Source organism: Polaromonas sp., assembly GCF_012927485.1.
Taxonomy (GTDB): Bacteria; Pseudomonadota; Gammaproteobacteria; order Burkholderiales; family Burkholderiaceae_C; genus Polaromonas.
The window spans coordinates 1-55,844 of record NZ_JABBPC010000015.1; the positions used below are offsets into that span (position 1 = coordinate 1).

55 protein-coding genes and 1 riboswitch (1 of these 56 running past the window's edge) are annotated in these 55,844 nt (G+C 59.5%); of the genes, 25 read left to right on the forward strand and 30 right to left on the reverse strand.

Annotated features, from left to right (window positions below; translation table 11 throughout):
* The 5 genes from HHJ16_RS06945 to HHJ16_RS06965 all read right to left on the reverse strand — a co-directional run.
* A partial coding sequence (locus HHJ16_RS06945; RefSeq protein ID WP_293641855.1) for a D-alanyl-D-alanine carboxypeptidase family protein occupies positions 1 to 971 on the reverse strand: 971 nt, incomplete at its 3' end.
* 50 nt (positions 972 to 1,021) lie between these two features.
* Complete coding sequence (locus HHJ16_RS06950) at positions 1,022 to 1,672, reverse strand: alpha/beta fold hydrolase (protein WP_293641857.1); 651 nt, start codon at positions 1,670 to 1,672, stop codon at positions 1,022 to 1,024.
* Between the two features lie 127 nt (positions 1,673 to 1,799).
* Positions 1,800 to 2,174 carry a (2Fe-2S) ferredoxin domain-containing protein gene (locus tag HHJ16_RS06955; RefSeq protein ID WP_293641858.1) on the reverse strand — a complete coding sequence of 125 codons (375 nt, stop codon included), beginning with the start codon at positions 2,172 to 2,174 and terminating at the stop codon, positions 1,800 to 1,802.
* 9 nt (positions 2,175 to 2,183) lie between these two features.
* A complete protein-coding gene (locus tag HHJ16_RS06960; protein WP_293641860.1) occupies positions 2,184 to 3,329 on the reverse strand; it encodes a VanZ family protein in 1,146 nt (381 codons plus the stop codon).
* 33 nt (positions 3,330 to 3,362) lie between these two features.
* Positions 3,363 to 3,788: a CopD family protein gene (locus HHJ16_RS06965; RefSeq protein ID WP_293641862.1), complete on the reverse strand. Its 426-nt coding sequence runs from the start codon at positions 3,786 to 3,788 to the stop codon at positions 3,363 to 3,365.
* Positions 3,789 to 4,042: 254 nt separating this feature from the next.
* Between HHJ16_RS06965 and HHJ16_RS06970 the strand changes: the two genes are divergently transcribed.
* From HHJ16_RS06970 to HHJ16_RS07010, 9 genes are read left to right on the forward strand one after another with little or no spacing between them, the layout of a single operon-like run.
* Positions 4,043 to 5,776, forward strand: coding sequence for a nitrite reductase (locus tag HHJ16_RS06970; RefSeq protein WP_293641864.1), 1,734 nt, complete (start codon positions 4,043 to 4,045; stop codon positions 5,774 to 5,776).
* 59 nt (positions 5,777 to 5,835) lie between these two features.
* Positions 5,836 to 6,141 (forward strand): c-type cytochrome, encoded by a 306-nt coding sequence (locus HHJ16_RS06975; RefSeq protein ID WP_293641865.1) that lies wholly within the window; start codon positions 5,836 to 5,838, stop codon positions 6,139 to 6,141.
* Between the two features lie 28 nt (positions 6,142 to 6,169).
* Positions 6,170 to 6,478 carry a cytochrome c gene (locus tag HHJ16_RS06980; RefSeq protein ID WP_293641924.1) on the forward strand — a complete coding sequence of 103 codons (309 nt, stop codon included), beginning with the start codon at positions 6,170 to 6,172 and terminating at the stop codon, positions 6,476 to 6,478.
* On the forward strand, positions 6,475 to 7,668 hold the full coding sequence (locus HHJ16_RS06985) for a cytochrome D1 domain-containing protein (RefSeq protein ID WP_293641866.1): 1,194 nt from the start codon (positions 6,475 to 6,477) through the stop codon (positions 7,666 to 7,668). The genes HHJ16_RS06980 and HHJ16_RS06985 overlap by 4 nt, the downstream gene beginning before the upstream one ends.
* Entirely contained in the window at positions 7,668 to 8,669 is a 1,002-nt protein-coding gene (locus HHJ16_RS06990) for an Lrp/AsnC family transcriptional regulator (protein WP_293641868.1), read from the forward strand. The genes HHJ16_RS06985 and HHJ16_RS06990 overlap by 1 nt, the downstream gene beginning before the upstream one ends.
* Entirely contained in the window at positions 8,656 to 9,168 is a 513-nt protein-coding gene (locus HHJ16_RS06995; protein WP_293641870.1) for an Lrp/AsnC family transcriptional regulator, read from the forward strand. The genes HHJ16_RS06990 and HHJ16_RS06995 overlap by 14 nt, the downstream gene beginning before the upstream one ends.
* Positions 9,155 to 9,637 carry an Lrp/AsnC family transcriptional regulator gene (locus tag HHJ16_RS07000; RefSeq protein ID WP_293641871.1) on the forward strand — a complete coding sequence of 161 codons (483 nt, stop codon included), beginning with the start codon at positions 9,155 to 9,157 and terminating at the stop codon, positions 9,635 to 9,637. The genes HHJ16_RS06995 and HHJ16_RS07000 overlap by 14 nt, the downstream gene beginning before the upstream one ends.
* A 3-nt stretch (positions 9,638 to 9,640) precedes the next feature.
* The gene (gene nirJ / locus HHJ16_RS07005) at positions 9,641 to 10,846 is read left to right on the forward strand and encodes a heme d1 biosynthesis radical SAM protein NirJ (protein WP_293641873.1); all 1,206 of its coding nucleotides are present in this window, start codon (positions 9,641 to 9,643) and stop codon (positions 10,844 to 10,846) included.
* Between the two features lie 11 nt (positions 10,847 to 10,857).
* A complete protein-coding gene (locus tag HHJ16_RS07010; RefSeq protein ID WP_293641875.1) occupies positions 10,858 to 12,432 on the forward strand; it encodes a nitrite reductase in 1,575 nt (524 codons plus the stop codon).
* 25 nt (positions 12,433 to 12,457) lie between these two features.
* On the opposite strand, the gene HHJ16_RS07015 is transcribed toward HHJ16_RS07010, so the two are convergent.
* Positions 12,458 to 13,156: a Crp/Fnr family transcriptional regulator gene (locus HHJ16_RS07015; protein ID WP_293641877.1), complete on the reverse strand. Its 699-nt coding sequence runs from the start codon at positions 13,154 to 13,156 to the stop codon at positions 12,458 to 12,460.
* Positions 13,157 to 13,756: 600 nt separating this feature from the next.
* On the opposite strand from HHJ16_RS07015, the gene hemB reads away from it, so the two are divergent.
* Both hemB and HHJ16_RS07025 read left to right on the forward strand, forming a co-directional pair.
* Positions 13,757 to 14,767, forward strand: a complete 1,011-nt coding sequence (gene hemB / locus HHJ16_RS07020) for a porphobilinogen synthase (RefSeq protein ID WP_293641878.1) — start codon at positions 13,757 to 13,759, stop codon at positions 14,765 to 14,767.
* A 119-nt stretch (positions 14,768 to 14,886) separates the two neighbouring features.
* Positions 14,887 to 16,002, forward strand: coding sequence for a magnesium transporter CorA family protein (locus HHJ16_RS07025; protein WP_293641879.1), 1,116 nt, complete (start codon positions 14,887 to 14,889; stop codon positions 16,000 to 16,002).
* Between the two features lie 28 nt (positions 16,003 to 16,030).
* On the opposite strand, the gene HHJ16_RS07030 is transcribed toward HHJ16_RS07025, so the two are convergent.
* From HHJ16_RS07030 to HHJ16_RS07045, 4 genes are all read right to left on the reverse strand, one after another.
* On the reverse strand, positions 16,031 to 16,693 hold the full coding sequence (locus HHJ16_RS07030; RefSeq protein ID WP_293641880.1) for a glutathione S-transferase family protein: 663 nt from the start codon (positions 16,691 to 16,693) through the stop codon (positions 16,031 to 16,033).
* A gap of 37 nt (positions 16,694 to 16,730) precedes the next feature.
* Positions 16,731 to 17,747: a fumarylacetoacetate hydrolase family protein gene (locus HHJ16_RS07035; protein ID WP_293641882.1), complete on the reverse strand. Its 1,017-nt coding sequence runs from the start codon at positions 17,745 to 17,747 to the stop codon at positions 16,731 to 16,733.
* Positions 17,748 to 17,793: 46 nt separating this feature from the next.
* Positions 17,794 to 19,140: an MFS transporter gene (locus tag HHJ16_RS07040; RefSeq protein ID WP_293641925.1), complete on the reverse strand. Its 1,347-nt coding sequence runs from the start codon at positions 19,138 to 19,140 to the stop codon at positions 17,794 to 17,796.
* Positions 19,141 to 19,221: 81 nt separating this feature from the next.
* Complete coding sequence (locus HHJ16_RS07045) at positions 19,222 to 19,761, reverse strand: VOC family protein (RefSeq protein WP_293641884.1); 540 nt, start codon at positions 19,759 to 19,761, stop codon at positions 19,222 to 19,224.
* A 153-nt stretch (positions 19,762 to 19,914) separates the two neighbouring features.
* On the opposite strand from HHJ16_RS07045, the gene HHJ16_RS07050 reads away from it, so the two are divergent.
* Positions 19,915 to 20,853, forward strand: coding sequence for a LysR family transcriptional regulator (locus HHJ16_RS07050; protein ID WP_293641886.1), 939 nt, complete (start codon positions 19,915 to 19,917; stop codon positions 20,851 to 20,853).
* A gap of 58 nt (positions 20,854 to 20,911) precedes the next feature.
* Here the strand turns inward: HHJ16_RS07050 and HHJ16_RS07055 are convergent, their stop codons facing one another.
* Both HHJ16_RS07055 and HHJ16_RS07060 read right to left on the reverse strand, forming a co-directional pair.
* A complete protein-coding gene (locus tag HHJ16_RS07055; RefSeq protein WP_293641887.1) occupies positions 20,912 to 21,601 on the reverse strand; it encodes a dienelactone hydrolase family protein in 690 nt (229 codons plus the stop codon).
* Between the two features lie 104 nt (positions 21,602 to 21,705).
* Complete coding sequence (locus HHJ16_RS07060) at positions 21,706 to 22,311, reverse strand: 2-hydroxychromene-2-carboxylate isomerase (RefSeq protein ID WP_293641888.1); 606 nt, start codon at positions 22,309 to 22,311, stop codon at positions 21,706 to 21,708.
* A gap of 107 nt (positions 22,312 to 22,418) precedes the next feature.
* Here HHJ16_RS07060 and HHJ16_RS07065 point away from each other — a divergent pair, with 107 nt between their 5' ends.
* The gene (locus HHJ16_RS07065) at positions 22,419 to 23,165 is read left to right on the forward strand and encodes an SDR family oxidoreductase (protein WP_293641889.1); all 747 of its coding nucleotides are present in this window, start codon (positions 22,419 to 22,421) and stop codon (positions 23,163 to 23,165) included.
* Positions 23,165 to 23,797 carry a MarC family protein gene (locus HHJ16_RS07070; protein ID WP_293641890.1) on the forward strand — a complete coding sequence of 211 codons (633 nt, stop codon included), beginning with the start codon at positions 23,165 to 23,167 and terminating at the stop codon, positions 23,795 to 23,797. Before HHJ16_RS07065 ends, HHJ16_RS07070 begins: the two co-directional genes overlap by 1 nt.
* 43 nt (positions 23,798 to 23,840) lie before the next feature.
* On the opposite strand, the gene HHJ16_RS07075 is transcribed toward HHJ16_RS07070, so the two are convergent.
* The 4 genes from HHJ16_RS07075 to HHJ16_RS07090 form a co-directional block, all read right to left on the reverse strand.
* The gene (locus HHJ16_RS07075; protein ID WP_293641926.1) at positions 23,841 to 24,455 is read right to left on the reverse strand and encodes an ABC-type transport auxiliary lipoprotein family protein; all 615 of its coding nucleotides are present in this window, start codon (positions 24,453 to 24,455) and stop codon (positions 23,841 to 23,843) included.
* An 89-nt stretch (positions 24,456 to 24,544) separates the two neighbouring features.
* A complete protein-coding gene (locus HHJ16_RS07080) occupies positions 24,545 to 25,477 on the reverse strand; it encodes an MlaD family protein (RefSeq protein WP_293641892.1) in 933 nt (310 codons plus the stop codon).
* 108 nt (positions 25,478 to 25,585) lie between these two features.
* Positions 25,586 to 26,386: an ATP-binding cassette domain-containing protein gene (locus HHJ16_RS07085; RefSeq protein WP_293641894.1), complete on the reverse strand. Its 801-nt coding sequence runs from the start codon at positions 26,384 to 26,386 to the stop codon at positions 25,586 to 25,588.
* Positions 26,387 to 26,447: 61 nt separating this feature from the next.
* The gene (locus HHJ16_RS07090) at positions 26,448 to 27,575 is read right to left on the reverse strand and encodes an ABC transporter permease (protein ID WP_293641895.1); all 1,128 of its coding nucleotides are present in this window, start codon (positions 27,573 to 27,575) and stop codon (positions 26,448 to 26,450) included.
* 320 nt (positions 27,576 to 27,895) lie between these two features.
* Here HHJ16_RS07090 and HHJ16_RS07095 point away from each other — a divergent pair, with 320 nt between their 5' ends.
* From HHJ16_RS07095 to HHJ16_RS07110, 4 genes are all read left to right on the forward strand, one after another.
* Positions 27,896 to 29,638: a GMC family oxidoreductase N-terminal domain-containing protein gene (locus HHJ16_RS07095; RefSeq protein ID WP_293641896.1), complete on the forward strand. Its 1,743-nt coding sequence runs from the start codon at positions 27,896 to 27,898 to the stop codon at positions 29,636 to 29,638.
* A gap of 475 nt (positions 29,639 to 30,113) precedes the next feature.
* Positions 30,114 to 31,664 carry an acetyl-CoA hydrolase/transferase family protein gene (locus HHJ16_RS07100; protein ID WP_293641898.1) on the forward strand — a complete coding sequence of 517 codons (1,551 nt, stop codon included), beginning with the start codon at positions 30,114 to 30,116 and terminating at the stop codon, positions 31,662 to 31,664.
* Positions 31,665 to 31,877: 213 nt separating this feature from the next.
* Positions 31,878 to 32,342, forward strand: coding sequence for a glycine zipper family protein (locus HHJ16_RS07105; RefSeq protein ID WP_293641899.1), 465 nt, complete (start codon positions 31,878 to 31,880; stop codon positions 32,340 to 32,342).
* A 4-nt stretch (positions 32,343 to 32,346) separates the two neighbouring features.
* Entirely contained in the window at positions 32,347 to 32,925 is a 579-nt protein-coding gene (locus HHJ16_RS07110) for an MOSC domain-containing protein (RefSeq protein ID WP_293641901.1), read from the forward strand.
* Between the two features lie 43 nt (positions 32,926 to 32,968).
* Here the strand turns inward: HHJ16_RS07110 and HHJ16_RS07115 are convergent, their stop codons facing one another.
* From HHJ16_RS07115 to HHJ16_RS07160, 10 genes are all read right to left on the reverse strand, one after another.
* Entirely contained in the window at positions 32,969 to 34,171 is a 1,203-nt protein-coding gene (locus tag HHJ16_RS07115) for a threonine ammonia-lyase (RefSeq protein ID WP_293641903.1), read from the reverse strand.
* Positions 34,172 to 34,490: 319 nt separating this feature from the next.
* Positions 34,491 to 35,324: a class II glutamine amidotransferase gene (locus tag HHJ16_RS07120; RefSeq protein WP_293641905.1), complete on the reverse strand. Its 834-nt coding sequence runs from the start codon at positions 35,322 to 35,324 to the stop codon at positions 34,491 to 34,493.
* 5 nt (positions 35,325 to 35,329) lie between these two features.
* A complete protein-coding gene (locus HHJ16_RS07125) occupies positions 35,330 to 36,073 on the reverse strand; it encodes an amino acid ABC transporter ATP-binding protein (protein ID WP_293641906.1) in 744 nt (247 codons plus the stop codon).
* Positions 36,074 to 36,099: 26 nt separating this feature from the next.
* Positions 36,100 to 37,203 (reverse strand): amino acid ABC transporter permease, encoded by a 1,104-nt coding sequence (locus HHJ16_RS07130; RefSeq protein ID WP_293641907.1) that lies wholly within the window; start codon positions 37,201 to 37,203, stop codon positions 36,100 to 36,102.
* Between the two features lie 3 nt (positions 37,204 to 37,206).
* Positions 37,207 to 38,409 (reverse strand): ABC transporter permease subunit, encoded by a 1,203-nt coding sequence (locus HHJ16_RS07135; RefSeq protein ID WP_293641908.1) that lies wholly within the window; start codon positions 38,407 to 38,409, stop codon positions 37,207 to 37,209.
* Positions 38,410 to 38,492: 83 nt separating this feature from the next.
* Complete coding sequence (locus HHJ16_RS07140; RefSeq protein WP_293641927.1) at positions 38,493 to 39,476, reverse strand: amino acid ABC transporter substrate-binding protein; 984 nt, start codon at positions 39,474 to 39,476, stop codon at positions 38,493 to 38,495.
* Between the two features lie 217 nt (positions 39,477 to 39,693).
* Positions 39,694 to 41,553, reverse strand: a complete 1,860-nt coding sequence (gene recQ, locus HHJ16_RS07145; RefSeq protein WP_366557471.1) for a DNA helicase RecQ — start codon at positions 41,551 to 41,553, stop codon at positions 39,694 to 39,696.
* A gap of 146 nt (positions 41,554 to 41,699) precedes the next feature.
* On the reverse strand, positions 41,700 to 42,836 hold the full coding sequence (locus HHJ16_RS07150) for an ABC transporter permease (protein WP_293641909.1): 1,137 nt from the start codon (positions 42,834 to 42,836) through the stop codon (positions 41,700 to 41,702).
* Complete coding sequence (locus HHJ16_RS07155) at positions 42,833 to 43,765, reverse strand: ABC transporter ATP-binding protein (RefSeq protein WP_293641910.1); 933 nt, start codon at positions 43,763 to 43,765, stop codon at positions 42,833 to 42,835. Before HHJ16_RS07155 ends, HHJ16_RS07150 begins: the two co-directional genes overlap by 4 nt.
* A complete protein-coding gene (locus HHJ16_RS07160) occupies positions 43,762 to 44,736 on the reverse strand; it encodes an HlyD family efflux transporter periplasmic adaptor subunit (protein ID WP_293641911.1) in 975 nt (324 codons plus the stop codon). Before HHJ16_RS07160 ends, HHJ16_RS07155 begins: the two co-directional genes overlap by 4 nt.
* 96 nt (positions 44,737 to 44,832) lie before the next feature.
* Between HHJ16_RS07160 and HHJ16_RS07165 the strand changes: the two genes are divergently transcribed.
* Positions 44,833 to 45,879 (forward strand): homocysteine S-methyltransferase family protein, encoded by a 1,047-nt coding sequence (locus tag HHJ16_RS07165; protein ID WP_293641912.1) that lies wholly within the window; start codon positions 44,833 to 44,835, stop codon positions 45,877 to 45,879.
* A 25-nt stretch (positions 45,880 to 45,904) separates the two neighbouring features.
* On the opposite strand, the gene HHJ16_RS07170 is transcribed toward HHJ16_RS07165, so the two are convergent.
* The 3 genes from HHJ16_RS07170 to HHJ16_RS07180 all read right to left on the reverse strand — a co-directional run bounded on the left by HHJ16_RS07170 (position 45,905) and on the right by HHJ16_RS07180 (position 47,075).
* On the reverse strand, positions 45,905 to 46,081 hold the full coding sequence (locus tag HHJ16_RS07170) for a hypothetical protein (protein ID WP_293641913.1): 177 nt from the start codon (positions 46,079 to 46,081) through the stop codon (positions 45,905 to 45,907).
* A 169-nt stretch (positions 46,082 to 46,250) separates the two neighbouring features.
* Entirely contained in the window at positions 46,251 to 46,736 is a 486-nt protein-coding gene (locus tag HHJ16_RS07175) for a DUF4124 domain-containing protein (protein WP_293641914.1), read from the reverse strand.
* Between the two features lie 171 nt (positions 46,737 to 46,907).
* Positions 46,908 to 47,075: a hypothetical protein gene (locus HHJ16_RS07180; RefSeq protein ID WP_293641915.1), complete on the reverse strand. Its 168-nt coding sequence runs from the start codon at positions 47,073 to 47,075 to the stop codon at positions 46,908 to 46,910.
* Between the two features lie 57 nt (positions 47,076 to 47,132).
* Positions 47,133 to 47,201: riboswitch (S-adenosyl-L-homocysteine riboswitch) on the forward strand.
* A 24-nt stretch (positions 47,202 to 47,225) separates the two neighbouring features.
* Between HHJ16_RS07180 and metH the strand changes: the two genes are divergently transcribed.
* Positions 47,226 to 50,033: a methionine synthase gene (gene metH, locus HHJ16_RS07185; protein WP_293641916.1), complete on the forward strand. Its 2,808-nt coding sequence runs from the start codon at positions 47,226 to 47,228 to the stop codon at positions 50,031 to 50,033.
* Between the two features lie 98 nt (positions 50,034 to 50,131).
* Positions 50,132 to 50,971 (forward strand): glycine zipper 2TM domain-containing protein, encoded by an 840-nt coding sequence (locus HHJ16_RS07190; protein WP_293641917.1) that lies wholly within the window; start codon positions 50,132 to 50,134, stop codon positions 50,969 to 50,971.
* Between the two features lie 41 nt (positions 50,972 to 51,012).
* Here the strand turns inward: HHJ16_RS07190 and HHJ16_RS07195 are convergent, their stop codons facing one another.
* Positions 51,013 to 52,557, reverse strand: a complete 1,545-nt coding sequence (locus HHJ16_RS07195; RefSeq protein WP_293641918.1) for a YifB family Mg chelatase-like AAA ATPase — start codon at positions 52,555 to 52,557, stop codon at positions 51,013 to 51,015.
* A 197-nt stretch (positions 52,558 to 52,754) separates the two neighbouring features.
* Between HHJ16_RS07195 and HHJ16_RS07200 the strand changes: the two genes are divergently transcribed.
* The 4 genes from HHJ16_RS07200 to HHJ16_RS07215 form a co-directional block, all read left to right on the forward strand.
* The gene (locus HHJ16_RS07200) at positions 52,755 to 53,564 is read left to right on the forward strand and encodes a TorF family putative porin (protein ID WP_293641919.1); all 810 of its coding nucleotides are present in this window, start codon (positions 52,755 to 52,757) and stop codon (positions 53,562 to 53,564) included.
* 62 nt (positions 53,565 to 53,626) lie between these two features.
* Entirely contained in the window at positions 53,627 to 53,965 is a 339-nt protein-coding gene (gene glnK / locus HHJ16_RS07205) for a P-II family nitrogen regulator (protein WP_188706387.1), read from the forward strand.
* Between the two features lie 29 nt (positions 53,966 to 53,994).
* On the forward strand, positions 53,995 to 55,557 hold the full coding sequence (gene amt / locus HHJ16_RS07210) for an ammonium transporter (RefSeq protein ID WP_293641920.1): 1,563 nt from the start codon (positions 53,995 to 53,997) through the stop codon (positions 55,555 to 55,557).
* Between the two features lie 157 nt (positions 55,558 to 55,714).
* Positions 55,715 to 55,844, forward strand: the 5' portion of a protein-coding gene (locus HHJ16_RS07215) for an SMP-30/gluconolactonase/LRE family protein (protein ID WP_293641921.1). The gene runs 809 nt beyond the window's last position; 130 of the gene's 939 nt are visible here — the first part of the coding sequence; the start codon lies at positions 55,715 to 55,717; its stop codon lies off the right edge, out of view.

Consider the following 55,844-nt stretch of genomic DNA (forward strand, 5'->3'; position numbering starts at 1 on the left):
GGCCGACCGAGCTTCACGGTCGAGGTCTTGCCTTTCCACACCGAGGGCGTGACGACTGCCTGGCCGGCATCAAATAATTTTACCGCTTCGAAAGCGGTGTAGCCCCAGTTCAACAGCTTTTGCGATTCATTGGCGCGGGCGCTGTCGCTGGAGGTGCCCAGCACAATCGCCAGCAGGCGCCTGCCCCCGGGCGCACCACCCACACCCAAATTAGGAAAGTCTCGTTTGGCCGTGGCGATCATGCAGTAACCGGCAGCCTCGGTGTGGCCGGTTTTTAGGCCGTCTACCGTAGGATCGCGAAACAGCAGGGTATTGCGGTTGGTGTCATTAGCGGCGGGTGTGCCGGGATAGCGATACTTTTTGATCGCTGAATAGCCGATGTAGTCAGGGAAATCCTGCATGAGATGGGTTGCCAGGATGCTCAGGTCGCGCGCGGTGGTGGTGTGGCCCGGCTCGGTCAGGCCTTCCGGATTTTTATAAGTCGTCGATTTCATGCCCAGCGCCTTCGCCTGCTCATTCATGAGTTGCACAAAGTGCTCGACGGTGCCACCGACCCCTTCGGCGAGTGCCATCGTGGCGTCGTTACCCGATTGCACAATCATGCCCTTGATGAGGTCTTCAACCGGCACGTTCATTTTGGGGTCGATGAACATACGGGAACCCGGCATTTTCCAGGCGCGCTGGCTGACGCCAAAGGTCTGCTTGAGGTTGATCTTTTTGGATTTGAGCGCATCGAACACCAAGTATTCAGTCATCAACTTGGTCAGCGAAGCGGGCTCGACGGGCGAGTCAATTTCTTTGGCCGCGAGGATCTGGTTGGCGGTGACGTCCAGCAGCAGGTAGGACCGCGCGGCGACCTCAGGTGGTTGCAGAACCTGGGCGTGCGCAGTGGGGAGCACTGCAGAGAAAGCCAGAAATAGAGTGGCGGCGAGGCCGCGCAGGCCAGCGCTGGCCTTGAGTAGACATTGCATTTCGGTAGGGGGAGGTGACTAAAGTAAAGGATGAAAAAATGTCAGAAAAATCAGAGGACTGGCGACGACAGGTGTCGGATTACCAAATTTTTCAACAATGGCAATTGTCCATGAAAGAAATGGCCGACCCCGGGTACAACCGTAACAGGAAGTGCTTGTGGGCGCGCCCAGTCCATCACGGCAGGCAGCAGGACCGTGTCGTCCTGTTCGCCGTGCACCACGAGGGTTTTAATATGCGCGGCCTGATCAATCGAGGCCGCCGGCGCGCGACTGACGCTGGTACCGACCAACACGAGCTTTTCAATGTTGCGGCTGACGCGTAAGCGCTCAAAAGCATGCGTGGTAATAAAAGCCCCAAACGAAAAACCAGCCAGCGCCAATGCGGGCCCGCCGTCAGCCGCACCGAGCGGTGCGACATGCTGCACTACCGCGAGGAAATCTTCTAATTCGCCCGGACCTTCGTTATGGCTGCCGACGCTGCCACCCACGCCCCGAAAGTTAAAGCGTACCGACGTCCAGCCGCACTGAACGAAAGCTCGGGCCAGCGTTTGCACTACCTTGTTGTCCATGGTGCCGCCGAACAACGGATGCGGATGGGCAATAACTGCCACGCCGCGGGATTCGCCAGCCGGTAGATCTTGGGCGATTTCCAGGGCGCCCACCGGGCCGAGAAAGCTTGATTTTTTGGTTTTAGAGTTCACAGGGCGAAATTCTGCTCCGGTACGCTGCGCTATACAAGGGAACGGACTCCGAACACCCGCATTGGGCCCGGTCCAAAAACCTGTCACCTCCCAAGCTAGGCAGCGCCAGCCGGTCAGCAAGCAAGTGCTACCGTCCCATGTGCGCAGGGATCAACAAGCGCTCCACTATTTGTCCATTTTTAAGATGTGACTCGACGATCTCATCAATGTCGCTCGCGTCCACATACGTATACCAGACCGCCTCCGGGTACACCACCGCTACCGGCCCCGCTGCACAGCGGTCCAGGCAACCGGCCTTGTTGACCCGCACCTTGCCCGGACCGGACAGTCCTGCCGCTTTGACCTGGGATTTGCAGCGATCAAAACCTTCTTGCGCGCCGTGATCGGCGCAGCAGTTCTCGCCATTGCTGCGTTGGTTCAGACAAAAGAAAATATGACGTTCGTAATAGGAGCCCGCTGGAATGGCACCCGGTGCTGCGTCTTGAGAAATAGTGGAAGTCATACACCGAGTTTACTTTTCAGCCGCTTCGGCGTACGAGCGGACAGAAAGCCTTGCCAATACATACGGCAATACCGCGAAGGGCCACAGCCAGCCCAGCCACTGCACTAGGCCATGAAAACGGATGAAGCGGCCCTGCTCCCAGGTCTGCAGTGTTTGCGCAAAGTAGGGATCGATAGGGGCCTGGTTGAGCAGGCTCAACTGAACGGCCAGGGCCAAAAGAGTCAGGGCCGCCGCGCCCCGGCGCGGTAGCGCCAGCAGTGCTCCCGCCAACAAGGCCGTCAGACCAAGCCCAGCCTGCACGGAGACGTCCAGCCAGGCCCAAGCATGCGCCGGCCCGTAGCTGAGGGCGGCAGACAAAGCCGACGTCGCAATGCCAGCCGCGATCATGACCGCCGAGAACGCCGCACGGTGCCAGAGCGTGCGAATGACACAGTAGCCCAGCAGGCAAGGAATAAGCGCACCCAAGGCCACGCAAGCCAGCTCTGCCATCGGAACCAGCGGCTGAAGCTCAATTTCCCGCACCGGCATCCACTCCAGAAAAGGGGTACCTACCAAGGCCTCAGCCAGCGCAGACTCTGATCGTTCAAACACCTGCCCCAAGCCCATGGGCACCGAGGCGGGAAACATGAGGGCCAGGGGCCAGAGGAGGAGGAGCACCAGCGCGCCGCGTGCCTGCTGCCCGAACCAGCGCGTTCTAAAGCGACTCCAGTGATCGATCACGCCGGTTTTTTCAAGCGCCCATGCAGAGCAGGCGCCCAGCCAAGCACCCAAGGTATTGAGGGCAAGATCCAAATTGGAAGGGACACGCGAGGGTAGATAGCTTTGCAGCGTTTCCATTGCGAGCGACAGCAGCCCGGCAGCGGCCACCGCCACGCTGACCGCCCAGGACCTGCGCTGACTGCGCAACGCCGACAGCGCCAGCAGGAACCCGAACGGTGCGTAGCCGAGCAGGTTAATGCCCACATCAAAGCCGGTCCAGTATTTCGGCAATGGGGCCGTCAGGAACTGCAGGGGCGAGATGCCTTGATTGCGCCAGCCAGCAAACGGGTACAGGCTGGCGTAACTGATCAGGCAAATGACCACCAGTGCCAGCGGCCAGGCGGCGGTGCGGTGACTATCAGAGGTCGTGCTCGGGGAAGAAGGTCTCTGGGTCATAACGCGGGCGCTGCAACCGGTGGCTGGTTCGTGCTAGGGCTTGACCACCACCAGAACCACCACGGCGACCAGCAAGATAACCGGCATCTCGTTGAACCAGCGAAACCAGACGTGACTGCGCGTATTGCGGCTTAGCCCAAACGTTGCAAGCACCCGGCTGCAGATGTAGTGATAGCCAATTACCAAGGCTACAAGCGCCAGTTTGGCGTGCATCCAACCGTTGCCCGGGCCAAACCCTATCCTGTACCAAAGGTATAGCCACAGCCCAGTAGCCAATGCCGGAAAGGCCAGGAGCGTCGTAAAACGCAGCAGCTTGCGGGCCATCAGAAGCAGCCGCTCGCGCTCAGCGACGCTTTCTGGCGGCACCATGGCCAAGTTCACGAAAATGCGCGGAAGGTAAAAAAGTCCGGCAAACCAGCTCGCAATAAAAACAATGTGGAATGATTTGACCCATAGCATGGGTGCAGTGTAGCCCTCACGGTTGGCAGGATTCAGAGCAATCGAAACACGGCTTGAGGGCGGTAGGGGCTGCCTTCGGGCCAGGCCTCGGCGTACGTGAACTTGTTAAGTACTTCCTTGTTCCAGATTAAGGACAAGGCGCCGGCGACTAACGAAAATTCGTCTGCCCACGCCGGATATTGCAGCCATCGGTGGGTGGTCCCATGCGTTCGGTCGGGCTCTGTTCGGCTGCAACGTAACACGGAGTGAAAATCATGAAGAATCTACGACTGGCCGGTGTTGCTGCCGTCCTGCTGACCATTTGGGCGTTTTCAGCCCATGCGCAGCAAAAGCCGGTTGCCCCGATGGAAAAGGCCTACCAAGCCAATGACGCGTCACCCGTGGGTAGCGAGCCTATGGTGCACAGCGTCAATCCCAAGGCACCCCCAATGACCGTTGCGGAATTTGACGTGGCGCGCAAGATTTATTTCGAACGCTGCGCCGGCTGCCACGGCGTGCTGCGCAAAGGCGCAACCGGCAAGCCCCTGACGCCCGATATTACCGTCGGGAAAGGCACCGCCTACCTGAAGGTGTTCATTGCTTATGGGTCGCCTGCAGGCATGCCCAACTGGCAAACCTCCGGTGAGCTGACTGAAGCGCAGGTGGACCTTATGGCCCGCTATATCCAGCATGAGCCGCCGCAGCCTCCGGAGTGGAGCTTGGCTGACATGAAGTCGACCTGGAAAGTGTCGGTGCAACCGAAGGATCGGCCCACCAGGAAGATGAATAACTACAACATTGCCAACATCTTCTCCACCACGCTGCGCGATACCGGCGAAGTGGCGCTGATCGACGGTGATACCAAGCAGATCATCAACATCGTCAAGACCGGCTACGCGGTGCACATTACCCGCACGTCAGCCTCAGGCCGCTATTTGTTCGTGATCGGTCGTGATGGTCGTATCAACATGATCGATCTGTGGATGCCCAAGCCGGACAACGTGGCAGAAATTCGCGCTGGCCTGGAAGCCCGTTCTGTCGACACTTCCAAGTACAAAGGGAAGGAAGGCGACTTCACTGACAAATTCGTCATTGCGGGCGACTACTGGCCGCCGCAGTTTGTCATCATGAAAGGCGACACGCTGGAGCCGCTGAAAATCGTCTCGACACGGGGCATGACCGTCGATACCCAGGAGTATCACCCCGAACCCCGCGTGGCCTCGATCGTAGCGTCGCACTTCAAGCCTGAGTTCATCGTCAACGTCAAGGAAACCGGCAAGACCCTGATGGTGAACTATGCCGACATGAACGCGCTCAAAATCACCGAATTGGGCTCGGCGCGCTTTTTGCACGACGGCGGATGGGACTCCACCAAACGCTACTTCATGGTGGCCGCCAATCAGAGCAACAAGATCGGCGTCATCGACGCCAAAGAAGACAAGCTCGCAGCAATCGTGGATGTGGGCAAAATTCCTCACCCTGGCCGGGGTGCCAACTTTGTCCATCCTAAGTTCGGTCCCGTCTGGGCAACCGGTCACTTGGGAGATGACACCATTTCCCTGATTGGTACCGATCCCGTCAAGCACAAGGATCAAGCCTTCAAGGTGGTGCAAACCTTGAAGGGCCAAGGCGGCGGTTCTTTGTTCATCAAGAGTCACCCTAAGTCAACGCATCTGTATGTAGATACGCCGCTCAATCCAGATCCGAAGCTGTCGCGATCAGTAGCTGTTTATGACATCAACGCGCTGGACAAAGGCTTCAAGGTATTGCCGATCGCCGAATGGGCCGGTCTGAATGCGGATGGCGGCGCACAACGTGTGGTGCAACCCGAGTTCAACAAGGACGGGGACGAGGTGTGGTTTGCAGTCTGGTCGGCCAAAGACAAACAGTCCGCCCTGGTCGTCGTGGATGACAAGACGCTCACGCTCAAGGCGGTGATCAAGGATCCGCGGATCATCACGCCGACGGGTCACTTCAATGTGAACAACACCCAGAACGACGTCTATTAATCAACATGAGTGGGATGCCGGGAGCCATTTTTGGGCTTCGGGCACACCGGGAGACCGATATGAGAGCATTGCTATTTGCCAGCGCGGCGCTGCTGGCCTTCGGCGCACAGGCTGCCTTACCCGAAGAAGCCTTGACCAGCGCGGGCTGCATGGCTTGCCACACCAAAGACACCAAACTGGTGGGGCCTGCATTCAAGGACATTGCGGCCAAATACAAGGGGCAGGACCCGATGGTCAAACTGATGGAAAAGGTGCGCAAAGGCGGCTCGGGTGTTTATGGGCCGATTCCCATGTCGCCCAATCCACCTGACAAGATCAACGACGCTGATCTAAAAAACGCGATCGAATTTATTCTTAAAACCTGAGGCTGCCGTGGCGAGTTTTTTCGCCCTCATGGGGGCGCTGTTGCTGACTGTGCCCGCCTTCGCGCAGAGCGAGGTTCGCGAGCAGGCGCTCATCCACATGGTGCGGCAAGACTGTGGCGCTTGCCACGGTATGCGATTGACCGGCGGCCTGGGCCCGGCGCTGACACGTGAGGCGCTGACCAATAAGCCACTGGAGTCTCTGGCCGCCACGATTTACAACGGCCGACCTGGCACCCCGATGCCGCCGTGGCGCGCGATGCTGAGCACCGACGATGCGCGATGGATCGCGCAACAACTCCTCGCCGGCTTCCCCGAAGAAACAAGGACGATGCCATGAAACGACGCCATCTGCTCACCGGTGTGGCGGCTACGCCAGCCCTCGCACTACTTCCCGGCTGCGCGGCGTTTGCGCCGAATGAGGCTTCCGTCGGTACTGGCGACTTGGGTGTGGTGATCGAACGTTCGCGGGGCACGCTGGCGTTGGTCAACACCAGCTCACGCACGCTACTGGCCGAGATTGGGGGCCTGGGCGATCTGTCGCACGCTTCAGTGGTCTTTTCGCGCGACGGCGCCAGCGCCTTTGTGTTCGGCCGCGACGGTGCGCTGACGCGCGTAAACCTACTCACCAGACGCATCACTGCTCGATTGATGCAGGCCGGCAATTCGATTGGCGGCGCCATCTCGCAGGACGGCACGTTGGTCGCCGCGCAAAACTACACGCCCGGCGGCGTCAAGGTATTCGACGCCAACACGCTGGCGCTGGTGGCGGATATCCCCGCGATGGTCGATGGCAAGGCATCGCGGGTCGTGGGCCTCTCTGACTTGCCGGGCAACCGTTTCATCTTCTCGCTGTTCGACGCCGACGCGATCTGGATCGCCGACTTGTCGGACCGCGCAAAGCCCGTCATCACAAAGCTTGGCGGCATCGGCCATCAGCCCTACGATGGACTTGTCACGCCTGATGGTCGGCACTACATCGCGGGACTCTTCGGCGAAGACGGACTCGCGCTCGTCGACCTGTGGGACGATGCGCCTAAGGCGCGCCGCATCCTCGCCGGTTACGGTCGCGGGGAGGTCCCTTTACCAGTTTATAAAATGCCTCACTTGCGCGGCTGGTCCGTCGCAGGGCGGCATGCCTACCTGCCCGCCATTGGTCACCACGAGGTGCTGGTGGTCGACACAACCACTTGGCAGGAAACCGCGCGCATTCAGGTGGCGGGGCAGCCGGTCTTTGTAATCGCACGGCCGGACGGGCGCCAGGTCTGGGTCAACTTCGCAGTACCCGACTACCACCGCGTTCAAGTCATCGACACGGTGAGCCGCCAGGTAGTGCGCACGCTGGAACCCGGCAAGGCGGTATTGCACATGGAGTTCACGCCGCGCGGTGAGGCGGTGTGGATCAGTTCACGCGATGACAACCGAGTGTCGGTGATCGACACCCAGCACTTTGTGACGCTCGCGACGCTGACCATCGACTCGCCAAGCGGCGTGTTTTTCACATCGCGTGCGGCCCGCATGGGATTTTGATGACCACCGAGCTGTCCTTCCGCCTGCTGAACGACTGGCAGCGCGACTTCCCGCTGGTAGCCACGCCGTTTGCAAGCCTCGCAGACGCCTGCGGCAGCGACGAACATACCGTGCTCGACCGCTACGCGGCGCTGCAGTCCGAAGGCGCGATCAGCCGACTCGGTGGCATATGGGGTGCAGGCGCTGGCGGCGCAGCGCTGTTGTGCGCGTTTGCGGTGCCCCCGCTGCGGCTCGATGCCGTGGCTGCGCTTGTCTCGGCGCAGGCCGGCGTGAATCACAACTACGAACGAGAAAACCACCACAACCTGTGGTTCGTGATCACCGGCTGCACCCTCGACGCCGTCCGATCTGGCGTTGATTCGCTTGAAGCGCAGACCGGCCTGACGGCACTTCGCCTACCGATGCGCCGCGCCTACCGGATTGACTTAGGCTTTGACCTGCGCGGCCCCCTCGCCACGCACGCTGCAGGCGTCGGCAGGCGGTTGCCGGCCGTGCCGGTGTCCGAGGCCGACGCACCGCTCGCCGCGCTGGTCGAAAACGGATTACCGCTATTGCCACGGCCTTACGAGGCCTGGGCGCAGGCGCTGAACCAGCCGCATGACGAAGTACTCGCCACCTTGCAGCGCTGGTTGCGTGAAGGCACACTCCGGCGATTCGGCGTGGTGGTTCGCCACCACGAGGCTGGCTTTGCGCACAACGCGATGACGGTATTCGACGTCCCCGATGCACAGGTTGACGGCTACGGCGCCACCCTCGCGGCACAAAGCGGCATCACGCTGGCCTACCGCCGCGAACGCGCCCCAGGGTGGCGCTACAACCTGTACTGCATGGTGCATGGCCGAAGTCGCGACGCGGTGCACGCAGCGCTGGCAAGCGCGATCGCTCGCAGCGGTCTTCAAAGCCACGCGCACACGGTACTGTTCAGTCGGCGCCGCTTTAAACAGGCGGGCGGGCGCTACTTTCAAAAAATCTCCTCGATTGCCCAGCATGCCGCGGTCTGAACCCTGCGCGCGGATAGACCCGACCGACTTGCGCTTGATGGATTACCTGCACGGCGGTTTTCCGCTGAGCGACCGACCGTTCGCGGACGTCGGCATCGCGCTCCGGATGGAGGAAGACGAGGTACTCGCGCGCCTCGAGCGACTCCTCGCGCAAGGCGTGTTGACGCGCTTCGGGCCGCTGTTCCAGATTGAGCGCGCGGGCGGCCGATTCGTACTTGCCGCGCTTGAAGTGCCAGAGGAACATTTCGACGAAGTGGCTGTACTCGTGAACGCCATGCCCGAGGTGGCGCACAACTACAAGCGAGAACACGCATTCAACATGTGGTTTGTCATTGCCACCGATTCGGTGTTGGCAGCGAACGCGGCAATCACACGCATTGAGATGCAGACCGGACTACAAGTACACGCCTTCCCGAAAGAGCGAGAGTTTTTCGTCGAGCTGCACTTGCCGATTGATGTTGCCGGGGACGACGACGGAGCTTCAGATGTCGCTGAGTGAGTTCGACCGCCGGCTGATCGCCGCGACTCAAGGCGGCTTGCCGCTGCTGCCACAGCCTTATACGGAAGTCGGTCTGAAGCTCGGCGTCAGTGGCGAGGTGGTGCGCGCTCGCCTGGCGCAAATGCTCGAATCCGGTTTGATCCGCCGCATTGGTGCGGTGCCCAATCACTACCGACTCGGCTGGGCCGCGAACGGCATGACGGTCTGGGATGTGGACGACGCGCGCGTCGATGCCCTTGGCGCGAAAGTGGGCGAGCTGCCCGGGGTCAGCCACTGCTACCGTCGCCCGCGCAAACTGCCGCGCTGGCCCTACAACTTGTTCGCGATGATCCATGGCCGCTCGCGAGAAGAGGTGGAGCACCAACGCGCGCAAGTGCGCGCGCTGCTTGGCCACGCCTGTCACGCCGACGACATTCTGTATTCCAGCGCGATCTTGAAGAAGACCGGCTTGAGATTGAAAGACCGCTAAATCATGTTTCGCATCTCCCACTTCATGCGCCTGCTTGCCGCCGCCGAACGCACCGGCGTTATGGCGCCGCCGCGGCACGCACAGCAACCCGGCCCGGTGGTCATCTGGAACCTCCTACGTCGCTGCAACTTGACTTGCAAGCACTGCTATGCCCTGTCCGCCGACCACGAGTACGCGGGCGAATTAAGTACCGAAGAAGTGTTCAACGTTATGGGCGATCTGAAGGCCTATGGCGTACCGGTGCTGATCCTGTCGGGCGGTGAACCGCTGTTGCGATCCGACCTGTTTCAAACTGCAGAGCGCGCCAAGGCAGAACGTTTTTACGTCGGCTTGTCGACCAACGGGACACTGATCGACAGCGCCATGGCGGATCGCGTGGCAACCGCTGGATTTGACTATGTCGGCATCAGCCTTGACGGTCTTGCCGCAACGCACGACCGCTTCCGTCGCATGAACGGCGCATTTGACAAAAGCCTCGCGGCAGTGCGACTACTGCGAGCGCGGGGCGTGAAGGTGGGACTGCGTTTCACCATGACGGCGCTCAACGCCCACGATCTAACCCCCCTCTTGAAACTGATGCGAGCAGAAGGCGTGGAAAAGTTCTATTTCTCACACCTGAACTACGCCGGCCGCGGCAACATTCACCGTGCCAGAGACGCCCAGTTCCAAGCCACCCGAGATGCGCTCGACTTGCTGTTTGACACAGCCTGGTCAGCTGCCTGGGACCACTTGAACGAGGAGTACGTCACCGGCAACAATGACGCTGACGGAGCGTATTTGCTGCAATGGGTGCGTAATCGCTTCCCGCAATGGCACGACTTGCTGCGCGAACACCTGGTCGCCTGGGGCGGCAACTCAAGTGGTGTGAACGTCGGAAACATCGACAATCTTGGCAATGTGCACCCCGACACCATGTGGTGGCACCACACGCTGGGCAATGTTCGCGAGCGGCCGTTCTCCGCGATCTGGAATGACACCAGCGATCCGCTGATGGCCGGCCTGAAGGCCCACCCGCGACCCGTCGAAGGGCGCTGCGCGGGCTGCCTACACCGATCCATCTGCGGTGGCAACACGCGGGTACGCGCTCAACAAGTCACCGGCAACGCCTGGGCGGAAGACCCGGGTTGCTACCTTGACGATTCAGAGATCGGCGTCACGGCAATGGGCCCACGAGTTACGTTGACGCCGTTCGCGCACCGCGCTCATTAAGCATGCAGATCATGTCTTCTCTTTTCTGGCGAGCGGTGTTTGCAGTCGGTCTGGTCACTACAGGCGTGGGCCTCGCGCGCTCACAAAGTATTGACGCCGCAGCCCTTTATCAGGAACACTGCGCGGTCTGCCACGGTGTGCAGCGGATCGGCAGCATGGGGCCGGCGCTGTTGCCGGAGAGCCTGGAACGTCTGCGCAAGACCGAAGCGCAGAAGGTCATCGCGCTGGGACGGACAGCCACGCAGATGCCAGGCTTTAGCGAAAAACTGTCGCCCGCCGCTATCGCGGCTCTTACGCAGTGGATTTACACGCCAGTAAGCCCGGTGCCGACATGGACCGAAGCCGACATCCATGCCTCGCGCACCGAAACGCCGGGGGCCAAGACTCTGCCGGCCAAGCCGATCTGGAACGCCGATCCGATGAATCTGTTTGTCGTCGTCGAAGGCGGCGACCATCACGTGTCATTGGTCGATGGCGACCGTTTCGTGCCCATTCACCGCTTTGCGAGTCGGTATGCGCTGCACGGCGGACCGAAATTCACGCCCGACGGTCGCTACGTGTTCTTTGGATCGCGCGACGGCTGGATCACCAAGTACGACCTGTGGAACCTCGTCATCGTCGCCGAGGTACGCGCGGGGCTGAACATGCGCAACGTCGCTGTATCGGGGGACGGTCGCTGGGTCATGGCTGCCAATTTCCTGCCCAACACGTTGGCGCTGTTCGATGCAGATCTGAATTTGGTGCGCACCTATCCGGCAACCACGTTGGACGGCAAAAGTACTTCTCGCGTCTCAGCCGTTTACGACGCCGCGCCACGCCACAGCTTTATTGTGGCGCTCAAGGATATCGCCGAACTTTGGGAGATTTCCTACGATCCCAGGGCCGAGCCCATCTTCGATGGCTTGGTCCATGACTACAAGATGGGAGAAGCGGTTGGCAAACCGGGTTTTCTGAGCGCACGGCGCACTTCGCTGGAAGAACCCCTGGATGACTTTTTCTTTGACCAGAGCTATCAGTACGTGATCGGCACCCCCCGGGCCTCCGCCGGTGGCGCGATTCAAGCCCAGGTGGTCAACCTGGACGTGCGACGCCGTATCGCCAGCTTTCCGCTGTCCGGTATGCCGCATCTGGGATCGGGGATCACGTTTCCCTGGAACGGCACGGTGGTGCTGGCCTCGCCCAACCTGAAAGACGGTACGGTGACCGTGGTGGACATGAAGACTTGGAAAGTGATCAAGACCATCCCGACCCCCGGGCCCGGTTTTTTCATGCGTAGCCACGAGAATTCGCCTTATGCCTGGGTCGATTCGATGATGAGTCCGGGGGGCAAGGACACGCTCACGGTAATCGATAAGAAATCCTTGGAGCCGGTGGCCTCGGTGCGAGAACCGGGACGCACGCTGTCGCACATCGAATTTACGCGGGACGGTCGTTACGCTCTGGCAAGCTTAATGGAAATGGATGGCGCCCTCATCGTGTATGACGCGCGGACTTTGAAGGAAGTTAAACGCCTGCCCATGAGCAAACCGATCGGAAAGTACAACGTAGGGAACAAGATCAACCGGTCTGAAGGAACCTCCCACTGAGGCCCTGCCAGGACGGCACATGACCTTACTGCATTCCGTAGCGCTCCAGGCGCTGCGCGTCAATGATATGAATATCGCGCTTGTCGATCTGGATGAGATTTTCCGCCTCGAGTTCGTGCAGGACCTTGGAGAAGTACTCGGGCGTCAGTGACAGGCGCGAGGCAATGGTGGCCTTGGTTACGGGCAGCGACACCGTGAACACTTCCCCGGTCGCGCAGTCTTCAACATGATTTTCTCGCAACAGATAGCCGATGACGCGCTGCATGCCGCTGTGCAGCGCACTGGACTCGATGTCGTGCACCAGTCCATGCAGCCGCCGAGAAATCCCCGCCAGCATGCGCAGCGAAAATCGGGGATCGCGTTTGATCTCGGCGACGATGGACTGCTTGCTCACGCTTAGCAACAAGGTGCTGGTCAGCGCGTCAGCATTCAGTATGTAGGGCTGGTCGGTGAACATCAGGGCTTCGGCAAAACTGTGGCCGGGTCCCACCAGTTCAATCACTTTTTCCTGGCCGGCCATGGAAATAGCAAACAGCTTGACCCGTCCGGTGACCACCACATGAAATTCCTCGCAGGGCTCTCCATATCTAAAAATAGTGTCGCCCCGGGCCAGGCGGCGCACTTGACACCCCTCGGCAGCGCGCTTTAATTCGGCAGGCGACAAATCGCTGAACAGCGGTAAAACCGCCAAAAAACGCGGTATGTTGAATGGGTCGACATCCATGGGGCCTTTCCTTTTTTAGCCGGGCAACTCTGAAAACTTTCCGATTGTAGGGAGGGAGCGTCAATACACTTTTACGCGTGCATTTGCGCGATAGTAAACGCCTGATGTTTTTCTGCGCAACTACAAACGCGATGCGCTGGCCAGCGTCGCCCGGCCTCTTGCTCCGCACAGGAATTGGTGCGGAAGCTGATCCTTTGGCAGGAATTGCGCGGACGGGTTAACGTACTTCATTCGGAGGACGTTACCGTTTTCCTCACTGTCATCCGCTGCGCCCTGACTATGGAAGTTTCGGTAAGACGCAAAACTGCAGCGCAAAAAAAACCCGGCGGCTCTGAGGCCTGCCGGGTTGATAAGCCTTTTTGCTGTCACACGCAAAGGCCCCGCTCAGGGAGGAAAAGCGGGATGCCACCGCCAAACTGCCAAACTGGCAAACTGACAACTGCACCGTTTAATTTTACCCAAGCCCCGCGCGCCTTGGCAATGCCTTCCAAGTAACACCTTGAAAAATTAGTGTAAAGCTGGGCCGGAAAGCGGCGCCTAATAGGCATCATTCAAATAGCCCATTGCAGCCCAAAGCTTTGGCACAATTTAAAGACCACAATGCACGCCTCCAACTTCGCCCCCTTCCCGATCGGTCGCCCCCGTCGTCTGCGCCGTGACAGCTTTACGCGCAATCTGGTTCGCGAGCACGCGCTGACTTCTCACGACCTGATTTACCCGGTGTTCGTAACGGACGGCAGCCAGCGTCGCGAGCCCATCGCGTCGATGCCAGGCGTGGAAAGACTCAGCCTGGATTTGCTGCTGCCCGTAGCCGAAGAGTGCGTGAAACTAGGCATTCCCGTGATGGCCTTGTTTCCGGTGATTGACGCGTCGCTTAAGACCAATGACGGGCAGGAAGCGCTGAACCCCGAAGGCTTGGTGCCCCGTGTGGTCAGGGAACTGAAAAAGCGCTTTCCGGAATTAGGCGTGATGACCGACGTCGCCCTGGACCCGTTCACCAGCCACGGCCAGGATGGCCTTCCGGACAGCAACGGCTACATCATGAATGAAGAGACGGTCGAGGTACTGGTCCAGCAGGCGCTGACGCAAGCCGAGGCCGGGGTGGACATCGTAGCGCCCAGCGACATGATGGATGGCCGGATCGGCGCTATTCGCCAAGCGCTGGAAAGCCAGAATTTCATACACACCCGCATCATGGCCTACAGCGCAAAGTATGCCAGCGCGTTTTACGGCCCGTTCCGCGATGCGGTCGGTTCGGCCGGAAACTTGGGCAAAGCCGACAAAAAAGTTTATCAAATGGACCCCGGCAACACGGACGAGGCACTGCGCGAAGTAGCCATGGACATTGCTGAAGGTGCTGACATGGTGATGGTCAAGCCGGGCATGCCCTATCTCGACGTGGTTCGTCGTGTAAAAGACGAATTTCAGGTGCCCACCTTTGCCTACCAGGTCAGCGGAGAGTACGCCATGCTCATGGCCGCCGCGCAAAACGGCTGGCTGGACCGCGACGCAGTCATGATGGAAAGCCTGCTCGCCTTTAAACGCGCGGGTGCCGACGGCGTGCTGACTTACTTTGCAATAGATGCCGCCAAAAAGCTGCTACAGGTCTGAAGACGCCCGCCAGCCATTCCACCTAAGGGGTTAGCGTGCCATGGAATTAATAGCGGCGGGGCAGAGCCTGCTTGGGCGAAAAGCTGACGTCGTATCGAACTACGGAATTTGAAGTTTTCATGCGCGTCTTTACCATCACCTCCAGCAGCCAGGGCGTTACTGAAACCGACGTATTGCCCACTCAATTGCCGCCCTCAGGCTTTGTTTGGATCGCTTGCGCACGGCGGGAATTTGAAGTGCTGCAAACGCACATTCAGGCGACTCTTCAAACCCTGTGCGGCACCCAGCTGGTCGACCTTCATGTATCCGACCTGCTGAATAACCAGCTGCCCTCACACTATGACTACACCTCGCAGTACGACCTGCTGGTGTTCCGCCGCTTAGCCACCGGCCAGACGGAAACTGACCTCGCCGCGCCTGGAGAACCCCTTCACGAGCGAATTAAACGCAGTGGACCGCCGGTGCTTAATCGCATTGACACCAGCCCCGTAGGTTTTGCAGTGTTCGACCACCTGCTGCTCACGGTGCATCCGGCAGGCTGTGCCGTGCGCGATGCCTACGCACTCAAGCTGCTTAGCGCCACCTCCACTGAATCGCGCGCCAGCGGCGTCAAGCTGCCGACCAGCCCGGCCGACCTGATGCTGCGCATCGTCAACCAGATGGTGGACGGTTACCTGGAACTGCGGCGCGAGCTCACCCGCCAGCTTGGCCACTGGCAATCGGAATTGCTCAATCCGGCCACGCGCTTTACCAACTGGAATTCGGTCCTTGACGCCCGGCTGGCCATGCACCAGCTGGACGAAATCTGCGAAGACCAGCGCTCTGCGCTGCAGGACTGGATCGATTCGGTTGAAACCTGGCCTGACGGCGACACCCCCATCGCCCATCGCGAACGTGAGCTGCTGAAAATTCGATCGCGTGACGTTCTGGAACACATCGAGCGCGTCGTGCACCACGTGCGGCGGATGGAGCAAAGCGCCGAGACGGCCGTGCAGCTCCACTTTTCTGCGCAAAGCCACCGTACCAACGACATCATGCGGACGCTCACGGCGCTGACCGCCATCTTTTTGCCGCTGAACCTGATTACCGGTTTTTTTGGTATGAACTTCGAGTTTCTTCCCGTTATTCATAGCCCAACAGGTTTTTGGTGGACCCTCGGCTTCATGGTGTTGTTGGTGGTCGTGGTTGTGATGGTGTTCTGGCGCAGACGTTACCTGTCCAAACCCGAGCGCTAAGACAGCGCCCTGACGCAGACCGTAACGCCTAGACCCAGGGCCGGACCAGTCCTTCAGCGACCAAGGCCTTGATGATCGCAGGGCGTGCCAGGACTCGTTGCAGATAGGTCCCCAGCCGGGGACGGTCTCTGGCGGGCGACGACGCAAAGTTACGGGTCCAGCGGCACAGCATCAGGGCGTAAATATCCACTGCCGAAAAATTAGCCCCCAACAGCCAGGGCGCGGCGTGGGTCACTTCGAGCCGGGCCAATTCGGTGTCTAACTGATCCAGCATCAGGCCGACTTGGACCTCGGCGTGAGATTTCAGTTGGGCAACACTGGCGCGATTGCCTTCGTCAAGCCAGCGCTCAGGATAGAAATAGATCTTCAACGTGGGCTGCAGTGTGTTGGTAAGCCACATCAGCCACTTATAAAAGTGTGCACGTTCTGCAGTGCCCAGCGCTGGCGCGAGGTTGCCTTCGGGGTGGGTATCGCACAGATGCAAACAGATTGCGGCGCTTTCATACAGCACCAGATCACCATCGATGAGAACAGGTACCAGCCCGTTCGGATTGAGCTTGCGATAAGCAGCCGTTCGATGAGCGCCCTGGGAAGTATCGACCAGCACTTTTTCAAACGGCAGCCCCAGCTCTTCCAAAAGAAGGTGGGGCGCCATGGCGGCAGAACTTGGTGAGTAGTAAAGCTGGATCATGCGTTATTGTGCCGCCCAAGCGGCCTCAGCACCGAGCTCAACCGGGATACTTCTGGACCCGCTGCTCAATGGCACCAAAAATACTGCCGCCATGATGATCGACCATTTCGATTTTTACCGTATCGCCAAACTTTAGAAAGGGGGTCTGCGGCTGGCCCGTTTCGATGGTCTCGTACATCCGCACTTCCGCTAGGCAAGCGTAGCCAACGCCCCCGCTGTCGATACTTGACCCGTTGAGCCCGCCTTGCTTGTTGGACACAGTCCCCGATCCGATGATTGAACCGGCCTGTACTTCACGTGTTTTGGTGACGTGGGCTAGCAGCTGCGGAAAATTAAAAACCATGTCGGTGCCCGCATCGGGCCGACCGAAAAGTTGCCCATTCAGATGCACCAGCAGCGGCCGGTGCACCCGGCCTTCGCGCCAGTCGCTGCCCAACTCGTCGGGCGTGACCGCCACCGGGCTGAATGCGCTTGCCGCTTTGGACTGGAGGAAACCGAAGCCCTTGCTCAACTCAGCTGGGATCAGGTTGCGAAGGGAAACGTCGTTGACCAGCATCAGCAAACGGATGGCCGACGCGCATTGTTCCGGCGTGGCCCCCATGCGAACGTCGCCGGTAATCACAGCGACCTCGGCTTCAAGATCGATCCCCCACGCTTCGGACAGCGCATAAATCGGATCGTGTGGCCCAACGAATGAGTCGGAGCCGCCTTGGTACATCAGCGGGTCGGTCCAGAACTCCGGCGGCAGTTCGGCACCTCGCGCGCGTCGAACCAGCTCGACATGATTCACATAGGCGGACCCGTCAGCCCATTGGTAAGCGCGTGGCAGCGGTGAATGGCATTCCGCCGGATCGAACAGATCAGCCTCGGTGAAAGCGCCGCTGTTCAGGGCCTCGTACACCTGGCGCAATGGCGGCTCGATAGCGTGCCAATCGTCGAGCGCCGCTTGGAGCGTGGAAGCGATTGCCGGTACAGCGCGGCAGTGGGTCAGCGCCCGGTTGACGACCACGAGAGTGCCATCACGTCCACCTCGCTTGAGGCTGGCAAGTTTCATTGGATAAATCCTCTTGGGTTGAGAGTGGCAAGGAGCTTCGAGTCGCTCAATGCAAAGGCACCAGGGACGCCGGTAGCGGCTTTCCGCGCTCGGAACGGACGCCAAATAGCAAAACCAGCACAATGACCACCGAAGGTAAGGCGGCGGCATGAAACAGATCACTCTGTGCCAGATTGAGACGGATTAATTCGCCGCCGACCACCGGGCCGATCACCGCCCCGATGCGGCCAATCCCAAGACACCAGCCGACGCCGGTCGAACGCAATGTGGTCGGGTAATAGCTGGCGGCCATGGCGTTGATGGCCGGCTGGCCGCCGACCACGGCAAAGCCGGTGACAAAGACGACGGCGAACAACACCGCCAGGGAAGCGGCGGAATGTCCAATCAAGGCAATCGAGCATCCCGCCACAATGAAGCAGGGAAGCAAGACGCGACGAAAGCCAAGGCGGTCGATCAGCCAGCCCATTGTGATGGTGCCCAGGGTGCCGCCAAACTGGAGCATCGCCCCCAGCAGGACCGCGTGCTCAAGGCTCATCCCGGTGGACTTCGCCAACGTAGGCAACCAGTTGGACAGAAAGTAAAGCGCAATCAGATTCATGAAACTGATGGCCCATAAGACCAGCGTGGGACCGGCTCGGCCATTGCGGAACAAGCGGACGACCGGCGCCCCCGCTTCTTTCTTTTCGGGCACGGCGAACTGGGGGTTGCTACCGAGTTTGACGCTTGGCACGATCCGCTTGAGCAAGGCCGCTATTTTTTCGGCGGGCGCGTTGTTGACGACCTGAAACTGGATCGACTCCGGCAGGTATTTCAACATCGCAACAGTGATCAGCAGCGGCACGGTGCCGCCGACATAAAAAACCGACTGCCAGCCGAAACGAGGAATCAGCGCTGCCGCAATCACACCGCCGAGCATCGCTCCGATGGTGAAGCCGCAAGAGATGATCATCATGATTGATATGCGTCTGCGCTGGGGGCTAAATTCACCCGACAGGGCCATGGCATTTGGCATGATCGCACCAAGCCCGAGGCCCGTGATGAACCGGATCACCATCAGTTGCTCGACGTTGCTGACCCAGGGGGTGGCCAGCGTGCAAATCGCGAAGAAAAACGTTGAGCCGATCAGCACCGGTCGCCGACCTAGCTTATCGGCGACGACGCTGATGAGCAGAGAACCAAGCAGCAGTCCAAACAGGCCGGCACCGAATACAGGGCCCAAGGACGCCTTGTCCACCTTCCAGTCCTGCAGCAGCGCTGGGGCGACGTAGCCCATGGCCTGCACGTCGAAGCCATCCAAAATCATGCAGAATCCACACAGCAGCAACACGCCCCACTGAAAGGGGCTGATCTTGCTGTCATCAATAAGTTGGCTGACTTCGATTCGGGAACTCATAGTCATCGGTGTCTCCTGATCATGGCCACCGGCCTCTGGCGTTTCAGATTTCCAAGTACGACGCGCTGCGCTATTCGCCGCCTATTTGGCGGCATAGCTTCCGTCATGCATCCAGGCGGCTTGCTTCGGCGCCTTCTTGGTCGTCGCCCATTCGTTCAGCATTTCCCATTTCACATCGTCGAGCCTTTTGGCCATTTGGGGCGTGCCGGTGTTGGCAGCCAGTTCCAGCCGGTGTCCGCTGGGGTCATAGAAATAGATCGACTTGAAGATCGTGTGGTCGGTGGGGCCAACCACGTTGATGCCATCGGCTTCAAGTTTGGCTTTGGTTTCAAGCAGGGACTCGACGGAATCGACTTCAAAAGCCAGGTGCTGCGTCCAGACCGGCGTATTGGGATCACGCCCCATCGGCGGCTTGGTCGGCAATTCGAAGAACGCGAGAACGTTGCCGTTGCCAGCATCAAGAAAGACATGCATGTAAGGATCCGGCTCCTTGGTGGAGGGAACCTCGTCTTCCGCAATTGCCAGAACAAAATCCATGTTCAGGTATTTGCCGTACCACTCAACGGTTTCTTTCGCGTCCTTGCAGCGGTACGCAACGTGGTGAATTTTCTTGATCTTCATGTTTGTCTCCGGTTTATGGGGATGCCTGCTGGCTCTCCGATGTCCTACCAAGGCCTGGCCTATTGCGCTTCGCTGGCGGTGGATGGCTCTATTAAGGCGCAAGCCGACTTATCATGCAAACCGTATTTACTAATGGTTTTATGAGGCTAGCTTATGAACGTCACCCTTCGACAATTGCGTGCCTTTATTGCTGTCGCCCGCAGTGGCAGCTTTACCCTGGCCGCTGAAAGCCTCTTTGTGACGCAATCGGCTTTGAGCGGGCTGATTAAGGAATTGGAGCAATCCCTGGGTCTGCGGGTGATTGACCGCAGTACGCGGAAGATTCATCTGTCGGATGTGGGACGTAGCCTGTATCCCCTGGTAGACAAGATCATCCATGATCTGGACGGCGCGCTGGCCGAAGTTGCCAATCTGAAGGCGCTGAAAACGGGTTTGGTCCGCATCGCGGCACCGCAGTTGATGGCCTCCACCCTGCTCCCGGAAGTCATAGCCGCTTATAGCGTCGACCATCCAGAAATTCCTATAAAGCTGGTTGATTGCGTGGTGGAAAGCGTGACGTCGAGAGTCTTTTCGGGCGAGGTCGATTTCGGCATCGGCCCCGAACGCGACCCCAATTCGGACATCGACGCGGCGACCTTGTTCGAACTTCCCTTCATGGCCGTATTCCCGCCCGACCATCCTCTGCAGCAACTGACGGAAATTCGCTGGGCCGACCTGGTGCGCTTTCCCTTCATCGCCTTGCAAGGGCAGTTCACCGAACGGCTTTCGGTGGACCTTCGCGCTGCGGTGCGCGGGCTGACGCTGGCCCCGACCAACGAGGTCGCGTTCATGTCCACCGCACTGAGCATGGTCAATGCCGGCTTGGGGGTCACCGCCTGCATTCCTTACGCCGCGTCCCTGGTGCACCTTTATAAGCTTGAGATGCGCCCCCTGCAGGAGCCGGAAATCACCCGTCGCTTCTTTGTCTTTACGCGCAACGGGCGCTCGCTGTCTCCCGCCGCCGAGAGCTTCATGAACTTCCTCTTCCGCTACGTCGCCGAGCACGAAGAACTGTCAGGCCGGCCTGACCCGAACCAAAAACAAGGCCGATGAAGAACGACCTTAACTACAACGGTTAAACGCCTCTACATCGACCGCGAAATACCCGCGTTCAGGCCAGCTTTGCAGCAAAAAACGCGAGTGAACGCTCCCGCGCTATCTTCGCCACCGACTCGTTGTACGCGCCGCGCTGCTCGCAATTGAAACCGTGGTGAGCGGGGTAGACATGCACTTCAACTTCGGGATGCGCATTCACAAAAGCCTGGATGCCTTCCATCGGGATCCAGTGGTCTTGGTCGCCGAAGTGCGCCATCGTGGGGCACTTCGGCTGACGTGCGATTTCTTCTTTCGCCGTGATGCCGCCGCCGTAATAAGCAATCGCAGCACTCAGACCCTTTAGCGTGCAGGCTGCGTGCCAGCTCAAGAGACCCCCCCAGCAAAAGCCAACAATGCCCACCTTGCCGCCACTGGCTTGGGCGGCGTAATCAATGGCGGCCTGAATGTCCTGCAGCACCCCAAGACCGGGCAAGGCGCTCACGGCCGTTTTCAGCTCAAAGCCAGCGGTCATGTCGGCGTCAGAGTATCCCAAGTCAACGCCGGGTTTAGCGCGCTCCATCGTGGCCGGCGCGACGGCCAGATACCCTTGCTCGGCAAAGCGATCTGCGACGCTCCGGATGTGCGAGTTGACACCGAAAATCTCCTGCAGCACGACGACGCCGCCGCGAGGCTTGCCCGCAGGTTTAGCCACGTATGCCGGCACGATGAACCCATCGGCAGCCTTCAGATCGATAAATTGACTCATGATATTGATAACCCTTTTTTGATGTTGTCGTTAATGTTTTACTGAATGATCGCTAACTCCCGCGACATCGCCAGGCGGCGATGCGGGAAGAACTGCCTCGTTTATCAACCCGCTTTAAGCTTCCGTTCCACAAAATCAAGCCGGTCCTGCCCCCAGAAAAGCTCACCGTCCACGACGTAACTGGGCGCCCCAAATACGCCAGCATCGATCGCCTGCTGCGTGTTGCTCTCGTAACGTTCCTGAACCGCCTGGCTGTAGGACTGCTCTAGCCGCTCGGCGCTCAAGCCGCACTCTGCCAGCAACTCAGCCAGCACACTCTCGCTTGAAATATGACGCTCGCGCACCCATACCGCGCTGAAGATTGCGCCGCCGATTTTCATCGCAGCGTCCGGGCCATCGCGCAGGTCAACCGCCACAATGAGCCGCGAAGCGTCGTCCCCGGAAACCGGAAAGTACTTTGGCTTGAGGTTCAGTGGCGCGTGAAGGTAGTCGGAATAGCGCTGCAACTCCACCAGCCGATAGGCTTGGCGTTGCGGTGCCCGCTGGCCCAAAGGCAGTCCGCCCGAAATCGGGAAAACTTTTCCGCCCAGATCAATCGGCAACACGCGCACGTTGGCGCCGGCAGCCCGCACAATTTGGGCGAAACGCTCGTGTCCCAGATACGTCCAGGGGCTCTGCGGCGTCAAGTAATAGTCCACAGTCATGCTCAAGATAATCTCCGGTCATCTGCGTCCAGTGGTCGGACATTTATTACAGTACATTGATTGGCCTCTATCCCGTTTTTACCCGGGTTTGGTATTTTTTGCAGGAGTCAGGTTTGTCCAAGCTTGTTTTAATCACCGGCGGATCCCGCGGTATCGGTGCGGCCTGCGCTCTATTGGCGGCACGAAAAGGCTACGCGGTAGCCGTCAACTACGCGACTAACGCACTGGCGGCGGACGCCGTGGTACGTCAGATTCACCAGGCGGGCGGCCGAGCCATGGCGGTCCAGGCCGACGTAGCGCGCGAGGAGCAGGTGGTAGCGATGTTTCAGCAGATCGAGGCCCAGCTCGGCCCGTTGTCGGCGTTGGTCAACAACGCCGGCGTGGTGGACCAGACCACCCGCGTCGATGCCATCGCCTTGCAACGCCTTCAGCGCATGTTTGAAATCAATGTGTTTGGCTCTTTCCTGTGCGCTCGTGAAGCGGTCAAGCGCATGAGCACACGCTACGGCGGCGCGGGCGGTGCCATCGTCAATGTCTCCAGCGCGGCGGCGCGGCTGGGCTCGCCGGGCCAGTATGTCGACTATGCGGCCGCCAAGGGAGCGATTGACACGTTCACCCTCGGTCTGGCCAAAGAAGTGGCGGCCGAAGGAATTCGTGTCAATGCCGTGCGCCCGGGGATCATCGAAACGGAGATCCATGCGTCGGGCGGCTTGCCCCACCGCGCGCGGGACGTAGCGGCCCAAGTACCTATGCTGCGCGCCGGTAGCGCCGAGGAAGTGGCCGAGTCGATCGTCTGGCTGCTCAGCGAGCAGGCCAGCTACACCACCGGTGCTCTGCTTGATATCGCGGGGGGACGCTAATGAACTTCAAACCATTGATCACGCTGTTGGCCATCGTCAATCCCCTGGCCATCGTGCCGTTTTTTATTCACTACACGCAGGGGTTTTCGAAGACGCAGCGACGACGCACCATCGCCATCGCATCCTTCAGCGCGTTTGTCGTCATTGCCACCAGCGCGTTGGTCGGATTGCAGATTCTGGAGTTTTTCAATATTTCGCTGGCCAGTTTTCAGGTCGGTGGAGGCCTGCTGCTGCTGAGCAGCGCCATGAACATGCTTAATGCCCAGCCCGCTGAAGCGAAATCTCCCACGAGCGAGCTGGAAGACGGCGCCGAGAAAGCGGCGATGGGCGCCAGCATCGCCGTGGTACCCCTGACCATCCCTTTACTCACCGGCCCGGCCACCATGTCTACCGTGGTGATCTACGCTGAAAAGGCGAAGACTTTTTTCCAGCTTGGCACACTGGTGGGCTATGGCGTGGTGGTCGGTCTGGCGACGGCACTGTGTTTTTCGTTGGCACAGCCGATTGCCCGCGTGCTCGGTAAAACCGGGATCAATGTCATGACCCGTTTAATGGGCCTGATTTTGGCGGCGCTGGCGGTGGAAGTGATGGCGGATGGTCTGGGCAAACTGTTTCCGGTTTTACGGGGCTGAGCCCTTCCTTGCGAACGGCCCAGCGATCCTGAAGAAAAAGCCGCTAGCTCCCCGGGGTCTGTTGCAGCCACTGGTCCAGCTCTTCAATGGCCGCATCGGTTGCCGCCGTCAGCGCTCGTACGCCGCCAGACGCGTCGGCGCTGGGCGCAGGCCGCTGCACCACCACATTGCGTTGCCCCACCAGCTTTTCACCGCCGGGGGTAATTTCGAGCAAGGTGGCGCGCAGGCGAATCAGACCCACGCTGGCTTCGGGTGTGGTGAAAAACTGGCTGAACTCTTCCAATTCCAACCTCAGAAGAAGCGGTAGCGCATCGCCCTGGCTGCGATTGAGCGCTACGCCCTCGCGCGCATTGAAGACGGCCCGGCGCTGGTTCAATTGCTCACGCAAACGTTGGCGTACCAATTGGGCCGGCGGCATACTCCAACGGGCCTGCGCATAGGGGCGCAGCTGTTGGGCATCCGCATAGCCGAGGCGGTACAGCACCGACATGTTGTCCAGCGCGCCCCCGGAGGTGCTGATCGTGTCTATCGCGATCGGCGGCAAGGTCTGCCGCGAAGCGGGCGCGGCAGATAACGCGCCTGGTCCAAAGTCGTACAGCGTGCCCCGTGTCGGCTTGTCGGGCAGCGCACAGCCGCCAAGCAATCCGACCGCAGCCATTAACAAGATACTGGTGCTTGCGCGCCAGCTGCGGGGGCAAGTAGCTACCGACTTCATAGCGCGTTGCGGCAATTCAGAAGAATGCGGGATCATTTTTGTGCTCCGGTTGCAGAAAAACCAGGCTCGCCCGGGCCAGGCACCGGCGGGCCGTTGCCAAAAATCAGCGATTGCGGGTTGTCGTCCACGGCGTTCACGGTGCGCCGCAGCTGTCGCATCGCACGGGCTGTCTCATCCGCCACTTCCCCCAGCTTCGGCAGCGTGGCCGCACTGAAGGTTTCCACGCCAGCAGCCAGCGCCGTACCGCCCTGGGAAAGCTTGTCAAGGGGGCCGCCTTTTTCATTGAGGCGCTGCGCCGTCGTCCGTACCTCGTCGGATGCAGCTTTCAGCGACTGGCCAGCTTCGAGGGTACCTCGCGACAGCGCGGGCAATGTGGCCACCGTGGGCTCCAGGCCTTTAGCCACGCGGTTAAGGCTGCCCGCGGCTTCCCCTAGTTGCGTGACAGCGGCGCTGACGGCCTGCTGGTTCTCGTCGGAAAGCAGTTTGTTCAGGCGCGTGCTGGCCTGTTCCACCTGGTTAAAAATTACCTCGCCCTGTTTTATCAATTTGTCGAGACCGCCCGGCTTAAGCGGTATGCGCGGTGGATCTTCGTCGTGCGGTATTAACCGTTCTGCCGACCCGCCATTGTCATCGAGCTGAATAAAACCCAGCCCGGTAATCCCTTGAGAAGCCACCGTGGCAAACGTGGATTTCGTCACGGGCGCGTCGCGGTCGATGGAGACGCGAACCAGCACATTGCCTTTGATTTTGGCGTCGAAGCCGATGAACTCGACTTTACCGACCGGCACGCCTCGAAAGCGCACTGCGGCTTGCGGCTGCAATCCCGAGATGGTTTCACCGGTACTCATTTCATACAGGTCCCGCTGGGTGTTGTCGCGCGTGAGCCAGATGGCCAGCAGGGCCAGCAGGGCGGTGACCACCAGCACAAACGCGCCTGCAATCAGAGCGTGGGCTTTGTTTTCCATCTTGAAAACCTTTCTTTTATGCTGAATCAGCGCGTTCGCTGACCAGCGATGCAACGCACGTTGGAAGGTCGCGTGGCGCGACAAAGGGCAGGCAAGTGACCGCGACGCTCATGGATTAACCTCCACCCGCTCAAGGGGCTCGCGCAGCAACGCCATCGCGCGTTGACCTCTTTCCCCGAGGAAAAATTCCTTGATGAAGGGGTGCGCAAACGCCACAACTTTCTGTGGTGCATCGTTGACGATGACCTTCTGGTCAGCCAGCACCGCAATACGGGTGCTGAGTTCAAACACGGTGTCCAGGTCATGCGTCACCATCACCACTGTGAGCTGCATATCACGATGAAGCGAGCGCAGCAGCCTACAAAAACTGTCGGCGCCCTCTGGATCGAGCCCGGCTGTAGGCTCGTCGAGCAGCAACAACGGCGGGTCCATGATCAGGGCGCGCGCCAACGAGGCCCGCTTGACCATGCCGCCCGACAGGTCACTGGGCATCCGATCCGCCACCTCCGGATCCAAGCCCACCATTTGCAGCTTGACCATAGCCGCCTCGCGGATCAGTGAGGCCGGCAAGGTCTTGATCTCCCGCAATGGAAAGGCAATATTTTCCAGTACCGTAAAGGCTGAAAACAAGGCGCCTTGCTGAAACAGCATGCCGACGCGCCGTGCAGCACCGCGCTTGCCGAGCTCGGCCGCTGGTTTTCCCAGCACGCTGATCTCGCCCCGAGTGGGCGTTTCAAGCCCCAGTATCTGGCGCAGCAGCACCGTCTTGCCGGTTCCCGACCCGCCCACCAACGACATGATCTCGCCGCGTTCCACGGTCAAGTCCAGGTCTTTGTGGACGACGGATTCCTTGTCGCCGTTTTGAAAAACGGTCCAGAGCTTGCGGATTTCAACGATGGGATCAGGCATTTTTAAAACGTCCACGCGCGGGTAATCCAATGACGCGCAGCAACAAAACACAGCGCCTTTTTCATATGCCGATGTTCTTGAACAGCACTGCAAACAGGGCATCCACCAAAATCACGATGGTGATGGACGTGACCACGGAGGCCGTCGTACCCTGCCCCAGGCTCTCGGTGTTGGGTTTGACGCGCAAGCCGTAGTGGCATCCCACCAGCGCAATCAGAATGCCGAAGACGATGGACTTGGCAGTCGCGAGCGTCAGGTTGGCCACATCCACCGCCGAGGGCAGTGACTGAATAAAAAACGAGGGCGTCACGCCCATTGAGATGTTGGCGGCCAGCATGCCTCCCAGCAAGGCCGCCAGTGTGGTCCAGACGCTGATCAGCGGCATCACCACGGCAAGCGCCAGTGCACGCGGCATGACCAGTCGAAAACCGCGTGCAATGCCCATGACCCGCATGGCATCGAGCTCTTCGGTGACCCGCATCACGCCAATCTGCGCGGTGATCGCCGAGCCGCTTCTGCCGGCGATCAGGATCGCAGCCAGCACCGGGCCCAACTCCCGGATCAACGAAATTCCGAGAATATTGACGATAAAGGTATCGGCACCAAACTTGCGCAGTTGCTGCGAAATCAGGTAAGCCAGCACGACACCGATCAGAAAGCCGACCAGCGCGGTGATCGGCAACGCCGTGGCGCCGATATGGTAAAGGTGTCCAGAGAGATCGCGCCAGGGGCCCTCCTGTGGGCGTCGGATGAGCCGGACGATGTCGAGCAGCAACTGACCGATCAGCCTCAGCAGGCCTTTGGCGTGGTCGGCTAAACCCAGCATCCGGTCACCCAGCGCAATCAGCGGCTGTGTCCATTCAGGCCTGCGCGCTTTCGGCAGCTGACCTGTGAATTTGGCGACCGTTTCCAGAACGGCACGCTGTCTCGGGTCGATCTGTAACCGTACCGGCCATTGACGACCCCAGTGATCCCACAGAACTTGTGCGCCGAGGTAGTCGAGTTTCTGGATCTGGCCCAAGTCCCACTGATTTGAAGACGCGTTGTTAGGTTGGTGTTCAAGTTGCGCCGTGAGCTCGCTCCATACCGCTTTGCCCGAAATATCGGCAGCCGTCCACTCTCCCCGCACAACCAACACTTGGCCGTCGGGCGTGTCGTGCTGTTCAATCCGGGGCGTGGATTCTTCCATGGGCGTCAATGCGTCAGAGCGCCTGTCGAGCGGGTTGAGGTGTGCATGGTGGCAACTTTAAAACTGCCATGGTAACTGCTGAGAACATCGCCCGTAGACCGGCTGCAAGCGCTTGGTCGATCTGCCCCTCGATGCCACTCCTCCGTCGCTCCTGATCGGGGGGCGGCAACGCCCTGCCCAGGCTCATGAGGCAGGTGCTGCGACAAGCGGGTAATCCCCGCCGCGCGGGCCAGCAGGTTTTGTCACAATCTGTAGACTGACAAGGTCGGTAGTCGGCTACTTTGGCAGGATGCAGCAACCACCTCGAGACGAGAAATTTCATGCAAGACGAAACCCCTGTTTTTGACTACATCATCATTGGCGCTGGCACGGCGGGCTGCCTGCTGGCCAATCGCCTGAGTGCTGACGCCTCGAAACGGGTGCTGATGATCGAGGCAGGTCGGAAAGACGACTACCACTGGATCCATATTCCGGTCGGCTACCTTTACTGTATTGGCAACCCTCGAACCGATTGGCTCTACAACACCGAGCCGGATCCGGGACTCAATGGCCGGTCTCTCCGTTACCCCCGCGGCAAAACGCTCGGCGGTTGCTCCAGCATCAACGGCATGATTTATATGCGCGGTCAGGCACGGGACTACGACCAGTGGGCGCACCTCACCGGAGACAACGCCTGGCGCTGGGAGAACTCAGTGCCTCATTTCAAACTGCATGAAGACCATTACAAAGGGGCCGACTTGATGCACGGCGCACGCGGGGTGGCCCCGGAGTTGATGCGAGACAAGCTGGATCCTTACCAAAACATATTGCGTCACCGCAAAGCGGGTGGCGAGTGGCGGATCGAAAAGCAACGCCTGCGCTGGGACATTCTGGATGCGTTTTCGGAGGCTGCGCAGCAAGCCGGCATTCCCGCTACTGCAGACTTCAACCGGGGCAACAACGAAGGCGTAGGGTACTTCGAGGTCAACCAAAAAAACGGCTGGCGCTGGAATACCGCCAAGGCATTTGTGCGGCCAGCCTGCTTTGGTCGACCGAATTTTGAGCTCTGGACGCATGCTCAAGTGTGCAAGCTGGTGATCCAGCAGCAGCCCGATGGCAGCCAGCGCTGCACCGGCGCTGAAGTCTGGACTGGCCACGAACGGGTCACCGTGCTCGCCACCCGGGATTCCGGGCATATGGGCGAGGTCCTCCTGTGCGCGGGGAGCATTGGCTCGCCACAGATTCTGCAGCTCTCCGGCATTGGACCGGCGGCGCTGCTGCAGCAACACGGCATCCCGGTTGTCAAAGACCTACCCGGCGTCGGTGCAAATCTGCAGGACCATCTGCAAATCCGGTCGGTGTACAAGGTGCAGGCAGTGCAGGGTGACAAACGCTGGGGCTTGTCCCTCAACACCATGGCAAATTCCTGGTGGGGCAAAGCCCGCATTGGCCTCGAATACGCCTTTCGCCGGACCGGTCCCATGAGCATGGCGCCGTCGCAACTGGGCGCCTTCACGCGCAGCTCCCCCGATCAGCCCTACCCCAATATTGAATACCACGTTCAGCCGCTGTCGCTGGAAGCCTTCGGCGAGCCGCTGCACAGCTTCAATGCGTTTACCGCCAGCGTGTGCAATTTGAACCCGACCAGCCGCGGCACCGTGCACATCAAGAGCAACCGATTTGAAGACGCGCCAGCCATCGCCCCCCACTATTTGAACACGGCTGAAGACCGCCAGGTGGCGGCCGATTCGCTGCGCGTGACACGCAAGATCGTCAGCCAAAAAGCGCTCGTCAGGTATCACCCTGAAGAGTTCAAGCCGGGGGTGCAGTTTCAGACCGATGAAGATCTCGCGCGCCTGGCGGGCGACATTGCCACCACCATCTTCCACCCGGTCGGTACCACCAAAATGGGCCGCGAGGACGACCCCACGGCGGTGGTCGACTCGCACCTCCGGGTACGCGGCATTCGCGGTCTGCGCGTGGTCGATGCCGGCGTGATGCCACTCATCACCAGCGGAAACACCAACTCACCCACGCTCATGATTGCGGAGAAGGCGGCGCAATGGATACGCGAAGGGGTTTAGCGGCCTGCAACACGTCGCATCGCGGCAGCCGCCTTCGCGCAACACGCCTCTTCCTTGGCGACCGATCGCAGAGCCAGGCGAAGCGCCCGAGGAAAGGGAAACCCCTAATGGACGCCCGCAGTACATAAGTTACATTAAAAGTGATGCTGCTTGCAACGCGAGGAGCCGGGGGCCGAGGAGACACAAAAAGTAAGTTAATAATCCGCAAATGAACATTCCACGAGATGTTTGTTCGACGAAAGCGCTGGTGACCCCAGCGCTTTTTTTATACTTTTTTTCTTTGAGAAGTCTCGATTCATCGAGCTGTAGCGCCTGCAGGACACGCGCCCGACCGTGAGGCTGTAAGGCTTGAAAAACTAAGCCATAGCACTCGCAAATCAGGGTTAACCCCGAATCAGTCAAGCAGGCCTGCTAAAATTCCGCACCTTTGTCGTGCGCTGCTGCGCCGTCGTTCTCACCCGGAGCCAGCCCCTTCATGTCTATTGCCGATCGCGTGCGCAATCCCGCCTTGAAAAATAAAATCATGTCGGCCGAAGCCGCCGCCGAGCTGATTCCCGCGGGCGCCAATGTCGGAATGAGCGGCTTCACCGGCGCGGGCTACCCCAAGACGGTTCCTCAGGCGCTGGCACGGCGCATCGAGCGTCTGCACGCCGCGGGCGAGGAGTTCCGAATTGGCCTCTGGACCGGTGCGTCCACCGCGCCCGAGCTCGACGGCGCGCTGGCCAAAGTGCACGGCATCGAGATGCGTCTGCCCTACCAGTCGGACCCCACGGTGCGCAAGCAGATCAATGAGGGGCAGATGCAATACACCGACATCCATCTCTCGCATGTGGCGCAGTTTGTCTGGTTCGGTTTTCTGGGCCATCTGGATGTGGCCGTAGTCGAAGTCGCGGGCATCCTGCCGGACGGGCGGCTGATTCCCTCTTCCTCGGTCGGCAACAACAAAACCTGGCTGGACCAGGCCGACAAGATCATTCTGGAAGTCAACAGCATGCAAAACCCCGGTCTGGAGGGCATGCACGATGTTTATTACGGAACGCAGCTGCCGCCCCACCGCCTACCGATTCCGCTGGTACACCCGGGCGACCGCATCGGCGAAGCCTACCTGAGATGCGACCCGGACAAAGTGATTGCCATCGTGCAAACGAATCAGCCAGACCGCAACTCCGCCTTCAGTCCGCCGGACGAGATTTCGCAACGCATCGCCGGCCACATCATCGAGTTCCTGCAGCTTGAGGTGAAGCGGGGCCGTCTGCCCGCCGATTTACTGCCCCTGCAATCGGGCGTGGGCAACATCGCCAACGCGGTGCTAGCCGGTCTCAACGAAGGTCCGTTCCAGAACCTCACCGCCTACACCGAAGTATTGCAAGACGGCATGCTGGACATGCTGCGTTCCGGCAAGCTGACCATGGCGTCCGCCACCGCGCTTTCGTTCAGCCCGAAGGCGCTGGCCGATTTCAATGAACACATCGACTTCTACCGGGATCGCATCGTGCTGCGTCCGCAGGAGATCAGCAATCACCCCGAAGTGATTCGCCGCCTCGGCGTGATCGCGATGAACGCGATGATCGAAGCCGATCTCTACGGCAACGTGAACTCCACGCACGTGATGGGGTCGAGCATCATGAATGGCATTGGCGGCTCTGGCGACTTCGCCCGTAACGGCTACCTGTCGATCTTCATGACGCCTTCGATTGCCAAGGATGGCGCCATCTCGTGCATCGTGCCGATGGCGTCGCACGTCGACCATACCGAGCACGACGTGGAAGTGATCGTGACAGAGCAAGGTCTGGCCGACCTGCGCGGCCTCTCGCCTACCCAGCGCGCGCGGCTCATCATCGAAAAATGCGCCCACCCCGATTACCGCCCGGCACTACTCGACTATTTTGAACGCGCTCAGCACGGTGCCCCCGGCAAGCACACGCCGCATCTGCTGGACGAGGCGCTGTCCTGGCACGCGCGTTACGTCGAAACCGGACACATGCTGCTGGATGCCGGCCGGGACAAACAATTGCGCTGCGCTTAACGCTCCGATTTCAGCCGCCTGGAGCCTGCGCCTATAAGCATCGGCTTCAAGCTGCTTTGAATAAAAATTGACGCTTTGATCGTCGGCGCTCACCTCGCCTGAGATCGGGTCGTCGCCATTCGACCATCACACGATGACCCGCGACCGTTGGTTTGGCTAGGGAGGTTCCCTGCGTGTGTTGCAATAGGGATCTTTTTAGCTGTACAACATCCTATGAAATCTTCCTCCAGAATTTTGGGAATGGCGGCCGCTTCGATCGCCTTGATCTTGCTCTCCGCCTGCGCGGCCAGCGGGCCCAATAGCGCCTCCGCCCGACCCGTTCTTTACCCCAACGCGACGCTCAATCGGGTGGGCGAGGCACAGGGTCAATTGGAAGCCAATGCCTGTATGTCGCGCGCCGTCGCTGCGGGCCTGGCGCCGACACAAAACAACAATGAAATCGGTCGCCGCGCCGGAGAGGGCGCCGCCACCGCAGGCGTGGCCTCGGCCGTCGGTGCCCTCATCACAGGTCGGGGTGGAGAAGGGGTACTTCGCGCCGGCACTGCAGGGGCCGCTATCGGTGGCTCGGCCGGCGCGGTGTCAGGGGCGTTTCACAACGACAGGCCCAACGGCACCTACCGTAATTTTGTCCACCGTTGTCTCAGCGAAAAAGGATTCGAAGTGATTGGCTGGAACTAAGGCCATGCCGCAGCTTCTTTCTGTTCAAGTCGGCAGCGCCCGACGCGTGAACATCAACGGGCGCAACATCCTCACCGGCTTTAATAAGCAGGAAACGTCAGGTCAAGTGCCGGTGATGCCGCTCGGACTGCTCGGTGATGAACAAGCGGATCTGTCCGTGCACGGCGGTCTGGAAAAAGCCGTGTACGCCTACCCTTCGGAACATTACGCGTATTGGCAAGAGAGGCGGCAGCAAGCGGGCCTGGGTCAGCTTGAGGCCTGTTTACCGCAGGGCGGGCTGGGCGAAAATCTCACCCTCCTCGGCTTGCTTGAATCCGAGGTGTGGGCCGGGGATGTCCTGAAATTTCCAGATTGCGAACTCAGGGTAACGCTGCCGCGTGAGCCGTGCTACAAACTCAACGCAGGAATGGGTTTTGCGCGCGCCTCGCGGTTCATGGCGGAAAGCGGTTTTTGCGGGTTTTACCTGTCAGTCTCGAGCCCGGGGACATTGTGCGCGGGTGACGCGTTTGAGGTCATCGCCGGTCGGCGCAGTGTCAGCATTTCTGAACTATTCGCCGCAAAAATGAGCAAGCATTTGCGCTGAACCCAGCGTGCAAGCGCTCAGTTCACAGCGGCCAGCTCAGCGCTTAGTGCTGCTCGGACACCTCAAACCCTGATGCCTCCAGCGTTGCCAGCACCTGCTCAATATGGCTGCGGCCGCGCGTCTGAATCACCAGTTCAATCTCTACATTCTGGGCCGACAGCATGGTGAAGGCGCGCTGGTGATGCACCTCGTCGATGTTGGCGCCTGCATTGGCCACAGTGGCGGTAATTCTGGCCAGCGACCCGGGCACATCCCGCGCGCTGACCTTGATCCGGGCCAGTCGGCCGGCGCGCACCATACCGCGCTCAATGATGGCCGCTAGCAGCAACGGGTCAATATTGCCGCCGCACAGCACCAGACCGATTTTTTTTCCGGTAAAGCGTGCCGGATATTTGAGCAGCGCCGCCAGCCCGGCAGCGCCAGCGCCCTCCACCAATGTTTTTTCAATTTCGAGCAACATCACGATGGCCTGCTCAATATCTCCTTCGTCTACCAGCACCAAATCATCCACCAGCTTGGCAATGATGGCTTGCGGGATTCGGCCCGGCGTACCGACCGCGATGCCATCGGCAATGGTGCTGCTCCCTTGCGGATAGTGCGTTCCCTTGATGGCGTTGACCATGCCCGGAAAGCGCGAAGTCTGCACGCCTATGACTTCGATACCCGGATTGAGGGCTTTGGCTGCGGTTGCCACCCCGGCAATCAGGCCGCCGCCGCCCACGGCAATCACCAACGTGTCCAGGTCTGGAACGGCCCGCAGCATCTCCAGCCCCACCGTGCCCTGACCGGCCACAATGGCTTCGTCATCATAGGGATGCACAAAAACCAAGCCTTCGCGTTCGGCCAGAATCAACGCGTGCGTATGCGATTCATCCAGCGTGTCGCCGTGCAGTACGACTTCTGCACCGAAGCCGCGAGTGCGCTCAATCTTTACGCCCGGGGTGAAGCGCGGCATCACAATGACGGCGCGCACGCCCAGGCGTTGCGCGTGGTAGGCGACGCCTTGGGCATGGTTGCCTGCGCTCATGGCAATCACGCCGCGGCGCCGTTCGTCGCTCGAAAGTTGCGCAAGTTTGTTACACGCACCGCGCTCCTTGAACGAAGCTGTGTACTGCAGGTTTTCAAACTTCAGATAAATTTTCGCGCCCGTCAACTGGGACAGCGTTTTGGACTCCACGCAGGGCGTATTTAACAGCTGGCCGTCCAGACGCTGCGCGGCTTGTTCAATATCGTTCAGACTGAGCATGAAATCCCTCAATGGTATCGGTGATATCGGGACGCTGATGGCCGGGTTCGCCGCGCCGTCACCCGCGATTGTGAGGCGTTTATGCGGCGCCTTTCACACGGCCGCTTTCAATTAGCGACTTCCATGATGCTTCAAGCTGCGTGATGCTGCAGTTTTAGGCATCCGCGGTGTGAAGTCACAGGGCAGTGGCACCATTCAATGGGTAGCGCGACCGCACCAGCCGGTTGTCGCTCTGCGGTAGATCTCTAGTTTGATTTTTATGAAGAAGGCTGGCCGGTTTTTTTGTGGCCAGTGACCCCTGCAAACGGCTCCACGCTGGCTAAACACAGGCCAGATTAGCTGCATTTTTCTTGCGTACTTCTTCACTTACTTTGAGCTGCGCCTGCCGCACAATGCGCCCGCCTTCTATCCACAGCAGCTGTCCGGGTTGGAGCTGCTGCCAGTTCTCGTTGAGCGTTAGGGGTTGGGTCGCCACGACGCACAGGTGGTCTTCGAGGTCATTGGTCTGCGCAAAGTCCATGCTTAAGTCGGCGTCTATGAGGCGCGCCTTTGAAAACGGCCACTCCCTTTCCAGGTAGTACAGGCGCGTCGAACAGTGTGCAAACAAAGCCTGGCCGTTAGACAGCAAGTAATTGAATACGCCGAATTCCGCCGTCTGTTCGCTGATGTCGCACAGGCTATCGAACACGGTTTGCAGCGAGCAGGGTTCGCGCGGGCTAATCGCTTTGAGTTGCTCCAGCAAGGCGCAGAAAGCGCGTTCACTATCGGTGTTGCCCACGGGCTGGTAATGCTCACCGAAGACCGGGTGGTAATCGAGCAGGTCGCCGTTGTGCGCGAACAGCCAGTGGCGGCCCCAAAGTTCGCGGGTGAAGGGGTGGCTATTTTCAAGTCGCAGCCCGTCGCCTTGTGTGGCCTTGCGAATGTGCGACACCACGTTGCACGACTTGATGGGGTAGCGCTTGATGAGCTCCGCCACCGGCGAACTGGCAGCGGCCTGGTTATCCATAAATAGACGGCACGCCTTGTCTTCAAAAAAGCCGATGCCGAAACCGTCCCCATGGTTGTCGGTCAGGCCGCCACGAGCGGCAAAACCGGTGAACGAAAAACGCAGGTCTGCCGGCTTGGCGGCGTTCATTCCAAGGAGTTGGCACATAAACTCTAATGTCCCAAAATTTTCGAGAGAAAATCCTGCGCCCGATCCGTCTGAGGATTGCGGAAGAAGGCATCAGGCGCGTTTTGCTCCACGATCTGACCCTGATCCATGAAGATCACCCGGTCAGCCGCGGCTTTGGCGAATCCCATCTCGTGCGTCACGCACAACATGGTCATGCCCTGGTCGGCCAGCGAGATCATGACGTCAAGCACTTCCTTGATCATTTCGGGGTCGAGTGCGGAGGTGGGCTCGTCAAACAGCATGATTTTTGGCGTGAGGCACAGTGCGCGGGCGATGGCCACACGCTGCTGCTGTCCGCCTGAGAGCTGCAATGGATATTTCTGCGCCTGCTCCGCAATGCGCACACGTTCTAACTGGAGCATGGCGCGCTCGGTGGCCTCCTTCTTGGTCAGGCCACCCACCCAGGTGGGTGAGAGCGTCAGGTTTTCCAGCACGGTGAGGTGCGGAAACAAGTTGAACTGCTGAAATACCATACCGACCTGACGGCGCACGGCGTCGATGGCCTTCACGTCGTCGCCGAGCACCGAGCCTGCGACTGTGAGCGTGCCTTCCTGGTAATCCTCAAGCGCATTGATGCAGCGGATCAGCGTGGACTTTCCTGAGCCGGACGGTCCGCAAATGACGAGACGTTCGCCCTGGCGCACCTCCAGATTAATGTCGCGCAAGACGTGGAAGTTGTTGCCGTACCACTTGTTAACTTTGTCGAAGTGGATGATGGATTCACTCATGATCGTCTTTCTTGCGTTCTTTTTTTTTAGCGGGCCTGGCCGACCGCAAGCCGCCGCTCGATCCAGAGGCTGTAGCGCGACATGGCAAAGCAGCAGGTAAAGTAAATTGCCGCGATGAAAATGTAGGCCTCGATCTTGAACGGCCGCCAGTTCGGGTCGGAGCCCACTGCCAGGGACAAGGCGCCCGTAAGCTCATACAACGACACAATGGTGACGAGCGACGTATCTTTGAATACAGAAATAAAGTTGTTCATGATGCTGGGCACCACCATACCCAAGGCCTGCGGCAGCACGATCTTGATTTGCGTCTGCCAGTAGCCCAAACCCAGACTGGCCGCCGCCTCCGTCTGGCTCTTGGGCAGGGCCTGCAGGCCACCCCGAATAATTTCTGCCATGTAAGCTGCCGCAAAGAGCGTGATGCCGACAATCACACGCACCAATACGTCGGGAGACTTGCCGATGGGCATGAACAACGGAAACATGAAGCTGGCCATGAATAGCACCGAAATCAGCGGCACCCCGCGAATCAATTCCACATAAATAACGCAAACCGTCTTGATGGCGGGCATGTCGGAGCGCCGCCCGAGCGCCACCACGACCGAGATCGGGAAGGCCAGCGTCATTGAGATCACCGTCAGCATCACGGTTAGCGGCAGGCCTCCCCACTGGTCAGTCGGCACCTTGCTCAAGCCGAGCACACCACCGCCCATCAACATAAAGAATGCCGTGAGAATTACGAGCCAAAGCAAGGCAAGCCAAGGCTTCCAAAACCAGCGGCTGCAGCTCGCCACGACCAGACCCAGCAGCAGAAAGGTGGCCAGTTCAGGACGCCAGTGTTCGGTTTGCGGGTAGCGACCAAGAAGAATAAATCGACCCTTCTCATGAATGACGCCCCAGCAGGCGCCAGTTCCCCGCGCGGCCTGGCAGGCATTCGCATCGGCGGCCGTCACCGCATTGAGAACTGCCCACTGGATGGCCGAGGAAGCCGCCCAGAACAGCGCGACCAGCACGATCACGGACACCAAGGCACTGGGCACGCTTGAGAACAGATTCCTGCGGAGCCACAGCCCCCAGCCTTCCAGTTTGACGGGCGCGGGGCGGGGCGCGATTGCAACAAAAGGGGCATTCATGGCCTACCGCTCCTTGATAGCCGCACGGCCGTTTAACCAATTCATGAGTCCAGACGTTGCCAATGACGTCATCAGATAAATCAGCATGACGATGGCAATGCATTCCACGGCCCGGCCGGTCTGGTTGAGCGAGGTATTGGCGATCGATACCAAGTCCGGGTAGCCCACCGCCACGGCCAATGATGAGTTTTTGGTGAGGTTCAGGTACTGGCTGGTAAGGGGGGGAATAATGACCCGCAAGGCCTGCGGCAGCACGACCAGCCGCATGGACTGATTGCGCGACAGCCCCAACGAAGCACTAGCCTCATGCTGGCCCAACGCGACCGACGCAACGCCGGAACGCACCACCTCCGCCACATAGGCCGAGGTGTACAGCACCAGCCCGATCAGTACCGCGAGGTATTCAGGCGACAGCGCGCCGCCGCCTTCCACCTGGGTTTCCGTGAGGTGCGGAATGTTCCACTCGGAAGGTGCTCCGCCCAAAAGCCAACCTGCCAATGAAGCACCCGAGATCAGCGCCAGAGAGACCCAGAACGTCGGCCGCACGTGGCCCGTGTTGTCAAAGTGACGGCGTGCCTGGCGCGTATAAATGAAGCTGGCGACAGATCCCGCAACCAGCCCGCACAGGGTCAGGGTCTGTCCGAGCTGCCAGACCGGGACGGGGTAGGAGATACCGTTCTTGCTGACATAAATCAGCTTGCCAAGGTGCAACGCCTGGTCAATATTGGGCAAATATTCGGCGAACAGCAGGTACCACATCAGCAATTGCAGCAGCACTGGAATGTTGCGAAACAGTTCCACATAGCCGTAACAAAGGCCGCGCACCAAAGCGTTGCGCGAGAAACGACCGATGCCTAGCAAAGTACCCAGCACGGTGGTCAGCACAATGCCGACCAATGCCACACGCAGCGTGTTCACGAGCCCGACTAAAAAAGCTTTCCAGTAGGAATTGTTCGAGTCGTAATTGAGCCAGCCCTCGCCGATATCAAAACCCGCTGGTTGAGCCAAAAAGTCAAATCCGCTTTGTATGCCGCGTGCCTTCATATTTGCCAGGGTGGTACTCACCAGCAGCCAGACCAGAAAGGCGATGAAGCCGATCGCCAGCACCTGATACACCACTGCGCGCGCGCGCGGGCTGCGCCAGGAAAAAGCGCGTCGCCTGGCGAGCGGCGCAAGGCGCGAGGAAATCAGGGAATACTCGGACATAGTGCTCACAAAAAAAACGGGCCAGTCGCAAACGAGATCGTTGCGAGAGGCCCGTTGCGTTTAACGCATCGGAAATTTCAAGTTCAGCGTACCGGCATGGCGTACATCAGGCCACCCTTGGTCCATTGATTGTTGACACCCCGAGGCAGCGCCAATGGAGTTTTGGGGCCGACGTTGCGCTCGAAAATTTCGCCGTAGTTACCCACTGCCCTGACGGCGCGCACCAGCCAGTCTTTATCCAGGCCCAACAGTTTTCCGGTGTCTTCGCCGCTACCGGTGAGGCGCATGACTACCGGGTCTTTGCTCTCTTTTTGCATAGCGTCCACATTGGCCTTCGTCACGCCGTATTCCTCGGCTTCAATCAGACCGTAAACCACCCATTTGACAATCGCAAACCATTCATCATCGCCGCGGCGCACCATAGGGCCCAAGGGTTCCTTGGAGATCAGCTCCGGCAAGATCACGTGGTCAGCGGGGTTCTTGGCTTCGGTGTTGCGCACCGAAGCCATGCCCGACGCGTCAGTGGTGTACGCCTGGCAACGGCCTGAGAAGTAGGCCGCGTTCACGGCTTCCTGCTTTTCAAACACCACTGGCTTTATGTTGAGGCCGTTGGCCTTGGAATAATCCGTGAGGTTCTTTTCAGTGGTGGTGCCAGACTGAACGCACACGGTCGCGTTTTTAAGCTGTTTGGCACTCTTGATCTTGCTTTTCACGGGCACCATAAATCCCTGACCGTCGTAGTAGGTAACAGCGGTCATATGCAGGCCGAGCGAAGCATCCCGCGTCAGGGTGAAGGTGGTGTTGCGCGACAGCACGTCTATTTCGCCAGATTGCAGCGCCGTAAAGCGCTGCTGGGCGTTCAATGGCACCCATTTGACCTTATTGGCGTCGCCCAGGGTGCTGGCTGCGATAGCGCGGCAGACATCGGCGTCTAACCCGGTCCAGTTGCCGCTACTGTCCGCAGAAGAAAAACCAGCCACGCCCACGTTCACGCCGCAGATCACCTGACCCCGCGCTTTAATCGCCTCCAGCGTCTTGCCTGCGTGGGCAGGGGCCATGGCCGCCATCGTGACGCCCGCGACTGCCAGAGCGACCAATCCGTGTTTTTTTGCAAATGTGAGCACGTAATTCTCCAGTGGATGAACGTTGTGGTATCAGCACAATGCGTGCCAACTGCGGAATGCTAACTCAAGCCCTGCCTGCTCCAAGCTAGGGCAAGCCCCTACCGTCCAGGGCAATTACTGGCTTGGCTGGGCGGCCGCCGTCCCCGCACCGCGGTTAAGGCTAAGCCAGGCACACCCGAAGCACCTCGGCACCGTATGCGTGCAGCTTTTTAGTACCCATGCCACTGATGGGCTCCAGATCGTGAATACTTTGCGGTGCACGCTCCGCAATGGCGCGCAATGTGGCGTCGTGAAAGATTACAAATGCCGGCAAGTTGTGCTCGCGTGCCACCTCGGCGCGCCAGGCCTTGAGGTGGCCCAGCCGCTCCAGCGCACCTGCGTTCAATGAAGCTTCCGCCAGACCTTTGACCGACGTCTTGGACGATGTTTTGGCACCGCGCTTGGGATGCGCGGTTTTGGCGCTAAGCGATTGCTGCCGCAACAAAACACTGACCTCACCCTTCAACACCTGGCGGGCGTCGGGCATCAGTTGCAGGGTATTGAACGCTTCGGCGTTCACGCGGACCATGTTTTTCGCAATCAGCTGACGCAGTACGCTGCGCCACTGCGCCTCGGCCAGATCGGTACCGATGCCGAAGGTGCTGAGCTTTTCGTGACCATATTGCGCAACTTTCTCGGTCGCTTTTCCGCGCAGAATATCCATCAGATGACCGGCGCCAAAGCTGATGCCGCTCATCTGCTGCACGCGGAAGATGCAGCTCAGCATCTTGCGGGCGGCTTCGGTTGCATCCCATACCGCGGGAGGCTGAAGACAGTTGTCGCAGTTACCGCAGGGCTGACTTTCCTCCCCAAAGTAGTGCAGCAAGCCCACCCGGCGGCAACGCGTGTCTTCCGCCAAAGTGAGCAAGGCATCAAGCTTGCCGCGCATCACCTGCTTGAACTCTTCGCTGGCCGCCTCGCTGGTGTCAATCATGCGGCGCTGGTTAACCACGTCTTGCAGGCCATACATCATCCAGGCGTCGGCGCTCTGACCGTCGCGCCCGGCTCGACCGGTTTCCTGGTAATAGCCTTCAATGTTTTTAGGCATGTCCAGATGCGCCACAAAACGGACATCCGGTTTGTCGATGCCCATTCCAAACGCAATGGTGGCGACCATGACCATGCCATCTTCGCGCAGAAAGCGGTCTTGCCGCTGCTGGCGCAGGGCCGAATCCAGCCCGGCGTGGTAAGCCATCGCTTTGATACCGGCGTCTACCAGAGTGTCGGCAATTTCTTCCACACGCTTGCGCGACTGGCAATACACAATACCGGCCTCATCGTGGTGCTCCGATTGAATAAACCGGAGCAGCTGACGCGTCGGGTCGATTTTTTCGGCGATGGTGTAGCGAATGTTGGGCCGGTCAAAGCTACTGACAAATTCCCTCGCGTCTTCCAGCTTGAGCCGCTCCACCATGTCCTGTCGGGTCAGGTGATCGGCGGTGGCCGTCAACGCCATGCGCGGCACATCGGGAAAGGTCTCGTGCAGCAGGCTTAAGGATCGATACTCGGGCCGGAAGTCATGGCCCCACTGGCTTACGCAATGCGCCTCGTCAATCGCAAACAGACTCAGCAGACCGCGCTCATGCAGCGACGCCAGCAGACCTTTCATGCGCGGCGTGTTAATGCGTTCAGGTGCAGCGTACAACAGGGTTAGCTCGTTGCGCAGCAACTGCTTTTCAAGCTGGCTGCTTTCTTCAAAGCTTTGCGTCGAATTCAAAAATGCGGCGGACACCCCGGCTTCATGCAAGGCACCGACCTGATCGTGCATCAGCGCGATCAGCGGCGAAATCACGATGGTCACACCATGACCGGCGTTTTGCCGCACGATGGCCGGAATCTGGTAACACAGTGACTTGCCGCCGCCAGTCGGCATCAGTACCAGCGCGTCACCGCCCTGCACGACATGCTCGATGATGGCTTGCTGGGGCCCACGGAACTCGCCGTAGCCAAAGACTTCTTGAAGAATATGCTGAATGGACAAAGTAAAGCGCAATGAATTGAGTAGCTGCTTGTGCAGGTCGTATAAAGAGCCGAGGCTGATTGGGTTGGTCGGCGGGTCCCGGGGCGGCAGAGGGTGCCGTTCCAGACCTCTGATTGTCCCGTGATTCTGAAGTGACGGCCTCAGTATTAATCCAGCGTCTGGCGGTAACGTTTGAGAGCAATCGCACCGACGACCAATAAAAAAAGCGCCATGGGCCAGAGGTTGGGGGCGATTTCACCGAAGGTCGCTCCTTTCAGCATGATGGCGCGCACCGCTCGCAAGAGGTGAGTCAGCGGCAGCGTTTCACCTAGCCACTGCGCCCATTGCGGCATACCGCGAAACGGGAACATGAAGCCCGACAGCAGCATCGACGGCAAAAAGAAGAAGAACGTCAATTGCATCGCCTGCAACTGGTTAGTGGCCAGTGTCGAAAAGGTAAAGCCCACGCCCAGATTCGCCAGCATGAACAAACCGATGACAAACATCAGCAGGGTCAGGCTGCCCAGGATCGGCACCTCAAACAACAAAATGGCAGCCAGAAGGATGACGCTGAGCTGCACATACCCAATGAGAATGTAGGGCGTGATTTTCCCAACCATCACCTCGAATGGCCGCACCGGCGTGGCGAGCAGGTTTTCCATGGTGCCGCGTTCGCGCTCCCGGGTCATGGCCAGCGAGGTCAGCATCACCATGGTCATGGTGAGAATCGTGCCGATCAGGCCAGGCACGATGTTGTAGCGGGTCAGCCCTTCGGGGTTGTAGAGCCGATGAATCCGCAGCTCAAACGGCGCATCCCGCGGCTGCAGCCCGGCCAGCGTTCCGGTGAGGTCGTGGGCCAGGGCGAGCGGCGTGATTTGTCCCAGAGCCGCAATCGCGTTGCTGGCGGCAGACGGGTCGGTCGCATCCACGGCGACCAGCACAGCAGGTTTTTCGCCCCGTATCACGCGCCGTGAAAAATCGGGCGGAATCACGATGGCGAACTGGATTTCTCCTGTTTCCAGCAAGCGTTCCGCCTGCGCCTCGGTGGCAGGCTGGGCCCTGATACTGAAGTAACCGGTGTTCTGGATGGAGGCCACCAGGCTGCGCGCCAAAGGCCCGTTGTCGTACGCCACCAGCGCCGTGGGCAGCCCTTTGGGGTCGTTATTAATGGCGTAGCCAAACAGGATCAGTTGCATGACAGGCACCCCGATGGCCATTGCAAACGTCAGGCGCTCGCGCAGCATCTGCTGGAATTCCTTGATGATGATGGCCGTCACGCGAGCGAGGGAGAAAGAGGCGCTCATGCCGCAACACCTTGAGGAGAGTCTTTGGCTTTATCCATGAGACTGATGAAGACATCCTCCAGATCCGCTTGGGACGGCGATAGCTGCAAGTCGGGACGCGCACGGTAAGGCGCCAGAGACGCCTGCAACAGCGCCTGGTCTTCTCCCGCGACGTGCAAGGTATTGCCGAAAGCGGACACACTGAGCACGCCGGGAAGTGCCTTGATGGGAGCGACCAGCGCCTCCAGATTGGCGCCGGCAATCGACCACACGGCCAAGCCGGCCCGTTCAACGATGCTGGTTTGGGTGCCGCGCGTCAACACGTGCCCGTTGGCGATGTACATCAGCTCATGGCAGCGGGCCGCTTCATCCATGTAGTGGGTCGACACCAGCACGGTAATGCCTGCGGCTGCCAGCCGGTGAATTTCATCCCAGAAATCGCGGCGCGCTTTCGGATCTACCCCGGCCGTTGGCTCGTCGAGCAGCAGCAGGCGCGGCTCGTGCAGCAGGCAGGCCGCCAGCGCCAGGCGTTGCTTCCAGCCGCCGGACAGGGCGGCGGCCAGCTGGTGCTGTCGGTCCGTCAACTGAAGCCGCTCCAGGGTCTGATTCACCGTCTGTTTGCGCTGGGGCAGTTCGAACATCCGGGCCACAAAATCAAGGTTTTCTCGAATCGTCAAATCTTCATACAGGCCAAAGCGCTGGGTCATGTAGCCGACCTGGCGCTTGATCTGCGCGGCTTCCCGGATCAGGTCCAACCCCAGACAGGTGCCAGCGCCGCTATCGGGCGTTAGCAGCCCGCACAGCATGCGGATCGTAGTGGTTTTGCCGCTGCCGTTGGGGCCTAAAAAGCCGCAGATGCGACCCGTTTCCAGCTGGATCGACAAGTTGTCCACCACCGCGCGCCCACCATACCGTTTGGTCAGGCCGGTCACATCAATGCTCAGGGTCATGGGACGGCCCCGGCAACCGGCACGACATCGACCGGCTGCCCGGGTTTTAGCCGGGCGCCGTCGCTGACGCTGCTGGGCCGCGCCTCCACCATAAACACCAGCTTGGCGCGCTGGGTGTTGGAGTAAATCACCGGTGGCGTGTACTCGGCCCGGTTGGAAATGAAAGAAATCCTGGCCGGTATCGGCGCCGCACAGCCGTCGCAAATGATATGGACTGCGGCACCGATCTGCAAATGACCGACCACCCCTTCGGGTACAAAAAAGCGCGCTTTGACATTACCGGGCGGCAGCAAAGCCAGCACCGGCTGACCCGGTTGCACCGATTCACCGACGCGGAAGAAAGTATCGGTCACCAGGCCGCTGGCTGGTGCGGTGCGTGATTTTTGCGCCTCGCGCCAGGCAGACTGACGCAGCGATTGCCGCGCCGCTTCGGTGTCCGCAACAGCGGCGGTGCGCTCATCGACCCGCGCCGGAAGCTGCCCCACCCTGAGTTGTGCCGCCAGTTCGTCAAGGTGGGCGGCGCTTTGGGCCTGCGCGGCACGCAATTCGTCGCGGTGCGCTGCGGAGACAAAGCCCTGCTTGACCAACTGCTCCTCGCGGGCCAAGGCGGCTGCGTTCAGCCTGGCCTGTTCGCGGGCCTGACTCATCTGGGCTTCAATCACCGCAATTTCGTCGCGGCGTTTGCCTTTGTCCGCATTGGCCAACTGGGCATTGGCGCGCGCCAGCCGGGCACCAGCCTCCAGGCGTGCGGCCTGCTCGTTTTCGGCCTCCAGCGCAAACAAGGGCAGGTCTTGGCGGGCTTGGTCGCCGGTCCGCACGTTCAATTGCAACAAGGTGCCGCCGAGGGACGAGGACACGTAGACGTAATCGCCTTCCACATAACCCGACCAGCCTGGCTCCGCTTTCGGCTGGCACGCCGTCACCAGTCCGGAAATAAACAGCAATGCGCAGCACGTCTTGAGACTGGTCATTTTTTGATTTCTTTCAAGTCTTTGCAGGGTGTGGCGGGGAGTGTTAAACCCCGCCCGGCCGCCCAGACTTACGATGTTTTCTACAATGCACCTGTTATGAACCCTCTTCAATATACCCGTGCTCAAGCTTTGCCAGCCCTTCTGGCACAACGCATCCTGCTCCTCGATGGCGCCATGGGGACCATGATCCAGCGCTTCAAGCTCAGCGAAGCGCAGTACCGGGGCGAGCGCTTCAAGAACTTTCACAAGGACGTGAAAGGCAACAACGAGTTGCTCAGTCTGACGCGGCCCGACGTGATCCGCGACATCCACGAGAGCTACCTCGCGGCAGGCGCCGACATGATCGAGACCAACACCTTTGGCGCGACCACTGTGGCGCAGGCGGACTACGACATGGCCAATCTGGCCGTCGAAATGAACTACGAGTCGGCACGCATTGCGCGTGCCGCTTGCGACAAGTTTTCAACACCCGACAAACCGCGCTTTGTGGTCGGCGCGCTGGGCCCCACGCCAAAAACCGCCAGCATCAGCCCGGATGTGAACGATCCCGGCGCCCGCAATACCAGTTTTGAAGAACTGCGCAAGGCTTACTACGAGCAGACGGAAGCTTTGGTTAAAGGTGGCAGTGACATTTTGCTGGTCGAAACCATTTTCGACACGCTCAATGCCAAGGCCGCCTTGTTTGCAATTGATGAATACTTTGATGACTCCGGCGAACGCTTGCCGCTCATCATCAGCGGCACCGTCACCGATGCTTCCGGACGGATTTTGAGCGGGCAGACCGTGACAGCCTTCTGGCACAGCGTCCGACACGCCGAGCCACTAGCCATCGGCCTGAACTGCGCACTGGGCGCAACCTTGATGCGGCCTTACATCCAGGAACTGGCGCGGGTGGCGGGTGACACCTTCATCAGTTGCTACCCCAATGCCGGCCTGCCCAACCCCATGAGCGACACCGGTTTCGACGAAACGCCGGAAGTCACCTCGCGCCTGCTGCGCGAGTTTGCCGAAGAGGGGCTGGTCAATATCGTGGGCGGTTGCTGCGGTACCACGCCGGAGCACATCGGCGCGATCGGCGCGGCAGTGGCACCGCTGCCGGGGCGCGTTTTGCAAAAGTCATTTTTCTACAAGGAAGCGGCATGAAATACGCTCTGCCCCGCCTTTTAAACTACTGAGCGAGCAGCGCGTGTCGGTACTGGCCGCCCGCATTGCCGGCGCGGCGGACAAATCCATAAATCCACGGAGCATTTACCGCCCCTGCTGTTGCAGAATAGGCGCAAGGCACCCTTTGCCGAACGCGCGGGCTGAAGCTGCGCAGCACCCTGGCGTTGACTCGAGGGGACATGGCAAATCTCTTTCAAGGCTGGGGAATGTTCCCCAGCTCGAAGGCTTTTTCTAACCCCCTTAGTAAAAGCCACCACACAAAAAAACTGTGGCGGCTGTCTATGGGGCCCGGCATGGCGTCAGCGGTTTCGTTCAACGTTTGACAGGAGCGAAGGCGTTAGCCACGTTTTTCAGTTGGAAACAGGACCGCACTTCGCTACGGGATCAAGCACTGGGGTGCATTTCTCGAAAGCTTCGGCTTTCGTGGCGCCGACCGCCGTTACGTACGGTGCGAAGCAGGCTAGACTTTCTCGATACAGCCTGCGCAGTGTTGCGCAGTCGGTGCCCTGCTTGGTGGCCCGGCGCGGCCCACTTTCGGCGGCGGCAGATGCTGCTGATGCGGCAACTGCTGCGGCTGCGTTGGCGGCCTCAATCGCGTCGGAGCGCGCCATCCGTTGCGCTGTTTCTGCTGCCCGAGCGTCGGCCTCTCTTCGCTGTTCCGCGCTGAGTTCGAATTGCCGTGAGTCAATTCTCGTAGCCGACTTCTTGTAGTTTTCAGGAACGATATCGGAAATCTGGGTTCGACCATTTTCGTCGACCCATCTATAGATGTCGGCCGCATACAGCGGAAAGGACAACAGGATTCCGCAGGCAAGTGGAGCGAAACGCAGGATCATAGAGCCACCATCGACAAGCACAAAGAACTAACGTGAAGGTGACGGGCTACGCGCTTTTGCGCAGTCCGGCTTGGGCGCAGGGGTATACATTTTTATTTTCTACAAGGTAGCGTACGACCGCGTGGCTGACCACCTTTTCCCCAAGGGTACCAAGATAGGTCACTATAGGCCCTAACCCGACATCCTATCTACGCCGATGTGGCCCTGCACTGGGTTGGTTTGTTCGCGCGCTGGCATGGGCGTAACGGGCACCTGCAGCATCCCCCTGACATGGGCAGGGTTGCGCAGTAGATAGGCTGACTCTGCCAGCGCGTGGGAATCTTCCAGCGGCAGCATCACCAGGGAAGGATCAGCACCACAAAAACAAATATTAGCGCAAAGCCTATAAAATCCAATGCTTCCAAGGAGCGTTGCAGCGGGCACCAGCCCGTCAGGCTTGGATATTCCCAACGACGCTCACCTGATTTTTGAAATCTACAGGTGAGTTGCATGTCTGAAATAGTTGTTCCCCCCTTGAAGCTGTCCGGTCTGGAGCCGGTGAGCATTGGTGCCGGCTCTCTCTTCGTCAACATTGGTGAACGCACCAACGTGACCGGCTCCAAAGCATTTGCGCGAATGATCCTCAATGGCGAGTACGAACAGGCGCTGGCAGTGGCACGCCAGCAGGTCGAAAACGGCGCCCAGATCATCGATATCAACATGGACGAGGCGATGCTGGACAGCCAGGCCGCCATGGTGCGATTCTTGAACCTGATCGCCAGCGAACCCGACATCTCGCGCGTGCCGATCATGATCGACAGCTCCAAATGGAGCGTGATCGAAGCCGGCCTGCGTTGCGTGCAGGGCAAAGGCATCGTCAACTCCATCAGCATGAAGGAAGGCGTGGAGGCCTTCAGGCACCAGGCCAAATTGCTGCGCCGTTATGGCGCAGCGGCGGTGGTGATGGCTTTTGACGAACAGGGCCAGGCCGACACCTACGAGCGCAAGATCGGAATTTGCGAGCGCGCCTACCGCATTCTGGTGGACGAGGTGGGCTTTCCGCCAGAAGACATCATCTTCGACCCCAATATCTTTGCCATTGCCACCGGCATTGAAGAGCACAACAACTACGCAGTGGATTTCATCAACGCGACGCGCTGGATCAAGCAAAACTTGCCTGGCGCGAAGGTGTCGGGCGGCGTGTCCAATGTGTCGTTCAGTTTTCGTGGCAACGACCCGGTGAGGGAAGCCATTCACACCGTGTTTTTGTACCACGCAATCCAGGCCGGCATGGACATGGGCATTGTCAATGCCGGCATGGTCGGCGTCTACGACGATCTGGAGCCGGTGCTGCGGGAGCGCGTGGAGGACGTGGTGCTCAACCGCCAGCCCGTGTACAAGCCGGGCGAGCCTGAGCTTTCGCCCAGCGAGCGATTGATTGAAGTGGCCGAAAGTGCGAAGAGCGGCGCCAAGGACGAGAGCAAGCGAAACGAGTGGCGCACGCTGCCGGTGCGTCAGCGCTTGTCGCACGCCCTGGTTCACGGCATGAATGAATTCATCACCGAAGACACCGAAGAAGTCTGGCAGGCCATTAAGTCCGAAGGCGGTCGGCCGCTGCACGTGATTGAAGGCCCGCTGATGGACGGGATGAATGTCGTCGGCGACCTGTTTGGTCAGGGCAAGATGTTTTTGCCCCAGGTGGTCAAAAGTGCCCGCGTGATGAAGCAAGCGGTGGCGCATTTACTGCCTTACATCGAAGCCGAGAAGCTGCTGCTGGAGGCCGCTGGTAGCGATGTAAAAACCAAAGGAAAAATCATCATCGCCACCGTCAAGGGCGATGTCCACGACATCGGAAAGAACATTGTTACCGTGGTGCTTCAGTGCAACAACTTCGAGGTGGTCAACATGGGCGTGATGGTGCCTTGCCATGAGATTTTGGCGCGTGCAAAAGCCGAAGGCGCTGATATTGTGGGGCTTTCCGGCTTGATCACGCCGAGCCTGGAAGAAATGCAATACGTCGCCGCCGAAATGCAAAAAGACGATCATTTCCGCATCAAAAAAATCCCTCTTCTGATTGGCGGTGCGACTACCAGCCGGGTGCACACCGCCGTCAAAATTTCGCCGCATTACGAAGGCCCGGTGGTCTATGTTCCCGATGCTTCGCGCAGTGTGAGCGTGGCGCAAAGCCTGCTCTCCGACCAGGCGGCCAAATACATAGAGGCACTGACTACCGATTACGAGAAAGTACGGACCCAGCACGCCAACAAAAAGCAAACGCCGATGTGGCCACTGGCAAAGGCGCGCGCCAACGCCACCGCAATGGATTGGGCGAACTACACGCCGCCGGTGCCTAAATTTATTGGTCGCCGCCTGTTTAAGAACTTTGATCTGGCAGAACTGGCGCCGTACATCGACTGGGGCCCCTTCTTCCAGACTTGGGACTTGGCCGGCCCTTTTCCGGCCATCCTGAAAGATGAGGTGGTTGGCACCGAGGCAGTGCGGGTGTATGCCGACGCGCAGCGCATGCTCAAGCGTCTGATTGAAGGCCGTTGGCTTCGCGCCAGCGGCGTGATGGGCTTGTACCCCGCCAATAGCGTTGGAGACGACATCGAGATCTACACCGATGAGTCGCGCAGCCAGGTCGCCATGACCTGGTACGGGCTGCGCCAGCAAACAGAAAAGACGGCAGTTGACGGCGTGATGCGCCCCAGTCGCTGCCTGGCCGATTTTGTCGCGCCCAAGGTATTAACTACGGAGTTGTTAGCTGCCCGTCGCCTTCATACTGCGGCTTCAGACCATAGTAAGCTGAGGATTGCCGATTACATCGGCGTCTTTGCCGTGACTTCAGGCCTGGGGGCAGAAAAGAAGGAAAAATACTTCCTCGATGACCATGACGACTACTCGTCGATCATGCTGAAGTCATTGGCGGATCGTCTGGCCGAGGCGTTTGCCGAGGCCCTGCACCAGCGTGTACGCAAGGATCTCTGGGGCTATGTGCCAGCCGAATCGCTGGACAGCGTAGAGATGATCGCCGAAAAATACCAGGGCATTCGCCCCGCCCCAGGGTACCCGGCCTGCCCTGACCACAGCGTGAAAAAGGACATGTTTGAGTTGCTCCGGGCGGATGAAATCGGCATGGCGCTGACCGAAAGTTTGGCGATGACACCCGCGTCCAGCGTCAGCGGCTTTTACCTGAGCCATCCGCAAAGTGCCTATTTCAACGTGGGCAAAATCGGCGACGACCAGCTGCAGGACTTAGCCAAGCGGCGCGGTGCCAAAGCGGAGGATTTGCAGCGCTTGCTGGCACCGAATTTGTAACGGCAGAAGTAGCCCTTTACAGGGTGTTTACCCGTCCGTCCCAAGCTCGTGTTTACCTGGGACGGTGTTCGTGCGTTGAAGTGAGAGAAAGATATCCAATGACTACCTCCACTGACCAACTTCCTCCAGGCCAACAGACCGCATCCTCAGGCACCAAGCCACTTTGGGCCGCCGTCGGCTTGCTTGGCGTGGCCGTGCTGGGTATGGGCGCGACGCTGATTTACAACCAGCGGCCCCCAGCCCCGGTCGCTACCATTGCGGCCGTAACGACGCCCCAAGCCTTGACCGCGCCGCAGCTCGCAGCTTCAAGGCCCTCCGCTTCCCTGGGAGCGGCGGATGATCTGATTGAAAAACCAGTGGCGGCGCCCGTCACGCCCGCACCAGTACCAGCCAGAAAAGTAGCCAAGACCGTCCATAAACACGTACCGGCACCGATACCGACACCGAGCTATTCCAGCGTTTCACCCGCTCCCTACCCCGCGCCATACCCCGCACCGGCGCCGATTGTGGCGGCGGCACGGGTTTGCGCGGTCTGCGGTTCAGTCGAATCGGTCACCCCGATTGAACGTTCTGCCAAACCGCCCGGCGTTGGACTGGGCACGGTGGCAGGAGGAGTACTTGGGGCTGTACTTGGGAATCAAGTAGGACGAGGTGACGGCCGCACGGTTGCCACCATTCTGGGTGCAGTGGGTGGTGGCTTTGCGGGCAATGCCATCGAAGGCCGTGTGCGCAGAGAAACGGTGTACGAAGTGGGCGTGCGCATGGAGGATGGTTCACACCGCACGGTTGAAGTGGCTCACGCACCGGGTGTTGGCAGCCGAGTCACGGTGGAAGGCTCGACCTTGCGCACCAATGACGGTGCGGTGTACGCCCCTAGGCCGCTTCCAGCGCCTGTCGTCAATCAGCCAGCGCTGTCACCAGATTACCAAGGTCATTAATCCGCCCCTCCCGTCGCGCTCAAAGCGCCGCAGACCAGTACTCAGCTGGTGGCTTTGAGCACGCGGCGGTATTGCACCGCTTCGGCCACATGCGCGATCTGCACGGTCTCTGCACCCGCCAGGTCTGCAATAGTTCTGGCCACTTTCAAGCAGCGATGGATCCCACGGCCGGACCAGCCGAGCCGAGTCGCTGCGGTATTCAGAAATTTCGCCGTCGTCGCATCCAGGTGGCATTGCGCATCGATGGCCTGCCCTTCAAGGGACTGATTAGTACTGCCTTGCCGAGCGATCGCACACTCCCGCGCAAGGACGACCCGGCTTCGTATGGCGGCCGTCGCTTCACCGGGCGGCGTGTTGACCAACTCATCAGCCGCCAGCGCAGCCACCTCTACATGCAGGTCGATACGGTCCAGCAAGGGGCCACTGAGCTTGCCTTGGTAGCGCGACACCTGTTCAGGCGAACAGCGGCAAAGCCGCAAGTGGGAGCCCAGGTAACCACAAGGGCAGGGATTCATGGCAGCAACGAGTTGGAAGCGCGCCGGAAATTCGGCGCGGTTTGCTGCCCGAGAGATTGTGATGGTGCCAGACTCCAAAGGTTGGCGCAGCGCTTCCAGTGCGGCGCGAGGAAATTCAGGTAGCTCGTCCAGGAATAACACCCCGTGATGCGCCAACGAGATTTCACCCGGCCGCGGGGGCGATCCGCCGCCGACCAGTGCGACGGCGCTGGCCGTATGGTGCGGCGCGCAGGTAGGCCGCACGGCCCAGTTGTCCAGCGTGAATCGCCCGCCCAATGAAGCGACTGCCGCACTTTCCAAGGCTTCCTGGGTTGTCATTGCAGGCAGGAGACCGGCGAAGCGTTGGGCCAGCATGGATTTGCCAGAACCAGGGGCACCCACCATCAGCACGCTATGCCCTCCAGCCGCCGCGATCTCAAGCGCCCGCCGGGCGGCGGCTTGACCTTTCACGTCGGCGAGATCGGGGTAAGCCGGTTGCAGCAAAAGAGGGGCCGATGTCACCCGGGTCCACCCGTCCAGCGCTTCCGGTGCGGTGCCGCCCGGCAAAAATTGCCGCACCACGTCGAGCAAATGGTAGGCGCGATAAATCTCTGCATCGGACACCAACGCTGCTTCCTGGGCACTGACTTCGGGAAGCACCAGTTTTGGCGCCCCCTGGTTCACGCGGTGGGCCTCATCGACAAGCGCCAGACTCATGGCCAAAGCGCCTTTGACCGGCCGAAGGTCGCCGCCCAGCGACAGCTCTCCCGCAAATTCGTAGCCCGCCAACTTGTGCGCATCGATCTGGTCACTGGCGGCCAAAATACCCAACGCAATCGGCAAGTCGAAGCGGCCAGAATCTTTAGGCAAGTCAGCCGGGGCCAGATTCACGGTAATTCTTTTATTCGTGGGAAATTCAAGCCCGGCATTCTGAATCGCCGATCGCACCCGCTCGCGCGCCTCTTTGACTTCAGTTTCTGCCAGACCGACGAGTGTGAAGCTGGGAAGCCCGTTGGCAAGATGCACCTCAACGCAGACCGGCCGCGCCTCCAGGCCCAATAACGCACGGCTGTGCACTACAGACAAGCTCATTCTGAAATCTCCCTATAAATGCGTCAAAGTTGTGCGCGATGAGTGTGTCCTGCGCTTCACCTTGGTGCGTTGTGTATTTTTACTTTGTTATATGTAACGTGGAAGGCATCAATACGGGTTAGCCGTTGACGGGGAACGGGTTTGGCACGGTACCTGCTTAAGCACTTTATCCCCACTTCAACACTTCGGAGCCTTCCATGAAACTTATCCGCATCCAGGTCGCACTCGCAGCTGCCTTTCTTTTGTCCAGCAGCGCTTTTGCCCAGACTGACGCACCGGCCACTCCGGCGGCGGAACCGGCGGCATCGCCCCTCTCTTTCAACATCGACGTCACCAGCAATTACAAGTTCCGCGGCCAAGATCAGGATCAATCCAAAACCAGTGGATTCAAGCCCGCCTTGCAAGGTGGAGTGGACTACGCGTTTGCCAACGGCTTTTACGTCGGCAACTGGAACTCCACCATCAACTGGACAAAATATTTGCCTTCAAACCCGAGCAACAATTTTGAAATCGACCTGTATGGCGGCTACAAATTCAAGGCAGGTCCGCTGGATATGGACGTCGGCGCTCTGACCTATTTTTATCCCGGTGCGAGCGGGGCCAACACGACCGAGGTTTACCTGGGCGCAGGCTATGGACCGGTCAGTGCCAAGTACTCACAAACTGTGTCCAAAGGATATTTCGGAATCGGCAAAGAGTTGCCCGGCGAAGGTCGTGGCACCGGCTACCTGAATTTTGCATTTGCGCAGGAAGTCATGCCCAAACTGACCTTCAAAGCTTCTCTCGGCTTTACCAATTTCAAGGGCTCTGCTAACGCAGCGGGGTTCCCTAACTACATGGATTACAGCGTTGGGGCGAGCTACGATTTAGGTGATGGTCTTTCCTTGGCAGGCGCTGTGGTGGGTGCCGACAAGAAATCAAGCTACACCTACCCCGCGAGTGTCGACACCAGCGGCAAATCCATCAATAAAAACACGCTACTCGTGACGCTGACAAAAACCCTGTAACTACGTTTGAAGTGGCACGCGGCATGGCCGCTCCACGGTTCATCTTGAAAGGAACCCCGAAAATGAAACTCGTAACGGCCATCATCAAACCGTTCAAACTGGACGAAGTGCGAGAAGCGCTCTCCGGCATTGGCGTACAAGGCATCACAGTGACTGAAGTGAAGGGCTTCGGTCGGCAAAAAGGCCACACCGAGCTGTACCGTGGCGCTGAATATGTTGTGGACTTTCTACCGAAAGTGAAGATTGAAGCGGCTGTCTCTGACGAGCTCGTCGACCGCGTCATTGAAGCCGTCGAGGGTGCGGCCCGCACCGGCAAGATCGGCGACGGCAAGATCTTTGTCTACAACCTGGAGCAAGTAGTGCGAATCCGCACTGGTGAAACCGGCAAAGAAGCGCTGTAAGGCCCAACCCTAAAGAAGAGAACATCGACATGAAAAAACTACTTGCCTCCCTGGCACTGGGATTGAGTCTGCTGACAACCGGAGCGGCCGTTTTGGCCCAGGCCCCGCCAGCAACGCCCGCCGCCACCGCGTCAGCCCCAGCTGAATCGAAGCCTGCGGATGCGGCAGCTTCGGCTGCTCCGATCGCAGCGCCCGCCGCGATTGCAGTCGCCGCACCCGCAGTAGCAGCGCCCGCTTCGGCTGCCGCTTCGGCCCCGGTTCCCAACAAGGGGGATACCGCCTGGATGATGGTCTCTACCTTGCTCGTGATTCTGATGACGATTCCCGGTCTGGCCCTGTTCTATGGTGGCCTGGTCCGCAGCAAGAACATGCTGTCAGTCCTGATGCAGGTGATGGTGACCTTCTCCATGATTGTGGTGCTGTGGTTTATTTATGGCTACAGTCTGGCCTTCACAGAAGGCAATGCTTTCTTTGGCGGCTTTGATCGGCTGTTTATGAGAGGCATATGGGATAACGCAGCAGGCACTTTTGCCAACGCCGCGACTTTCAGCAAAGGCGTCGTGATTCCTGAAATCGTCTACGCCGCCTTCCAGGCGACCTTTGCGGCCATCACCTGCACACTGATCGTCGGCGCGTTCGCTGAACGCATGAAGTTCTCGGCCGTGCTGTTGTTCATGGCGATCTGGTTCACGTTCAGCTATGCCCCGATGGCACACATGGTGTGGTTCTGGATGGGCCCTGATGTCTACACCGGCAAAGAAGTGGTTGACGCCATGAACAGCAAGGCCGGCTACATCTGGCAGTCCGGTGCGCTGGATTTTGCGGGCGGCACGGTGGTACACATCAACGCGGCTGTCGCCGGTCTGGTCGGCGCCTACATGGTGGGCAAGCGTATCGGATACGGCAAGGAATCGATGGCCCCTCACAGCCTGACGCTGACCATGGTCGGTGCGGCCTTGCTGTGGGTCGGCTGGTTCGGCTTCAACGCAGGCTCTGCTCTGGAAGCCAACGGCTTTGCAGCGCTCGCCTTCATAAACACATTGCTTGCTGCCGCTGCCGCAGTGCTGGCATGGTGTGTCGGTGAGACCCTGATGCGTGGCAAGGCCTCCATGCTGGGTGCCGCTTCCGGTGCCGTCGCAGGGCTGGTCGCCATTACGCCCGCAGCGGGCAACGTGGGTATTGCCGGCGGTCTGGTGATTGGTCTGGCGGCTGGTTTCGCGTGCCTCTGGGGGGTGAACGGACTGAAGAAAATTCTGGGCGCAGACGACTCACTCGACGTTTTCGGCGTACACGGCATCGGCGGTATTCTGGGTGCGCTGCTGACTGGTGTGTTCAGTTCTCCAAGCCTGGGCGGTCCTGGCTACGTGGCTGACTGGGTGACGGCCACCAGCGTGACTGCGGCTGACTTCTCTATTCTTTCGCAAGTCTGGATTCAGGCCAAGGCGGTGCTGATCACGGTCGTGTGGTCTGGCGTGGTGTCCTTCGTCGCTTATAAAATTGTCGACCTGACGATCGGTCTGCGCGTGAGCGAAGAAGACGAGCGAGAGGGTCTCGATATCACCTCGCACGGTGAGACCGCCTACAACCGCTAGCGGAAAAGTGCGGCGGCCCAAAAAGGGCTGCCTGCTTAATTCATAGGAAATCCTTGAGATGTTCAGCCCGCCAGCTTATTGCTAGCGGGCTGTTTTTTTTGCCTGTACAGTGGGCAGTGGTCGCCCTTCAAGAATAGAGTTCACACGGAGATTTCTCATGACCTGGCAAACCGTTTTTGCACAGCCCAGCGCGCTGGGAGAATCTCCGTTCTGGCATCCCGATGAGCAAATGCTTTATTGGGTCGACATTCCGGGTAAGCAGATTCATCGTGGCAATCCGACCATGA

Excerpts from the sequence above, each read along its gene's own strand:
- HHJ16_RS07030 (WP_293641880.1), bottom strand. The coding sequence starts at position 16,693 with ATGATCCAGCTTTACTACTCACCAAGTTCTGCCGCCATGGCGCCCCAC.
- nirJ (WP_293641873.1), top strand. The coding sequence starts at position 9,641 with ATGTTTCGCATCTCCCACTTCATGCGCCTGCTTGCCGCCGCCGAACGC.
- HHJ16_RS07105 (WP_293641899.1), top strand. The coding sequence starts at position 31,878 with ATGAAATCTTCCTCCAGAATTTTGGGAATGGCGGCCGCTTCGATCGCC.
- HHJ16_RS07010 (WP_293641875.1), top strand. The coding sequence starts at position 10,858 with ATGTCTTCTCTTTTCTGGCGAGCGGTGTTTGCAGTCGGTCTGGTCACT.
- HHJ16_RS07150 (WP_293641909.1), bottom strand. The coding sequence starts at position 42,836 with ATGAGCGCCTCTTTCTCCCTCGCTCGCGTGACGGCCATCATCATCAAG.
- HHJ16_RS07120 (WP_293641905.1), bottom strand. The coding sequence starts at position 35,324 with ATGTGCCAACTCCTTGGAATGAACGCCGCCAAGCCGGCAGACCTGCGT.
- HHJ16_RS06975 (WP_293641865.1), top strand. The coding sequence starts at position 5,836 with ATGAGAGCATTGCTATTTGCCAGCGCGGCGCTGCTGGCCTTCGGCGCA.
- HHJ16_RS06955 (WP_293641858.1), bottom strand. The coding sequence starts at position 2,174 with ATGACTTCCACTATTTCTCAAGACGCAGCACCGGGTGCCATTCCAGCG.
- HHJ16_RS07075 (WP_293641926.1), bottom strand. The coding sequence starts at position 24,455 with ATGGCTGCGGTCGGATTGCTTGGCGGCTGTGCGCTGCCCGACAAGCCG.
- HHJ16_RS07115 (WP_293641903.1), bottom strand. The coding sequence starts at position 34,171 with ATGCTCAGTCTGAACGATATTGAACAAGCCGCGCAGCGTCTGGACGGC.
- HHJ16_RS07100 (WP_293641898.1), top strand. The coding sequence starts at position 30,114 with ATGTCTATTGCCGATCGCGTGCGCAATCCCGCCTTGAAAAATAAAATC.
- HHJ16_RS07130 (WP_293641907.1), bottom strand. The coding sequence starts at position 37,203 with ATGAATGCCCCTTTTGTTGCAATCGCGCCCCGCCCCGCGCCCGTCAAA.
- HHJ16_RS07080 (WP_293641892.1), bottom strand. The coding sequence starts at position 25,477 with ATGGAAAACAAAGCCCACGCTCTGATTGCAGGCGCGTTTGTGCTGGTG.
- HHJ16_RS07200 (WP_293641919.1), top strand. The coding sequence starts at position 52,755 with ATGAAACTTATCCGCATCCAGGTCGCACTCGCAGCTGCCTTTCTTTTG.
- HHJ16_RS07165 (WP_293641912.1), top strand. The coding sequence starts at position 44,833 with ATGAACCCTCTTCAATATACCCGTGCTCAAGCTTTGCCAGCCCTTCTG.
- HHJ16_RS07070 (WP_293641890.1), top strand. The coding sequence starts at position 23,165 with ATGAACTTCAAACCATTGATCACGCTGTTGGCCATCGTCAATCCCCTG.
- HHJ16_RS07155 (WP_293641910.1), bottom strand. The coding sequence starts at position 43,765 with ATGACCCTGAGCATTGATGTGACCGGCCTGACCAAACGGTATGGTGGG.
- HHJ16_RS07135 (WP_293641908.1), bottom strand. The coding sequence starts at position 38,409 with ATGTCCGAGTATTCCCTGATTTCCTCGCGCCTTGCGCCGCTCGCCAGG.
- HHJ16_RS07140 (WP_293641927.1), bottom strand. The coding sequence starts at position 39,476 with ATGGCGGCCATGGCCCCTGCCCACGCAGGCAAGACGCTGGAGGCGATT.
- HHJ16_RS07125 (WP_293641906.1), bottom strand. The coding sequence starts at position 36,073 with ATGAGTGAATCCATCATCCACTTCGACAAAGTTAACAAGTGGTACGGC.
- hemB (WP_293641878.1), top strand. The coding sequence starts at position 13,757 with ATGCACGCCTCCAACTTCGCCCCCTTCCCGATCGGTCGCCCCCGTCGT.
- HHJ16_RS06960 (WP_293641860.1), bottom strand. The coding sequence starts at position 3,329 with ATGACCCAGAGACCTTCTTCCCCGAGCACGACCTCTGATAGTCACCGC.
- HHJ16_RS07085 (WP_293641894.1), bottom strand. The coding sequence starts at position 26,386 with ATGCCTGATCCCATCGTTGAAATCCGCAAGCTCTGGACCGTTTTTCAA.
- HHJ16_RS07175 (WP_293641914.1), bottom strand. The coding sequence starts at position 46,736 with ATGATCCTGCGTTTCGCTCCACTTGCCTGCGGAATCCTGTTGTCCTTT.
- HHJ16_RS07040 (WP_293641925.1), bottom strand. The coding sequence starts at position 19,140 with ATGAGTTCCCGAATCGAAGTCAGCCAACTTATTGATGACAGCAAGATC.
- amt (WP_293641920.1), top strand. The coding sequence starts at position 53,995 with ATGAAAAAACTACTTGCCTCCCTGGCACTGGGATTGAGTCTGCTGACA.
- HHJ16_RS07195 (WP_293641918.1), bottom strand. The coding sequence starts at position 52,557 with ATGAGCTTGTCTGTAGTGCACAGCCGTGCGTTATTGGGCCTGGAGGCG.
- HHJ16_RS06965 (WP_293641862.1), bottom strand. The coding sequence starts at position 3,788 with ATGCTATGGGTCAAATCATTCCACATTGTTTTTATTGCGAGCTGGTTT.
- HHJ16_RS06980 (WP_293641924.1), top strand. The coding sequence starts at position 6,170 with ATGGGGGCGCTGTTGCTGACTGTGCCCGCCTTCGCGCAGAGCGAGGTT.
- HHJ16_RS07045 (WP_293641884.1), bottom strand. The coding sequence starts at position 19,761 with ATGAAGATCAAGAAAATTCACCACGTTGCGTACCGCTGCAAGGACGCG.
- HHJ16_RS07050 (WP_293641886.1), top strand. The coding sequence starts at position 19,915 with ATGAACGTCACCCTTCGACAATTGCGTGCCTTTATTGCTGTCGCCCGC.
- HHJ16_RS07090 (WP_293641895.1), bottom strand. The coding sequence starts at position 27,575 with ATGGAAGAATCCACGCCCCGGATTGAACAGCACGACACGCCCGACGGC.
- HHJ16_RS06990 (WP_293641868.1), top strand. The coding sequence starts at position 7,668 with ATGACCACCGAGCTGTCCTTCCGCCTGCTGAACGACTGGCAGCGCGAC.
- HHJ16_RS07035 (WP_293641882.1), bottom strand. The coding sequence starts at position 17,747 with ATGAAACTTGCCAGCCTCAAGCGAGGTGGACGTGATGGCACTCTCGTG.
- HHJ16_RS07095 (WP_293641896.1), top strand. The coding sequence starts at position 27,896 with ATGCAAGACGAAACCCCTGTTTTTGACTACATCATCATTGGCGCTGGC.
- glnK (WP_188706387.1), top strand. The coding sequence starts at position 53,627 with ATGAAACTCGTAACGGCCATCATCAAACCGTTCAAACTGGACGAAGTG.
- HHJ16_RS06970 (WP_293641864.1), top strand. The coding sequence starts at position 4,043 with ATGAAGAATCTACGACTGGCCGGTGTTGCTGCCGTCCTGCTGACCATT.
- metH (WP_293641916.1), top strand. The coding sequence starts at position 47,226 with ATGTCTGAAATAGTTGTTCCCCCCTTGAAGCTGTCCGGTCTGGAGCCG.
- HHJ16_RS07015 (WP_293641877.1), bottom strand. The coding sequence starts at position 13,156 with ATGGATGTCGACCCATTCAACATACCGCGTTTTTTGGCGGTTTTACCG.
- HHJ16_RS06985 (WP_293641866.1), top strand. The coding sequence starts at position 6,475 with ATGAAACGACGCCATCTGCTCACCGGTGTGGCGGCTACGCCAGCCCTC.
- HHJ16_RS07190 (WP_293641917.1), top strand. The coding sequence starts at position 50,132 with ATGACTACCTCCACTGACCAACTTCCTCCAGGCCAACAGACCGCATCC.
- HHJ16_RS07160 (WP_293641911.1), bottom strand. The coding sequence starts at position 44,736 with ATGACCAGTCTCAAGACGTGCTGCGCATTGCTGTTTATTTCCGGACTG.
- HHJ16_RS07170 (WP_293641913.1), bottom strand. The coding sequence starts at position 46,081 with ATGTCCCCTCGAGTCAACGCCAGGGTGCTGCGCAGCTTCAGCCCGCGC.
- HHJ16_RS07025 (WP_293641879.1), top strand. The coding sequence starts at position 14,887 with ATGCGCGTCTTTACCATCACCTCCAGCAGCCAGGGCGTTACTGAAACC.
- HHJ16_RS07110 (WP_293641901.1), top strand. The coding sequence starts at position 32,347 with ATGCCGCAGCTTCTTTCTGTTCAAGTCGGCAGCGCCCGACGCGTGAAC.
- HHJ16_RS07055 (WP_293641887.1), bottom strand. The coding sequence starts at position 21,601 with ATGAGTCAATTTATCGATCTGAAGGCTGCCGATGGGTTCATCGTGCCG.
- HHJ16_RS07000 (WP_293641871.1), top strand. The coding sequence starts at position 9,155 with ATGTCGCTGAGTGAGTTCGACCGCCGGCTGATCGCCGCGACTCAAGGC.
- HHJ16_RS06995 (WP_293641870.1), top strand. The coding sequence starts at position 8,656 with ATGCCGCGGTCTGAACCCTGCGCGCGGATAGACCCGACCGACTTGCGC.